The 57,671-nt window shown below is 31.8% G+C and carries 52 protein-coding genes, 2 tRNA genes and 1 pseudogene (2 of these 55 only partly in view); 27 read left to right on the forward strand and 28 right to left on the reverse strand.

The window, feature by feature from the left end:
* A protein-coding gene (locus tag LY08_RS08985; RefSeq protein ID WP_111660121.1) for a Na(+)-translocating NADH-quinone reductase subunit A crosses the window boundary here: on the reverse strand, window positions 1-207 show its beginning. The gene continues 1,149 nt to the left of window position 1, outside the view; the window shows 207 of its 1,356 coding nt (coding positions 1-207); the start codon lies at window positions 205-207; its stop codon lies off the left edge, out of view.
* A gap of 160 nt (window positions 208-367) precedes the next feature.
* Here LY08_RS08985 and LY08_RS08990 point away from each other — a divergent pair, with 160 nt between their 5' ends.
* The 3 genes from LY08_RS08990 to pruA all read left to right on the forward strand — a co-directional run bounded on the left by LY08_RS08990 (window position 368) and on the right by pruA (window position 3,869).
* The gene (locus tag LY08_RS08990; protein ID WP_111660122.1) at window positions 368-1,618 is read left to right on the forward strand and encodes a type IX secretion system plug protein; all 1,251 of its coding nucleotides are present in this window, start codon (window positions 368-370) and stop codon (window positions 1,616-1,618) included.
* 86 nt (window positions 1,619-1,704) lie between these two features.
* The gene (apaG, locus tag LY08_RS08995; RefSeq protein ID WP_111660123.1) at window positions 1,705-2,091 is read left to right on the forward strand and encodes a Co2+/Mg2+ efflux protein ApaG; all 387 of its coding nucleotides are present in this window, start codon (window positions 1,705-1,707) and stop codon (window positions 2,089-2,091) included.
* 149 nt (window positions 2,092-2,240) lie between these two features.
* Window positions 2,241-3,869 (forward strand): L-glutamate gamma-semialdehyde dehydrogenase, encoded by a 1,629-nt coding sequence (pruA, locus tag LY08_RS09000; RefSeq protein ID WP_111660124.1) that lies wholly within the window; start codon window positions 2,241-2,243, stop codon window positions 3,867-3,869.
* A 74-nt stretch (window positions 3,870-3,943) separates the two neighbouring features.
* On the opposite strand, the gene LY08_RS09005 is transcribed toward pruA, so the two are convergent.
* A complete protein-coding gene (locus tag LY08_RS09005; protein ID WP_158526731.1) occupies window positions 3,944-4,999 on the reverse strand; it encodes an Omp28-related outer membrane protein in 1,056 nt (351 codons plus the stop codon).
* 158 nt (window positions 5,000-5,157) lie between these two features.
* On the opposite strand from LY08_RS09005, the gene LY08_RS09010 reads away from it, so the two are divergent.
* The 3 genes from LY08_RS09010 (at window position 5,158) to LY08_RS09020 (ending at window position 9,910) form a co-directional block, all read left to right on the forward strand.
* Window positions 5,158-5,637, forward strand: a complete 480-nt coding sequence (locus LY08_RS09010; protein ID WP_111660175.1) for a TlpA family protein disulfide reductase — start codon at window positions 5,158-5,160, stop codon at window positions 5,635-5,637.
* An 18-nt stretch (window positions 5,638-5,655) separates the two neighbouring features.
* A complete protein-coding gene (locus LY08_RS09015) occupies window positions 5,656-7,452 on the forward strand; it encodes a DUF6029 family protein (RefSeq protein WP_111660126.1) in 1,797 nt (598 codons plus the stop codon).
* A gap of 100 nt (window positions 7,453-7,552) precedes the next feature.
* Complete coding sequence (locus LY08_RS09020; RefSeq protein ID WP_111660127.1) at window positions 7,553-9,910, forward strand: T9SS type A sorting domain-containing protein; 2,358 nt, start codon at window positions 7,553-7,555, stop codon at window positions 9,908-9,910.
* A gap of 2 nt (window positions 9,911-9,912) precedes the next feature.
* Here LY08_RS09020 and gldC read toward each other — a convergent pair whose 3' ends face one another.
* Together gldC and gldB are read right to left on the reverse strand one after the other, a co-directional pair.
* On the reverse strand, window positions 9,913-10,245 hold the full coding sequence (gene gldC / locus LY08_RS09025; RefSeq protein WP_211305926.1) for a gliding motility protein GldC: 333 nt from the start codon (window positions 10,243-10,245) through the stop codon (window positions 9,913-9,915).
* Window positions 10,245-11,207 carry a gliding motility lipoprotein GldB gene (gene gldB / locus LY08_RS09030; protein ID WP_111660129.1) on the reverse strand — a complete coding sequence of 321 codons (963 nt, stop codon included), beginning with the start codon at window positions 11,205-11,207 and terminating at the stop codon, window positions 10,245-10,247. The genes gldC and gldB overlap by 1 nt, the downstream gene beginning before the upstream one ends.
* Before the next feature lie 91 nt (window positions 11,208-11,298).
* On the opposite strand from gldB, the gene nadE reads away from it, so the two are divergent.
* Together nadE and LY08_RS09040 are read left to right on the forward strand one after the other, a co-directional pair.
* Complete coding sequence (gene nadE, locus LY08_RS09035; RefSeq protein WP_111660130.1) at window positions 11,299-12,087, forward strand: NAD(+) synthase; 789 nt, start codon at window positions 11,299-11,301, stop codon at window positions 12,085-12,087.
* A 97-nt stretch (window positions 12,088-12,184) separates the two neighbouring features.
* Window positions 12,185-12,808, forward strand: coding sequence for a response regulator (locus LY08_RS09040; RefSeq protein ID WP_111660176.1), 624 nt, complete (start codon window positions 12,185-12,187; stop codon window positions 12,806-12,808).
* Here the strand turns inward: LY08_RS09040 and dnaG are convergent.
* Window positions 12,803-14,761 (reverse strand): DNA primase, encoded by a 1,959-nt coding sequence (gene dnaG / locus LY08_RS09045; protein ID WP_111660131.1) that lies wholly within the window; start codon window positions 14,759-14,761, stop codon window positions 12,803-12,805. The two genes, LY08_RS09040 and dnaG, sit on opposite strands and share 6 nt — an antisense overlap.
* 154 nt (window positions 14,762-14,915) lie before the next feature.
* Here dnaG and LY08_RS09050 point away from each other — a divergent pair, with 154 nt between their 5' ends.
* The 3 genes from LY08_RS09050 (at window position 14,916) to lspA (ending at window position 17,946) form a co-directional block, all read left to right on the forward strand.
* Window positions 14,916-16,472: an NAD(P)/FAD-dependent oxidoreductase gene (locus LY08_RS09050; RefSeq protein ID WP_111660132.1), complete on the forward strand. Its 1,557-nt coding sequence runs from the start codon at window positions 14,916-14,918 to the stop codon at window positions 16,470-16,472.
* A gap of 99 nt (window positions 16,473-16,571) precedes the next feature.
* Window positions 16,572-17,471, forward strand: a complete 900-nt coding sequence (fabD, locus tag LY08_RS09055) for an ACP S-malonyltransferase (RefSeq protein ID WP_111660133.1) — start codon at window positions 16,572-16,574, stop codon at window positions 17,469-17,471.
* Complete coding sequence (lspA, locus tag LY08_RS09060; RefSeq protein ID WP_170120608.1) at window positions 17,464-17,946, forward strand: signal peptidase II; 483 nt, start codon at window positions 17,464-17,466, stop codon at window positions 17,944-17,946. Before fabD ends, lspA begins: the two co-directional genes overlap by 8 nt.
* Window positions 17,947-17,978: 32 nt before the next feature.
* On the opposite strand, the gene LY08_RS09065 is transcribed toward lspA, so the two are convergent.
* The 3 genes from LY08_RS09065 to LY08_RS09075 form a co-directional block, all read right to left on the reverse strand.
* On the reverse strand, window positions 17,979-18,170 hold the full coding sequence (locus LY08_RS09065; RefSeq protein ID WP_111660135.1) for a hypothetical protein: 192 nt from the start codon (window positions 18,168-18,170) through the stop codon (window positions 17,979-17,981).
* Window positions 18,171-18,342: 172 nt separating this feature from the next.
* Window positions 18,343-19,353 carry a UDP-glucose 4-epimerase GalE gene (gene galE / locus LY08_RS09070; protein WP_111660136.1) on the reverse strand — a complete coding sequence of 337 codons (1,011 nt, stop codon included), beginning with the start codon at window positions 19,351-19,353 and terminating at the stop codon, window positions 18,343-18,345.
* A gap of 87 nt (window positions 19,354-19,440) precedes the next feature.
* Window positions 19,441-20,598, reverse strand: a complete 1,158-nt coding sequence (locus LY08_RS09075) for a DegT/DnrJ/EryC1/StrS family aminotransferase (protein WP_111660137.1) — start codon at window positions 20,596-20,598, stop codon at window positions 19,441-19,443.
* Between the two features lie 121 nt (window positions 20,599-20,719).
* On the opposite strand from LY08_RS09075, the gene LY08_RS09080 reads away from it, so the two are divergent.
* Window positions 20,720-21,958, forward strand: coding sequence for a 3-deoxy-D-manno-octulosonic acid transferase (locus LY08_RS09080; RefSeq protein ID WP_111660177.1), 1,239 nt, complete (start codon window positions 20,720-20,722; stop codon window positions 21,956-21,958).
* A gap of 1 nt (window position 21,959) precedes the next feature.
* Here the strand turns inward: LY08_RS09080 and LY08_RS09085 are convergent, their stop codons facing one another.
* Window positions 21,960-22,796, reverse strand: coding sequence for a DMT family transporter (locus tag LY08_RS09085; RefSeq protein WP_262510026.1), 837 nt, complete (start codon window positions 22,794-22,796; stop codon window positions 21,960-21,962).
* 75 nt (window positions 22,797-22,871) lie between these two features.
* Window positions 22,872-23,297: pseudogene (locus tag LY08_RS09090) on the reverse strand (bifunctional 4-hydroxy-2-oxoglutarate aldolase/2-dehydro-3-deoxy-phosphogluconate aldolase); the annotation flags it as partial.
* Between the two features lie 344 nt (window positions 23,298-23,641).
* On the opposite strand from LY08_RS09090, the gene LY08_RS09095 reads away from it, so the two are divergent.
* Complete coding sequence (locus LY08_RS09095) at window positions 23,642-24,199, forward strand: hypothetical protein (protein WP_111660139.1); 558 nt, start codon at window positions 23,642-23,644, stop codon at window positions 24,197-24,199.
* A gap of 138 nt (window positions 24,200-24,337) precedes the next feature.
* Here LY08_RS09095 and LY08_RS09100 read toward each other — a convergent pair.
* The 3 genes from LY08_RS09100 to mutS all read right to left on the reverse strand — a co-directional run bounded on the left by LY08_RS09100 (window position 24,338) and on the right by mutS (window position 27,232).
* Window positions 24,338-24,421 (reverse strand) — tRNA-Leu (locus LY08_RS09100).
* A 30-nt stretch (window positions 24,422-24,451) separates the two neighbouring features.
* Window positions 24,452-24,523 (reverse strand) — tRNA-Gly (locus LY08_RS09105).
* Between the two features lie 96 nt (window positions 24,524-24,619).
* Window positions 24,620-27,232, reverse strand: a complete 2,613-nt coding sequence (gene mutS / locus LY08_RS09110) for a DNA mismatch repair protein MutS (protein WP_111660140.1) — start codon at window positions 27,230-27,232, stop codon at window positions 24,620-24,622.
* Between the two features lie 189 nt (window positions 27,233-27,421).
* On the opposite strand from mutS, the gene LY08_RS09115 reads away from it, so the two are divergent.
* A complete protein-coding gene (locus LY08_RS09115) occupies window positions 27,422-27,955 on the forward strand; it encodes an RNA methyltransferase (protein ID WP_111660141.1) in 534 nt (177 codons plus the stop codon).
* A gap of 43 nt (window positions 27,956-27,998) precedes the next feature.
* On the opposite strand, the gene LY08_RS09120 is transcribed toward LY08_RS09115, so the two are convergent.
* Together LY08_RS09120 and folK are read right to left on the reverse strand one after the other, a co-directional pair.
* Complete coding sequence (locus LY08_RS09120; RefSeq protein WP_111660142.1) at window positions 27,999-28,478, reverse strand: GyrI-like domain-containing protein; 480 nt, start codon at window positions 28,476-28,478, stop codon at window positions 27,999-28,001.
* Window positions 28,468-29,604, reverse strand: coding sequence for a 2-amino-4-hydroxy-6-hydroxymethyldihydropteridine diphosphokinase (gene folK, locus LY08_RS09125; RefSeq protein ID WP_111660143.1), 1,137 nt, complete (start codon window positions 29,602-29,604; stop codon window positions 28,468-28,470). The genes LY08_RS09120 and folK overlap by 11 nt, the downstream gene beginning before the upstream one ends.
* A gap of 71 nt (window positions 29,605-29,675) precedes the next feature.
* Here folK and LY08_RS09130 point away from each other — a divergent pair, with 71 nt between their 5' ends.
* The 4 genes from LY08_RS09130 to rpsU all read left to right on the forward strand — a co-directional run bounded on the left by LY08_RS09130 (window position 29,676) and on the right by rpsU (window position 34,488).
* Window positions 29,676-30,380, forward strand: a complete 705-nt coding sequence (locus LY08_RS09130; RefSeq protein WP_111660144.1) for a queuosine precursor transporter — start codon at window positions 29,676-29,678, stop codon at window positions 30,378-30,380.
* Window positions 30,381-30,503: 123 nt separating this feature from the next.
* The gene (locus LY08_RS09135) at window positions 30,504-33,176 is read left to right on the forward strand and encodes an AsmA-like C-terminal region-containing protein (protein ID WP_111660145.1); all 2,673 of its coding nucleotides are present in this window, start codon (window positions 30,504-30,506) and stop codon (window positions 33,174-33,176) included.
* Between the two features lie 152 nt (window positions 33,177-33,328).
* Window positions 33,329-34,192 (forward strand): sigma-70 family RNA polymerase sigma factor, encoded by an 864-nt coding sequence (locus LY08_RS09140; protein ID WP_111660146.1) that lies wholly within the window; start codon window positions 33,329-33,331, stop codon window positions 34,190-34,192.
* A gap of 101 nt (window positions 34,193-34,293) precedes the next feature.
* On the forward strand, window positions 34,294-34,488 hold the full coding sequence (gene rpsU, locus LY08_RS09145; RefSeq protein WP_111660147.1) for a 30S ribosomal protein S21: 195 nt from the start codon (window positions 34,294-34,296) through the stop codon (window positions 34,486-34,488).
* 73 nt (window positions 34,489-34,561) lie between these two features.
* On the opposite strand, the gene murI is transcribed toward rpsU, so the two are convergent.
* The 8 genes from murI to LY08_RS09185 form a co-directional block, all read right to left on the reverse strand.
* Window positions 34,562-35,341 carry a glutamate racemase gene (gene murI, locus LY08_RS09150; RefSeq protein ID WP_111660148.1) on the reverse strand — a complete coding sequence of 260 codons (780 nt, stop codon included), beginning with the start codon at window positions 35,339-35,341 and terminating at the stop codon, window positions 34,562-34,564.
* Window positions 35,342-35,406: 65 nt separating this feature from the next.
* Window positions 35,407-35,916 carry an OmpH family outer membrane protein gene (locus LY08_RS09155; RefSeq protein ID WP_111660149.1) on the reverse strand — a complete coding sequence of 170 codons (510 nt, stop codon included), beginning with the start codon at window positions 35,914-35,916 and terminating at the stop codon, window positions 35,407-35,409.
* 43 nt (window positions 35,917-35,959) lie between these two features.
* Window positions 35,960-36,970, reverse strand: coding sequence for an OmpH family outer membrane protein (locus LY08_RS09160; protein WP_111660150.1), 1,011 nt, complete (start codon window positions 36,968-36,970; stop codon window positions 35,960-35,962).
* A gap of 219 nt (window positions 36,971-37,189) precedes the next feature.
* The gene (locus tag LY08_RS09165; protein ID WP_111660151.1) at window positions 37,190-39,805 is read right to left on the reverse strand and encodes a BamA/OMP85 family outer membrane protein; all 2,616 of its coding nucleotides are present in this window, start codon (window positions 39,803-39,805) and stop codon (window positions 37,190-37,192) included.
* A complete protein-coding gene (locus LY08_RS09170; RefSeq protein WP_245907575.1) occupies window positions 39,777-40,460 on the reverse strand; it encodes an isoprenyl transferase in 684 nt (227 codons plus the stop codon). The genes LY08_RS09165 and LY08_RS09170 overlap by 29 nt, the downstream gene beginning before the upstream one ends.
* A 58-nt stretch (window positions 40,461-40,518) precedes the next feature.
* Window positions 40,519-41,208 (reverse strand): type IX secretion system protein PorG, encoded by a 690-nt coding sequence (gene porG / locus LY08_RS09175; RefSeq protein WP_111660152.1) that lies wholly within the window; start codon window positions 41,206-41,208, stop codon window positions 40,519-40,521.
* A 98-nt stretch (window positions 41,209-41,306) separates the two neighbouring features.
* Entirely contained in the window at window positions 41,307-42,179 is an 873-nt protein-coding gene (locus LY08_RS09180; RefSeq protein ID WP_111660153.1) for an NAD kinase, read from the reverse strand.
* A complete protein-coding gene (locus tag LY08_RS09185; RefSeq protein WP_111660154.1) occupies window positions 42,179-42,838 on the reverse strand; it encodes a CBS domain-containing protein in 660 nt (219 codons plus the stop codon). The genes LY08_RS09180 and LY08_RS09185 overlap by 1 nt, the downstream gene beginning before the upstream one ends.
* A 93-nt stretch (window positions 42,839-42,931) precedes the next feature.
* Here LY08_RS09185 and LY08_RS09190 point away from each other — a divergent pair, with 93 nt between their 5' ends.
* From LY08_RS09190 to clpX, 6 genes are all read left to right on the forward strand, one after another.
* The gene (locus tag LY08_RS09190) at window positions 42,932-43,645 is read left to right on the forward strand and encodes a pyridoxine 5'-phosphate synthase (RefSeq protein WP_111660155.1); all 714 of its coding nucleotides are present in this window, start codon (window positions 42,932-42,934) and stop codon (window positions 43,643-43,645) included.
* A 4-nt stretch (window positions 43,646-43,649) separates the two neighbouring features.
* Window positions 43,650-44,411, forward strand: a complete 762-nt coding sequence (locus tag LY08_RS09195) for an alpha/beta fold hydrolase (RefSeq protein ID WP_111660156.1) — start codon at window positions 43,650-43,652, stop codon at window positions 44,409-44,411.
* Between the two features lie 25 nt (window positions 44,412-44,436).
* The gene (locus tag LY08_RS09200) at window positions 44,437-44,790 is read left to right on the forward strand and encodes a phage holin family protein (RefSeq protein ID WP_111660157.1); all 354 of its coding nucleotides are present in this window, start codon (window positions 44,437-44,439) and stop codon (window positions 44,788-44,790) included.
* A gap of 128 nt (window positions 44,791-44,918) precedes the next feature.
* A complete protein-coding gene (gene tig, locus LY08_RS09205; protein WP_111660158.1) occupies window positions 44,919-46,247 on the forward strand; it encodes a trigger factor in 1,329 nt (442 codons plus the stop codon).
* 140 nt (window positions 46,248-46,387) lie between these two features.
* A complete protein-coding gene (gene clpP, locus LY08_RS09210) occupies window positions 46,388-47,062 on the forward strand; it encodes an ATP-dependent Clp endopeptidase proteolytic subunit ClpP (RefSeq protein ID WP_111660159.1) in 675 nt (224 codons plus the stop codon).
* 81 nt (window positions 47,063-47,143) lie between these two features.
* Complete coding sequence (gene clpX / locus LY08_RS09215; RefSeq protein ID WP_111660160.1) at window positions 47,144-48,376, forward strand: ATP-dependent Clp protease ATP-binding subunit ClpX; 1,233 nt, start codon at window positions 47,144-47,146, stop codon at window positions 48,374-48,376.
* 168 nt (window positions 48,377-48,544) lie between these two features.
* On the opposite strand, the gene LY08_RS09220 is transcribed toward clpX, so the two are convergent.
* Window positions 48,545-50,134, reverse strand: coding sequence for an OmpA family protein (locus tag LY08_RS09220; protein ID WP_111660161.1), 1,590 nt, complete (start codon window positions 50,132-50,134; stop codon window positions 48,545-48,547).
* 324 nt (window positions 50,135-50,458) lie between these two features.
* Complete coding sequence (locus tag LY08_RS09225; RefSeq protein ID WP_111660162.1) at window positions 50,459-51,973, reverse strand: GH3 auxin-responsive promoter family protein; 1,515 nt, start codon at window positions 51,971-51,973, stop codon at window positions 50,459-50,461.
* Window positions 51,974-52,015: 42 nt separating this feature from the next.
* Between LY08_RS09225 and LY08_RS09230 the strand changes: the two genes are divergently transcribed.
* Window positions 52,016-52,810: a DUF2797 domain-containing protein gene (locus tag LY08_RS09230; protein ID WP_111660163.1), complete on the forward strand. Its 795-nt coding sequence runs from the start codon at window positions 52,016-52,018 to the stop codon at window positions 52,808-52,810.
* A gap of 53 nt (window positions 52,811-52,863) precedes the next feature.
* The gene (locus tag LY08_RS09235) at window positions 52,864-53,088 is read left to right on the forward strand and encodes a hypothetical protein (protein ID WP_111660164.1); all 225 of its coding nucleotides are present in this window, start codon (window positions 52,864-52,866) and stop codon (window positions 53,086-53,088) included.
* Window positions 53,089-53,094: 6 nt separating this feature from the next.
* On the opposite strand, the gene LY08_RS09240 is transcribed toward LY08_RS09235, so the two are convergent.
* The 3 genes from LY08_RS09240 to LY08_RS09250 form a co-directional block, all read right to left on the reverse strand.
* The gene (locus LY08_RS09240; RefSeq protein WP_111660165.1) at window positions 53,095-53,610 is read right to left on the reverse strand and encodes a gamma carbonic anhydrase family protein; all 516 of its coding nucleotides are present in this window, start codon (window positions 53,608-53,610) and stop codon (window positions 53,095-53,097) included.
* Window positions 53,611-53,709: 99 nt separating this feature from the next.
* Window positions 53,710-54,444 (reverse strand): LytR/AlgR family response regulator transcription factor, encoded by a 735-nt coding sequence (locus tag LY08_RS09245; RefSeq protein ID WP_111660166.1) that lies wholly within the window; start codon window positions 54,442-54,444, stop codon window positions 53,710-53,712.
* 89 nt (window positions 54,445-54,533) lie between these two features.
* Window positions 54,534-56,696: a tetratricopeptide repeat-containing sensor histidine kinase gene (locus LY08_RS09250; protein ID WP_111660167.1), complete on the reverse strand. Its 2,163-nt coding sequence runs from the start codon at window positions 56,694-56,696 to the stop codon at window positions 54,534-54,536.
* Between the two features lie 204 nt (window positions 56,697-56,900).
* On the opposite strand from LY08_RS09250, the gene LY08_RS09255 reads away from it, so the two are divergent.
* Window positions 56,901-57,671, forward strand: partial view of an SIMPL domain-containing protein gene (locus tag LY08_RS09255; RefSeq protein ID WP_111660179.1) — the 5' portion only. 243 nt of this gene lie beyond the right edge of the window; 771 of the gene's 1,014 nt are visible here — the first part of the coding sequence; the start codon lies at window positions 56,901-56,903; its stop codon lies off the right edge, out of view.

Genomic DNA, 57,671 nt, shown 5'->3' on the forward strand with positions numbered 1-57,671 from the left:
TACAGCTTCATTAGACTTATCGTAAAACACAGGTTGACCTGCTTTTACTTTTTCGCCTTCTTTTGCTGCTAATTTTGGAATAACTTGATGAAAATCTTCAGGTCTTATTGAATAAAAATTGCTAATTATAGCATTTTCGGTCACCTTATCGGCTTCTCCTACTAATTTTATATCCAGACCTTTTTTTATCTTAATGTCGTTTGACATATTATAAATCTATTGGTTAATAGTTATACTGATTGTGATTTTTTAAGGAAATAAAAATCCGTGCAAATTTAAGAATAAATAGATAATAAATTCACAAATAACACAGAAAAACTTTTGGGCACAGATTTTGTTTATCTTTGTTTTATAAATCCGCTTGTAAATGCTTAAAAACGTTAAACACTTTTTTTTATTCTTTTTTATTTCTTCATTGTGTTTTTCTCAAGTTGAAGAAATTAATCCACCAGATTATATTAAAACTATTTATTTTAATGGTGGCACATCAGAGAGTCAATTACCCATAATCCCTTTAGGCCAACCATTAATTCTAGAATTTGACGCTTTAAATGGTGATGAAGAAGATTATTATTACGAAATCAAGCACTATAACTTTGACTGGACTCCTTCCATTTTAGTAGAATCTGAATACCTTGAAGGTTTTGATGAGCAACGCATTAGAAACTATCAAAACTCGTTTAACACACTACAGACGTTTTCGCATTACAGACTAACTATTCCTAATCAGTTTACAAAAAGCATTAAGATTACTGGAAATTATATGATTACCATCTATGACGATTATGATGACATTATTTTTAGTAGAAAATTTATGGTTTACGAGCAACAAGCAAATGTAGGTGTGCAAATAAGACGCTCTAGAGATGTTGAAAAAATTGACGAAAAACAATCTGTAGATATTACAATTAACTCTGGACAGATTCAGTTTGTAAATCCAAAAGAAACTGTTAAAACGGTTATAATTCAGAACAATAATTTAAAAACTGCCATCACCAACTTAAAGCCACAATATATTTTGGGTAACGAATTGAGTTACAGATACAATAAAGCCTCAAGTTTTTATGGAGGTAATGAATTTTTAAGTTTTGAAAACAAAGAAATTCGGGCAGCTAATAATGGAGTACAATTTATTAGACTAGAAGACCTATACCAAACTTATCTATACACTAATTTACCGCGTTTTAATCGCGAATACACCTATAATCCAGACATTAACGGAAACTTTTTTATCACTGCTCTAAACGTTGACAAACCAGAAACAGAAGCAGATTACGCTTGGGTACATTTTGCATTGGAATACCCAAAACTTGAAGAAGGCCAATCCATACACGTTTATGGTAACTTCAATAATTATGCAATTGAAGAACAAACCAAACTAGAGTATTATGAAGATGAAGGCATTTATAGCACTGCTATATTACTAAAACAAGGATTTTATAATTACAAATATGTAATTGTGGACAAAAACGGAACTGTAAACGAGCATAAAATAGGAGGTAGTTTTTGGCAAACAGAAAACAATTACAAAGTTTTAGTATATTATAGAGAATTAGGAGCTAGATATGATAAAATTATCGGTTTAGGAGAGATAAACTCGGTTGGAATCACTAACTAAACGTTAAAATATACGTTACAACCCTAAAATTGTGCGTTATAATAAGATATTTTATTATTTTTACAACGAGCAACGCGCTTTAACACATGGTACAACAGGTTACAAGAGGCATAAAAATTTCGGTGGAAACCAATTTTGAAGGTACATTTTATAAAAACTATAAAATTAACTTTGCATTTGGTTACAAGATTACTATCGAAAATCAAAGCAAAGACTCCGTTCAGCTTAATGCTAGACACTGGACTATTTTTGATGCTTTAAACCATAAAGAAATTGTTGCTGGCGAAGGTGTTATTGGCAAAAAACCAGTATTAAAACCAGGCGAGTCTCACACGTATTCTTCAGGTTGTTTATTAACTTCTCCTTTTGGAGCTATGAAAGGTTACTACAGTATGGTAAACTTTACAACTACTAAAAAGTTTAATGTTACCATTCCTACATTTAAATTAAGCGCACCTTTTGCACTTAACTAATTTCTAATCGTTCTTTTTATTTGTTTTTACATAAGCTAAATGTAGTTTGTGCTTTTATTCTATTTTACAAATTCACAGTAACTTATAACCCAACAAAAAATCGTAACTTTGTGCTTTAAATTTTTTAAACTACAAACACAATAACAATCATGGGAAAAGGATTTTTCAATGTACCAATTGCTGTTAACGAACCTGTAAAAAGTTACGCACCAGGTTCTCCAGAACGAGCAGCAGTTTTAGAAGCATATAAGACAATGTTTAACAGCAAAATTGATGTACCAATGTACATTAATGGACAAGATGTTACTACTGGAAACACCAGAACAATGTCTCCACCACATGATCATAAACATATCGTTGGTACGTACCATTTAGCTGAAAAAAAACATGTAGACGAAGCTATTGCTACTGCATTAGACGCTAGAACTGCATGGGCAGACACACCTTGGGAACATAGAGCTGGAATCTTTTTAAAAGCTGCCGAGCTTATTGCAGGACCATACAGAGCAAAAATTAATGCTGCAACAATGATTGCACAATCTAAAACTGTACATCAAGCAGAAATTGATGCAGCTTGCGAGCTGATAGACTTTTTACGTTTTAACGTACAATACATGACAGATATTTATCATGAGCAACCAGAAAGTACAAGCGATGCTTGGAACCGTTTAGAATACAGACCTCTAGAAGGATTTGTATATGCGGTTACACCATTTAACTTTACAGCTATTGCTGGAAACCTTCCTGCATGTATGGCATTAATGGGTAACGTTGTGGTATGGAAACCAAGCGATTCGCAAATCTATTCTGCAAAAGTCATAATGGATGTATTTAAAGAAGCTGGTGTGCCTGATGGAGTAATTAATGTGGTTTTTGGTGATCCAGTTATGATTACAGATACTGTTTTAGCTAGTCCAGATTTTTCAGGATTACATTTTACAGGTTCAACATTTATTTTTAAAGAATTATGGAAAAAAATTGGTAACAATATCCATAATTATAAAACCTATCCAAAAATTGTTGGAGAAACAGGTGGAAAAGACTTTATTGTTGCACATAAAACCGCTCATCCAAAACAAGTGGCTACCGCAATTGTAAGAGGTGCATTTGAGTTTCAAGGTCAAAAATGTAGTGCAGCATCTAGAGCTTACATTTCTAAAAGTATTTGGAACAAGGTTAAGCAATACGTTATTGAAGATGTAAAATCTTTTAAAATGGGTTCTCCAGAAGATTTAAGCAACTTTATTACTGCTGTTATCCATGAAGGCTCTTTTGATAAATTAGCCAAATATATTGATCAAGCTAAAGCTGATAATAATGTAGAGGTTATTGTTGGAGGTAACTATGATAAAAGCAAAGGTTACTTTATAGAACCAACAGTTTTAGTAACAGAAGACCCAAAATACACAACCATGTGTGAAGAGTTATTTGGTCCAGTTATTACAATTTATGTCTTTGAAGACGATAAGTATTCTGAAACATTAAAATTAGTAGATCAAACTAGTGACTACGCCTTAACAGGAGCCATTTTAGCACAAGATAGATATGCTGTTATAGAAGCCACTAAAGCTTTACAAAATTGCGCTGGAAACTTCTATATTAATGATAAACCAACTGGAGCAGTTGTTGGACAACAACCGTTTGGAGGTGCCAGAGCATCTGGAACCAATGATAAAGCTGGTAGTGCCTTAAACTTATTACGTTGGGTATCTCCTAGAATGATTAAAGAGACCTTTGTAACACCAACAGATTACAGATACCCTTTTTTAGGAGAATAGATACATATTCTTTTTAAACACAAAAAAACGCGAACCAAATGGTTCGCGTTTTTTTATTATATATAAACTAAAGCTTAGTCGAAATCTTTATACTCTCCTAAATTAGCTTTTTGTACGTTTTGTATCTTATTATCAGCACCTACCACAAAAGCAACAATTTCTAATTTATCAGAATCTTGTACACTTGAAGGTAAATCCATAGTTAAATTAGCAGTATAGGTATTACCAGATTTAGTTTGGCCTGAAGGTATCACATCACCCATAACATCTGTAAACACTTCTCTAGCAACATGGTCATGTACAAATCCTTGAATTGGATTTCCTGTTTGATACCATGGACTTGACCCATCATTATTATAATAATTAACTTGAGGATAAACTAATCCGTTTTCTAATAAATACACTACTAAACGTTGTGAGTTATTCTCATCAATATCATAATGCACTTTAACTTCAGCAGAAATAGTATTACCTGCAATAGATGAATTTATGGCTAATCCCATTTTCTGTCTAAAGTCTAAATAAGAAATTGGCTGACTAGTAGATTCGTTCCAAGAAATGGTTCTGTTTACTTTTCCTGTTGGAAAACCAGTAACTCCAAATGTGTTTTCCATTTGGTTAGCATAAGGAAAAAGCATTTCATTATCGTCATGTATTGCAACCGGAATAACATTAGCATTTAAATTAACAGTATTTTCTAAAGCAGTTGCTAATCGTGGACAATAACCACACCAAGTTCCAGTATAATCTTCAACCATTACCTTGGTAGTGTGAGTTGGTAATATTGCTTCTACTGTAATTGTATTAGATTGTAACTCACCTTTTGTTGCATAAATTGTAAAAGATCCTGTAGCTGGGAAAGTATATACGTTTGATCCAATTGCTGTACCATTAACAAAAATAGTAGATTGACTAGTTACATCTGCATCATTATTATTACTAACCCAAAACGCAACAGCGCTATCTTTAAATGTTTTATCATATGCTGTAGAAATGGTAATTGCTGTTTCTACTCCTCCTGGATCAACTTGTCCTCCACTTGATGGTTCGTCCTCAGATTTACTACAAGAGAACGCAAAAACCACAAAGGTTACTAATACTAATTCTTTTACAATGTTTTTAATTTTCATTTTGGTATGTGTTTTGATAATTACGTAATAAAATAGCCAATACATTGCTATTTTTTTTAATAAGTTGGCAATTTATAATTTATTTTTTAAAACATTCCTCAAAAAAATTACTAATTTTAACCAATATTAACATTTTAACATTTTACAATTCACTTATAATGAAACACTTCCTTTACCTATTAGTCTTCGCTTTTAGTTTTAACGTAATAGCTCAAGACACCTTACCTACTAGCGAAATTAAAACTCTTGATGGTGAAACTACTACACTAAAAACTATTGCAGAGGATAACGATTTAATTGTAGTCTCATTATGGGCTACTTGGTGTGTGCCATGTAAAAATGAGTTGGATGCTATTAGCGAAGTCTATAATGATTGGCAAGACGAAACTAGCGTTAAACTATATGCTATCTCTGTGGACGATTCTAGAACTGTTAGCAGAGTTAAACCATTAGTAAATGGTAAAGATTGGGATTTTACTATTTTATTAGACACTAATAACGACTTAAAAAGAGAATTAGGCGCTGCAACTGTACCACTTACCTTATTAATTAAGAATGGAAAAATTGTTTACAGACATTCTGGATATACTCCAGGTTCTGAAGATGATTTGTATGATGAAATCAAAAAACATTCTTAAACCACCAACCAACTAAACATGAAAAAAATTGCAATTTTTATTGTGCTAATACTTCCTATAATAAGTTTAGCGCAAGACACAGATAATGAGGATTCATCTGTAGTCAAAGACTTTTTTAATAATCTGTCAGGAAGTCTTGAAACCAATGCACAATGGTACGTCAACGATTCTGAGTTAGGAGAATTTGAAGATCCTCTAGCCGAATTTGATTTAAAAAATGAACACGTTAGAGTCAATAGTTATTTACGTTTAGATTATAGTTTTTTAGATAATTTTACTGTAGGTCTACAGGCGGAAAGTTATGAACCGCTTCCACTAATTAACTACTATCCAGAATATAATGATACTAGAATTGCAACTTACTATGCCAATTTTAGAAATAAAACATTAGACATTACAGCAGGTTACTTCTATGAGCAATTTGGTAATGGCTTATTATTACGTGCTTTTGAAGAAAGACAATTAGGATTAAATACAGCGTTAAGAGGTGGACGTATTAAATACACACCGACTAATTATTTAAACATCACTGGTCTATACGGACAACAACGTGTTGGTTTTGATGTATCCGAAAGCGATATTTTTGGATTTGACACTAACTTAGATTTAAAACAAGTTTTAAATATTAATAGTCTAAGTAGTCTTAATCTTGGATTAAGCTATGTTGGTAAAAAAGAAGATTTTACTCCACCAGTAGATGAGTTTGATCCTAATAACACCTTTGACACGACAGATTTTCCAGAGATGATTAACTCCTATTCGTTTAGGTTAGATGCAGATTTTGGGAATATATATTTTAAATCAGAATATGCTTTAAAAGGCGAAGATGTTGCTTTTATACCTCCTGCACTACCTGGAAATGGTGTTATTGAGGGTAAATATTTTACAGGAAACGCACTATTATTCTCTTTAGGATATACCAAAAAAGGATTAGGTGTTATTTCTACATTCAGACGTATGGAAAATATGTTATTTACCGCAGAACGTAATGCAATGGATATTGGATCATTAGAGTTTCAGTTTAACATGCAAAACATGAATTATCTACCAACATTGACTAAACAACAAGATTATGCATTAGCAAATATTTATATCTACAATGCACAACCTGGACTGTTTTTACAAAATTTTGGTGGTCAAGCGGGTGAAATTGGTAATACTTTAGATGTCTTTTATAAATTTAAAAAAGGAACTGCTTTAGGTGGTGAATACGGAACAAAAGTAACAGCAAATTTTGCATATTGGGCACTTTTAGATGCAGAATTTAACCAATCTGAATCTACTTATAAAGCTGAGTTTTTAAAATTTGGTAACCGATTGAATAGAGATTTCAATTTTGAAATAAGAAAAAAACACTCTAAAAATTGGTCGTCTATATTTACTTATATTAATAGTATAGTAGACAAAGGGGTTGCTTTAGGTGGCTCTTTGGGTGTAGATGGCGATATTAAATCTCAAGTTGTAATTGCAGATGTGACCCACAAATTAGGTAATGGAAAATCTGTAAGAGTCGAAGGTCAACACCTATGGACAAAACAAGATAGAAAAAATTGGGTTGGTGGAACTGTAGAGTTTATTGCTAACAGAAATTTAGCATTTTACGTTACAGATATCTACGATTATGGTAACGACAACGAGTTTAGTACCGAAACCAAAGCACATTATTACAACGTTGGAGGAAGTTTTACAAAAGGCGCAACACGTATAGCTTTAAATTACGGAAGACAGCGTGGCGGACTACTTTGTGTTGGTGGAGTTTGTAGAATTGTACCAGAAAACACAGGGTTAACTTTAAATCTAAGTACCGCTTTCTAAAAAGTTACTACACATATTTTAAAAAGACCTGAAAATATATTATCAGGTTTTTTTATTTCTGTTTTTGTATATTTAAAAATCATACAAAACCAACCACTTTATGAAAGCTAAACTTTTGCTATTAAGTTTTTTGTTCATTTCAATAACAGTAATTTCTCAGAATAAAAAGCTTCAACAATTAGATCGGTCTCAAATAGAAACTTCTATTTTAATTCCTACCTCTACAATTTTTAATATTGAAGACTTTCAAGATAATACCAACAGTGTTTATTCTTTTAAACAAGCCTATAAACTATTAGGTCAAAACGATTTTAAAAACAGATTAAACAACCCTATTACTATTGATGCCAAAGCAGCTATAAATCATCAAGTCATTCCTATTGCAATATTGCATGCAGACTATCAAACTATTGTTCCAGAAGCGTTTACAGATGGTCGATTAAGTTTAGATGACAATCAAAACCTAATTAATGTTACTGGCTCAAATTCTGTATACAGAAAAAATACCATCTCTATTAGCGCACCATTAATTGCAAATCATAAAGGGTTAACTAATCAATTTATTATTAAAGAGCGCGACATATATAATACTACAAATCAGGTCATTTCTAAAATTGAAATAGATTTTGATGACACTCTTGGATTTAGAGCAGTAAACATCAATACACCAATTACTGTGACTTATACCAAAGCTGGAAACAAAGTTTTAAAATCTAGAATAACATTGTCTAATCAAGAAGTTTTTAAAAGTAAGTCAACACTAAATATAAATTATTCTGCAGAAGATTTAAACGCTAATTTTAACAGAGCTGTATTGACGTTTAACTCTACTATCGCACCAAATTTAACACCTTACGGAGTTGCCAACGATATTGGAACAGGAGAATATGATGTCTTTTTAAGTAGCGATAACATATTAGATAAACCCATTTTTGTGATAGATGGTTTTGATCCTGGAGACACCAGAGATGTTTTAAGTATTTACAACTTATTAAATTTTGAGGATAACGGAACCCTCTTAAATCTTGGTGACCAAATGAGAACAGAAGGTTTTGATATTGTAGTTTTAAACTTTCCTGTGTACACTAGAGCTTCAGACAATGTTGTTGTAGATGGAGGTGCAGATTTTATTGAACGTAACGCCATGCTATTAGTAGAATTAATTAATTTAATTAACGCTCAAAAAATAGGTACAGAACAGAATGTAATTATTGGACCTAGTATGGGTGGATTAATCTCTAGGTATGCGTTAAATTATATGGAAAATCAAAACATAGATCATGACACACGCTTGTGGATTAGTTTTGACTCGCCACACCAAGGTGCTAACGTACCTATTGGGTTCCAGCATTTATTTAATTACATGGCATTTGGATTGGATTTAGGCGGATTAGGTGGAGACCAAAGTATTGTAGCTGTGCAACCCTTAATTAATGATTTTTTAAAATCTGCAGCAGCTAGACAAATGCTAACCGATCAGTTTGAGCCTCATTTAGCCAGTGGTAGTAACGTCGATTTTGATTCTGCACTAACCTTACCTATTGCACATCCTTATCACAATTTATTTTTTAGCGGTTTAAATGGTTTGACTACTTCTGGATTTCCAGAAAATGTAAGAAAGGTAAGCATGATTAATGGTAGTGGAATTAACGCCAGATACCCTGATAAACTTAACAATCCGGTTTTACCAAACAGACAAATACTTGATGTGACTATACCAGATGTGGCATTTCAGACAGATGCAACATTTAGATCTAGATTTACTCCTTATGCTGGAAACACCAATCAAATTAGCTATTTATTTATTGACGCTCCGTTTATTTGTTTTTGTGATTTAACTGCTAGTGCCAACGGAGAAGCATTTAGCTATACAGATGGTATTGATGCTGCTTCTGGTGGTTTATTTGATCTTGGAGCATTATCTGGTGGCTTTGGAACAGACCCACTTATTAATACCTTTTTTAACGCTCTACAAATAGACTATTTTAACTTTATACCAAGTGTAAGCAGTATGGCGTTAGAGATTACTAATAATGAAGTAGATTGGTTTCATACACCTACAAACGTAATGACTGCAAGAGCTGTAAATGATTTAACACCCTTTGACAATTGGTATATGCCAGATGCTAACCAATCACATGTGACATTAACACCTCAAAATGTTGCTTTTGCCATTAGCGAAATTATGCCTACTACATTAAGTACTAATACTATTGAAAGTAACTCCATAAGTATTATTAAAAATCCTGTTAAAAACTACATTGCAATTAGTAGTGACGTCACTATAAGTGATGCTTCATTAAAAATAACTGATATTACAGGAAAGTTAATTTATAACGTTACAACCACTTTAGATAACAACACACAAGTCCCAATACAGCTAGCAAGTGGATTATATGTTTTATCTATTGAAGATACTAACAATACACTATCACAATTTAAAATTGTAGTCGAATAGAATTATTTTTTTAACTCTAATTTTTCTGCAAAATAATCGCAAAAATCTTTCATTGTTGCAGTCATTTTTTCGTCTTGAGTAGCTCTGTTAAAGGTATTACTCATAGCTACTAAAGTTTGATGAAAAAAGACTTTCATCTCATCTACAGGCATGTCTTTGGTCCACAAATCTATACGTAAAGATTCTTGAGCTGCACTATCCCAAACAGACAACATCATAGCTTTTGCTTCTGCATTTTCAATGCCACCATCTTGAGCTGTCCAGTTTAGTTTTTCGGGCACTCGGTTTTCGTCTAGTTCTACTTTTAGGGTTATTTCTGAAGTAATATTTGCCATTATTGTCTTGGTTTATATTTAGATTTATTAAAAAGGGTTTGAGTTGGTGTGTTCAAAAGTTCTGTTATACTTACATCATTGTTTTTCATGTAGGCTCTAACAATTTGCCAGCCTATAAATTGTCCTATTCGACCTGGAGATTCGTTATCAATTTCTGCTAAATAAAATTTAGAAAAAGGTGCAGCATTAATAAAACGATTAGGTAGCTTAGAATCTGTACTATACAATAATTCTTTATCTATAAAGTATTTCCAAATTTGTTCTTGATTAGCATAAGCCCAATCTAGTTGTTCTGGTGTATAACCTATTTTTTGAGCATCTGTTTTAAACGGAATCACTTTATCTTTTATATACAATAGCTTACCAAAATAAATCATCTCATCTAGTAGGTTTTTACGTTTGGTATTTAGCACCATTTTTTTTGCATAAGCATCTGCTAAGTCAACCACAATTTGTTCTGGTTTCATATTAGCAACTATATAGGCTTGTAAACCCTCATAAAAAAAATGGTCATTACCTAAATAAGTGTCTAGTTCTATAATTGCAATAGTGTCTGTAACTATAACTTTATTTCTGTAATCTACATCTGATGTGGTTGTAATTACACGAGGTGTTTTAAACGTTGGAAAATAGTATTTTAAATGCTGAAATAGCTGTTTGATTTCTTGAGTTTCATCTTTTAAATCGGGAAACTTTTTAAGGGTTTCTTCATTAAGTTGAAGTTGTAAAGTATCGTTCATTTTACGTATCCAAAAAGCATCATCATATTGCTCTGGAAACATAAATGGAAAGGCACTTTTTAGTTGTGGTAAATCGTTTGGCTTAGCTTCCGCGAAAGCGATATCAAAACGTTCTACATCTACATTGATATTAATTTTAGCGATTTCTTTTTGGATGGTATTATCGTCTTGACAAGATAACATCAAAAAAAATAGGGATACAATAAAAATAACTAGTCTCATAAAAGTTAAAGTCTCTTAATTTTTATTAATAAAGGGTTTGCTTTATTTTTGTTAGGCAAAGGTACTATTCTTTGTTTTAAATTCTTCGATTATGCAAACAGAAAAAGTTGTTAAACACATTGTAAATTGGTTAAAAGATTACGCTACTAACGCCAAAGTTAATGGTTTTGTTGTTGGAATATCTGGTGGAATTGATAGTGCAGTTACCTCGACCCTTTGTGCAGAAACAGGCTTAAAAGTGCTATGTATCGAAATGCCAATTCACCAGCCAGAAAGCCACGTATCTAGAGGCCAAGAGCACATTGCACAACTTAAAAAAAGGTACCCAAATGTTGAGGGTATTATTACTGACTTAACACCAGTTTTTGAAGAATTTAAAACCGAAGTATCCTTAGACGGAAAACAAGCTGTTGTAGACATGGCTTTGGCTAATACACGTGCACGTTTACGTATGACAACCTTGTATTATCATGCAGGATTACTAGGATTATTAGTTGCTGGCACTGGTAATAAAGTAGAAGATTTTGGTGTAGGTTTTTACACCAAATATGGTGATGGTGGTGTAGATTTAAGTCCTATTGCAGATTTACTTAAAAGCGAAGTGTATACTATTGGAGACTATTTAAAAGTACCAGAATCTATTATGAAAGCTGCTCCTAGCGATGGACTTTTTGGAGATGCTAGAAGTGACGAAGACCAAATTGGTGCGTCTTACCCAGAATTGGAATGGGCAATGAAAATGAATGACCAAGGAAAAACTGAAGCTGATTTTACAGGGAGAGAAAAAGAGGTCTTTAACATTTTTAAACGTTACAATACCAATAATTTGCACAAGATGATTCCTATTCCTGTTTGCGAAATCCCTAAAGATTTAATCTAAATTATAGATATATCATAATTTTGCATACCTTTACGTTGCTATTATTATTTCTATAACCTGTGTTTTTTTATAAAAACACCTAAAAAACTTAATGACCATGGTTAAACTAATGGTTGCGGACCAACATCCTATAGTGACTAAAGGACTAGAGTTGGTTTTTGCAAGTTCCCGAGATTTAAAAGTCGTACAAGCGGTTGCAGATGGCGAGGCGATTTTTGATGCTTTAAAACAATTTACTACTAACATTTTACTGTGCGAAATTGATTTACCTAAACTTAATGGTATTAGTGTGTTAAGACGCATGAGAAAAGAATATCCAGATATAAAGGTTATTATTTATAGTGCACAACAGGAAGAAGTCTATGCTGTTAGTGCTATTAAAGCTGGTGCATCTGGATATGTACATAAATCTACAGATTTACTTACTTTAAAAGAAGCTATTATGAAAGTACACCTTGGAGGTGTATATATTAGTCCTAGTTTATCCAGAAAAATTGCATTAGACAAAACCTCTGGTAAAAATAATTACTATAAAAAATTATCGACTAGAGAAGTAGAAGTGTTAAAGCTTTTATCTAATGGTAAAAGAAATAAAGAAATTGCTGAAGAGCTTCAAATTAACGAAAAAACAGTAAGTACTTACAGAGCACGTTTAATGAAAAAGTTAAATGTAACCAACTTAATAGACTTGGTTAACCAAGCTAAAAGTTTAGAGCTATAACGCACGATTAAGTTTTCTTGACAACAACATTTTTAAACCAGAATAATCTTTAACCTCTTCTAAGATGTCTTTATTGACTTCTGTTTTATTTTGAAGCGTATTTTGCTGAAACTGTGTAACTTTTTGATCTATTAAAAAGCAACGTAACGTTAAAATGGTTTCGCTAACTAATTGGGCAACAGTATCTATTTTTGACTTCGGAAAAATATTATTGCGTTCCCAATCTGCCAAAGCATAACGCTCGTCTTCCATTAAAATAGAAGTAATCTCTGAAGCTAAAATTGGATCTATTGTATTTATTAAACTTTCAATTTTAAAATCAGGGTTTTGGTTTAGTGCATCAATTATTGAATAATAAATAGCTTTAAACTGCGGATTTAAAAATTCCATTTCGTCCTCCTGAAGGTCTAAAAATATTTTTTCAAAAACTTTAGCTTGTTGGATAACTGGTTCTAACTCAAGTTGCCCTTTATCGTTTTCTTTTAAAACTAAATCTTCAAAATCTTCAGTTCTATTTCCGTAAAGCAATAAGATTTCTATAATTTTTCGCTCTAATTCATATTGCACATCAACCTTTTTTACTGGTTGTTGATGCTTGATAACATCAAAAGCTTTTTGACTGGTTTGGGTTTGTTTAGAAGCTTCTACTTGTTCTTTTTTTGTTAATTGTGCTAGTGTAGAAAATAAAACTTCTTCACTAATATCCATAATTCTAGCACATTCTTGGATATAAATTTCGGTTTTTATTCTATCCGGAATTTTAGCAATACTATTAACAATATCTCTAATGGTTTCGGCTTTTTTTATAGGATCGTTTTTAGCACTTTCATATAACACTGAGGCTTTAAACTGAATAAAATCTTTTGCATTCTGTTCTAAATACAAAGACAATTCTTCTAACGTGTTTGATTTAGCAAAACTATCAGGATCTTCACCTTCTGGAAACGTACAAACTTTTACATTCATACCTTGTTCCAAGATTAAATCTATACCTCTTAAAGAGGCACGCATACCTGCTGCATCACCATCAAAAAGTACAGTAATATTTTTTGTCAAACGGTTAATTAACCTAATTTGATCGCTAGTTAACGCAGTACCAGAACTGGACACCACATTTTTAATTCCGGTTTGATAAAACTGAATAACATCTGTATACCCTTCTACCAAATAACAATTATCTTCTTTAGCTATACTTTGTTTAGCATGAAAAATACCATATAGTACTTTGCTTTTATGGTAGATATCACTTTCTGGGCTGTTTAAATATTTGGCAGCTTTTTTATCGTTAGTCAAGATGCGACCACCAAAACCTAAAACACGTCCACTCATACTTTGTATAGGAAACATCACACGACCCTTAAAACGGTCAAACTGTTTGTTTTCTTTAACAATAGTTAAACCTGTCTCTTCTAAAAATTCAAGGTTATAACCTTTTTTTAAAGCGTGGTCTGTAAAGGCGCTCCATTGGTCCAAACTATATCCTAAGCTAAATTTTTTGATAGTCTCTGTTGTAAAACCTCGCTCTTTAAAATAACTTAGCCCTATAGCTTTACCTGGATCGGTATTATGCAAAGTCTCTTGAAAATATTTACTAGCAAACTCGCTAACTAAATATAAACTTTCGCGTTTGTTTTGTTGTTCTTTTTGCTCGTTGGACTGCTCGGTTTCTTCAATTTCAATATTATATTTTTTAGCCAAGTACTTAATGGCTTCTGGATAGGTAAAATGTTCGTGCTCCATTAAAAAAGCAACTACATTCCCTCCTTTTCCACTGGAAAAATCTTTCCAAATTTGCTTCACAGGAGAAACCATAAAACTTGGCGAACGCTCATCCGAAAAAGGACTTAATCCCTTAAAATTACTTCCTGCCTTTTTAAGTTGTACAAAATCACCAATAACCTCCTCCAATCTGGCGGTTTCGTAAACTTGGTCTATGGTAGATTTTGAAATCAATGCTATTAATATTGAAGATTAAGATTGTAAAAGTAATATAAAATAATGCCTTTTTCAATTCTGATAATTTTAGTTTGAAAGTTCTTAAAAAATTAAATGACGTATAAGTATGACTTAAAATGACTTTTATCGCATTTTTACCTAATTTTGCGACATGGTAAAAGACATCCAACTTCGTGTGACTTTAAAAGAAGAAGAAATTCCAGATATTTTATTAAAAAAATCTGCAGAATGGCTGTCTATTTCTCGTGATGATATTTCCGGTATTAAAATCTTACGAAAGTCTATTGATGCTAGAAAACCTAAAATTATTTTGAACTATAAGGTTTCGGTTTTTATTAACGAACCTGTTCCAGAAACTACAGATTACACTTTTAATTATCAAGATGTTTCTAACGCCAAACCCATCCATATTATTGGTTTTGGACCTGCAGGTATGTGGGCAGCGCTGCGATGTATTGAGTTAGGATTTAAACCTATTGTATTAGAACGTGGTGCCAATGTTAAAGACAGACGTCGCGATTTAAAAGCTATTAACCAAGACCATTTTGTTAATGAAGACTCTAATTATTGTTTTGGTGAAGGTGGTGCTGGAACCTATAGTGACGGAAAATTATATACAAGAAGTCTTAAACGAGGTGATGTAAGACGTATTTTTGAAAATTTAGTATTTCATGGTGCAACAGATCAAATATTAGTGGATGCACACCCACATATTGGAACCAATAAATTGCCTAAAGTGGTTCAGAATATACGTGAGACAATTTTAAAATATGGTGGCGAAGTTTATTTTAATACAAGAGTCACAGATTTTACTATTAAAAATAAAAAAATTGAAGCCATTCTGCTTCAAAATGGTGATGAGTTACCCACAGACAAAGTCATTCTAGCTACAGGACATTCTGCCAGAGATATTTTCTATTTATTAAACCAGAAACACATTGCTATTCAAGCAAAATCTTTTGCAATGGGTGTAAGAGCAGAACATCCTCAACACATTATAGACAGCATTCAATATCATTGTGAGGGTACAAGACCACAGTTATTACCTGCTGCATCTTACAGTTTAGTTCAACAAGTTAATGGTAGAGGTGTCTATAGCTTTTGCATGTGTCCAGGTGGATTTATTGTTCCTGCAGCTACAGCAAATGGTGAAGTTGTAGTTAACGGTATGTCGCCTTCAAGACGAAATAACAAATTCGCAAATTCTGGAATTGTTGTAGAAATTAATGCTGATAAAGATCTGTATAAATATGAACAATTTGGTGCTTTAAAAGCTTTAGAATTTCAAAAGGATTTAGAAAAATTAGCCTTTACCTCTGGTGGTCGCAGTCAAACAGCTCCTGCACAACGATTAACCGATTTTGTAGAAGGTAAATTGTCTAACAGTTTAAATGACACATCGTATCAGCCAGGTTTAAAAAGTGCTCCATTACATAGTTTATTACCAAAATTAATTGGTGGTTCTTTAAGAAAAGGATTTAAAGCTTTTGGAGACAAAATGAAAGGGTATTACACCGAAGAAGCCAATATTGTTGGTGTAGAATCGCGTACCTCATCACCTGTAAGTATCCCTAGAAACGACAATTTGGCGCATCCAGAAATTACCAATTTATATCCTTGCGGAGAAGGTGGTGGTTATGCTGGAGGTATTGTTAGTGCTGCAATGGATGGCGAACGTTGTGCAGAAGCTGCTACTGGAAATTTGTAAATAGATAACCAATAAGAAAGACCGCTTCATAGTTAGAATCAAGACTGCAATTAACTAAAAAAATATCCCTATTTTTGTCCAACTAAATTAAGATTTTACATGAAAGCATATATATTTCCGGGTCAAGGTGCTCAATTTTCAGGAATGGGTTTAGACTTATATGAAAACTCTTCTGAAGCACAACATTTATTTGAAGATGCTAACGAGATTTTAGGGTTCAATATCACAGACATTATGTTTGAAGGTACTGCTGAACAATTAAAAGAAACTAAAGTTACGCAACCTGCTATTTTTTTACATTCTGTAATTTTAGCAAAGACTTTAGGCGAAAGTTTTAAACCAGAAATGGTGGCAGGACACAGTTTAGGAGAATTTTCGGCACTAGTTGCTGCAGGAGCTTTAAGCTTTGAAGATGGATTAAAATTAGTATCGCAACGTGCTCAAGCTATGCAAAAAGCTTGCGAGTTACAACCAAGTACTATGGCTGCAGTACTAGGCTTAGAAGATCAAGTTGTAGAAGATATTTGTGCAAAAACTGAAGGTGTTGTTGTAGCTGCAAATTATAATTGTCCTGGACAATTAGTGATTTCTGGAGAAGTAGATGCTATAGAACGTGCTTGTGAAGCCATGAAAGAGGCTGGAGCACGTCGTGCTTTAGTATTACCTGTTGGTGGAGCATTCCACTCTCCAATGATGGAGCCTGCTAGAGAGGAATTAGCTGCAGCTATAGAAAACACAACATTTAGCAAACCAAATTGTCCTATTTATCAAAACGTAACTGCTACTGCAATTACTGATGAAAACGAAATAAAAGCGAATTTAATATCGCAATTAACTGCTCCTGTACGTTGGACACAATCTGTACAGCAAATGATTAAAGATGGTGCCACTTTATTTACTGAAGTTGGTCCAGGAAAAGTGTTACAAGGACTAGTAAAAAAAATAGATAGAGAAGCACAAACTGCATCTGCAACCTTTGAAACTAAAGGTGATGAGTAGCAGAAACATTTTAATTCTTGGATTAATCGTATTAAATATAATTTTAGATCAAGTCTCTAAATTTATAGTAAGAGCAGATGTGATTAAGCATAGCACTACTGAAATTTTTGGTGATTACTTTACTTTACACAACGTAGAAAATGAAGGTGCCTTTTTGGGTATGGGTAGCGACTTTAGTCCAACACTTCGTATTTTACTTTTAATTGTATTACCTATAGTTGTTTTATTGTTAGTACTTAGACATATTATAAAAGACAAAACCATGAATACCATGACCCTTGTTGGGTTTTGCTGTATTATTGGTGGTGGTATAGCTAATTTATATGATAGAATAGTTTATGGTTCTGTAACCGATTTTTTACATATCGATTTAGGAGGTGTCTTTAGGACAGGCATTTTTAATCTAGCAGATGTTTCTGTTATGGTTGGGATGGGTTGCTTATTAGTGGGCAGTTTTAAAAAACAAAAAGCATAAAAAAAGCCTCGATTAAAATCGAGGCTTTTTTATTATTTACTAAGTACACAATCTTCACAATCTTTAACTTCTCCGTAATACGTTTCGCGGTATTTGTGTAATGTTTTAATAGGAATACCTAATATTTGTTTTTTAATGTAGGTTACTTTTGCATTAAGGCGTCCCATTTTGGGTCCAAACCTGTTTTCTTGTTTTGTTTCTCGTTTTACTGTAATCAATTTCATTGTTATATCATTTGCATTAGCTACAAAGTAAACAAGAATTTTAATGAATAAAGAATTTTCGCTATTAAAGTATTGTTAATCAGATTACTAATATCAATCTTCTAATTGAAGCATAAAATAATTATAAGATTAATAATTAATATAGTATCTGATTTAGGATATGATAATAGGTTTATAATGATTTTTGCCATTTCCATGCTGATTCTATTGCTTCTTCTAAAGAATATTGTGCCTTCCAACCTAATTCTTTGTTAGCTTTAGTTGTGTCTGCATATGCAGAAATAACATCGCCTGGACGTCTATTTACTATCTTATAATTCAGTTTTTTGTTGGTCACTTTTTCAAAAGCCTTAATGACTTCCAACACAGAACTACCAGTTCCTGTCCCTAAATTAAAAACTTCAAAATTAGAAGTGTTTTTATTATTTAGTAAGTGTTGTAAAGCAACCACATGTGCTTTTGCAATATCCACCACATGAATATAATCTCTAATACATGTTCCATCTGTTGTAGGATAATTATCTCCAAATACAGATAATTGCTCTCTAATTCCTGCTCCTGTTTGTGTAATGTAAGGCACTAAGTTTTGTGGCACACCAATGGGCAGCTCACCTATTTTAGCTGAGCTATGTGCACCTATTGGATTAAAGTATCTTAAAGCAATACTTTTTAAATTAGTATTTACTTTACAAGTGTCTTTTATGATTTCTTCACCTATTTGTTTGGTGTTTCCGTAGGGTGATTCTGCTGGTTTTATTGGAGCCGATTCTGAAATAGGCATAACATCTGCTTGACCATACACTGTACAAGACGAGCTAAATATAAAATTAGACTCGTCTAATTTTACAAGCTCTTGTAATACGTATACCAAAGTATTGATGTTGTTTTCATAGTACAATAATGGGTTGTCAACACTCTCTCCTACCGCTTTACTTGCTGCAAAATGTATAACACCTTTTATATCTTGATTGGCTCTAAAAAAAGCTTGAACTGCTAATTTGTCTTTTAGATCTAATTTTTCGAATATTGGTGTTTTACCCGTTATTGAAACGATACCTCCTAAAACCTCAACAGATGCATTAGATAGATTATCTATTATAACCACTTGATAGCCTTCATTTTGAAGCTCGACAACTGTGTGTGACCCTATAAACCCTAAACCTCCTGTAACTAGTATCTTCATTGGCTATGTGTGCGTTAAGGATTGAATGGTTTGTTTGAGCTCCTCGCAGAGAGCGAGCCATGAAAGCCTGACCCTTGTGGTAACGCCCTAATTATTTGCTATAAAATCTTTTACTGTTTTTGTTATAAATTTGATTTGATCGTCATCCAACTCGGTATGCATAGGTAAAGAGATAACTTGCTTTACCAATTGGTTAGTGACGGTAAAATCTGCTTCGTTATATCTTGAATCTTGATATGCTTTTTGTGCGTGTAATGGGATTGGATAATAGACTCCACAAGGGATTCCGTTATCATTTAGATGCTTAACTAAAGCGTCCCTGTCTACATGTTCTACCTTTAAAGTGTATTGGTGGAACACGTGGCAATCACAAGTATCGCATATACCGTCGCAACCATTTACAGTTTTTGGTGTGGTTACTTTTTCTATACCTTTAAAGGCTGCATTGTATTGTCTTGCAGCGTTACGACGTGCATTATTATAACTATCTAATTTTGGTAGTTTAGCATCTAAAACTGCTGCCTGAATAGAGTCTAAACGCGAATTTACACCAACAACATCATGGTGATAACGCACATACATTCCGTGATTTACAATCCCTCTTATGGTATGTGCTAAATCATCATCATTAGTAAAAATAGCGCCTCCATCTCCATAACAACCTAAGTTTTTAGATGGAAAAAATGAGGTTGATGCTACATGACCTATAGTCCCAGATTTTACTTTTGTACCATCTGAATAGGTGTAATTTGCGCCAATACCTTGCGCATTATCCTCTATGACATACAAGTTATGCTCTTTTGCTAATTGCATTAAAGCTTCCATATTAGCACATTGACCAAATAAATGGACAGGCACAATAGCTTTTGTTTTTGGTGTAATAGCTTTTTTTACAGCGTCAATATCTATATTAAACGTTTCTGGATCAACATCCACCAAAACAGGTGTTAACTTTAGTAATGCAATAACTTCTACAGTTGCTGCAAACGTAAAGTCTGCTGTAATAACCTCATCACCTTGCTCTAGACCTAATCCCATCATAGCTATTTGTAAAGCATCCGTACCATTGGCGCATGGAATAACATGTTTTACACCTAAGTAATTTTCGAGATTTTTTTGAAATTCATGGACTTTTGGACCATTTACAAAACTAGTATTGTCAATAATTTCTTGAATTGAAGCATCTACTTCATTTTTTATAGCTGCATATTGACCTTTAAGGTCAACCATTTGTATTTTTTTCATCTACAATTGTGTGGTAAACTAATATTAGAAACTTAGTTTTACTTTAAATTTATAATTATCGAATTTACAAAAATACCAAACGCTAAACAATGAATTGTTTATTTTAGCAAAAATTGCATTTGTGAAACTACTTTACAACATAGCTATACATCTAGCCAAATTAGTTTTAAAAGTATTAAGCTTATTTAATAACAAGCTTAATCAAGGTGTTTTGGGTAGAGCCAAAACTTTTGAAAAGCTTGAAAAAGCTATAAAGAAGAGTGATAATACTTTATGGTTTCATTGCGCGTCTTTAGGCGAGTATGAGCAAGGTCTACCTGTATTTAATGAATTAAGAAAAGTATACCCTAAACATAAAATAGTACTTTCGTTTTTTTCCCCTTCTGGATATGAGATAAGAAAACAAGCACCTTTTGCAGATGTTGTTGTGTATTTGCCTTTAGACACCAAACGTAATGCAAAACGATTTATTAATGTTGTGCACCCTGAATTGACTGTATTTGTTAAATACGAGATTTGGCCAAATTATTTAAATGAAATACAAATTAGAGGGTTGAAAGCAATATTAATTTCGGCTGTATTTAGAAAAGACCAATCGTTTTTTAAATGGTATGGAAGCCAAACTAAAAATGCATTATTTGCTTTTGATCATATATTTACGCAAAACGAAGCCTCTAAAAAATTACTGCAAAGCATAAACTATACAGCTGTTACTGTTTCTGGAGACACTAGGTTTGATCGTGTATTAAACCAATTACAAATTGATAACAACTTACCTTTTGTTACCGATTTTAAAGCTGATAAATTATGTATTGTTATTGGTAGCTCGTGGCCAGAAGATGAAACTATTTTAGTAGATTTTATAAATAATTATAATGGAAAACCTGTAACATTTATTATTGCTCCGCATAATATTAAATCTAAACAGATTGCTCACTTAAAAGCGAGTTTAAAACAGAAAACAATTCTTTTTACCGAAAAAGAAACTAAAGATTTAAAAGACTACGATGTACTTATATTAAACACTGTAGGACTACTAAGTAAAGTGTATAGCTATGCAGATATTGCTTATGTTGGTGGCGCAATGGGTACTACTGGTTTGCATAACATCTTAGAACCAGCAGTTTTTGGTGTGCCAATTATTATTGGTAATAACTATAATAAATTTCCTGAAGCTTTTGAAATGATTGCTAATAAAGGCGTGTTTTCTGTTAAAAATAATGAAGAACTTTCTGTTATTTTAAATAAACTTATACAAGATCAAACGTTTAGAGAAAAAAGTGGAACTAATAATTTTAAGTACATCCAACATAACGAAGGCGCTATTGATAAGATTTTACAATATTTAAAGTGTAATTAGCTTATTGTTTTCTTTTTACTACAATTACATTAAGTACTAAACTGGTAATAATTAAAATCATACCTAAAATAGTGACTATAGTATAGTCTTCGGTAAACCAAATAACTCCTGCTAACATAGTGAAAACGACTTCAATATACTTGAGTGGTGCTACTAATCTGGTTTCGGAAGTTTGTAAGGCTTTGGTCATGTAAATTTGACCAAAATACCCAAAAACACCTAAACTTAGTAAAGCTACCCACTCTATTCCTATGGGTTGAATCCAGTATTTTATACTTAAAATTCCTGCAATTATAAATGAGGTGACCATAAAATAATTAACTATAACCATAGGATGGTCTTGATTACCGATACGTCTAATAATAATAAATACTAAACCTGTAAATAAAGCTGAAATTAAAGCAAATACAAAGCCCAAACTATCTACATTGGTCTCTAATCCTTTTAGCATTAAAACTCCGCAAAACGCTGCTATAAAAAACAACCATTGTATAGGTTTTATTCGTTCTTTTAAAAGAAATAATGCAAATAGTGCAGCAAAAATTGGTGCTATATAACGAATGGAAACAGCAGTACCTGTAGGTAACAATTTAATGGATGCAAAAAACATTGTCATGGCTATTAAACCAACAATACTTCTAGCGACTAATAATTTTACTTTATTACCAATAAAAGAAATTTTATTTTTTAGTAGAAAAGGAAACGTAAAAAATAAAGAACCCAATGCTCTAAAAAATACAATTTGGTACACATTAAATTTTCCTAAATACTTGACACCAACATTTAATAAAGTAAATGCTAATGCACTAATAATCATGAATTGGATAGCTTTTTTCAATACGCTTTTAAATTAAAAAAAGACCTTTTTATTAGTTTTAAAAAGGTCTTTGTTTTTATAACTAAAGTGGTAAAGTTAACTTTTTAACTCAGAAATAATAGCTAAAGCATTTTTAGTATCAGATTCTATTTTAGCTAAATCGTATTTACCTTCAGCATTTTTTGCTATTAGTTTAGATCCCATACCTACACAAGTAACACCAGCTTTAAACCAAGCTTCAAGGTTTTCTCTAGTTGGAGAAACGCCTCCTGTAGGCATAATACTTGTCCAAGGTTGTGGTCCTTTAATAGCTTTTACAAAGTCTGCTCCATACGTTCCGCCAGGAAATAATTTTACTATTTCGCATCCCAGCTCTTCAGCTCTACATATTTCTGTTAAGGTACCACATCCTGGTGACCACATTACTTTACGTCTGTTACAAACTATTGCAATATCTTCTCTTAACACTGGAGTAACAATAAAGTTTGCACCTAAAGCCATAAATCTTGATGCAGAAGCTGCAAAAGATGGATTTGAAGCTACAGGTAAAGCAATAGATGATGCTGTAGAAGAAACTAAAGAAGCTGGAGAAGCAGTAAAAGATGCAGTTAATGAAGCAACTGATGATGATAATTAGATTATAATATTTACAAATGTCAACTTAAAACACCTTTTTTAAAGGTGTTTTTTTTATTTATATTATTCTCTGTATTTTAACAAAAATTTAGATAATTTTATATTTATTTGTTAATTTTACGTATTTTATTGTTAATTATTCAAAATAATTTATGATTAATTTAAAATAATATAATTGCATTGAGGTCTCTTTTATCATAATTTTGTAATGAACCAAAAATTATATAACTATGAAAAATTTAAAACTGTATACTGCATTATTCGCATTAGGATTTGCATCTTATACAACTCAAGCACAAGATTTAGGAGATACTGACAATGCAACAATTAACATTGAAGCAGAAGTTGTTGGTTTAAGTAACTGGTCTTCTTATAATACACTAGCTAAACAAATGGAAAAATTTGAAAAAGCTACTCCTGTAGAACAAATGACCATGTTAAGATCATGGAAACCTGTTGTTCAAACTTTAGATGACACCAGACCAAATTGGATTAACACTGAAGAAATTAACGAGGACATTGCAGATTTCCAAAAAGAATATTTTGAAGCAACTGCTAATGCAAGTGCTAGCTCCGACGATTTTAATGAAGATGTTGAAGAATTAGTAGAAGCATATAATGATATGACCGAAGAAGCTAATGAGATTTTTGACCAATACGTTAAAATAAACAGAGAAGCCTATAACAATTATAAGAAAGAAGTTAAAGAAGGAAATTACAAAGAAGCTCAAAAACAGTATAAAAAAGATGTAAAAGAGCTTACTGAAGTAAGAGAAAACGATAAATAATAATTTATTTAGATAATTGTAAAAGACTACCCTATGGTAGTCTTTTTTTTTTAATCTATAAATAATACGGTATAATTAAAAACTTAAATACTTATTAAAAACAGAAAAGCCGAAACTTTCGTTTCGGCTTTTCATCTGTACTCGGGACGGGACTTGAACCCGTACGTCCTAATGGACATTGGATTTTAAGTCCAACGTGTCTACCAATTCCACCACCCGAGCGTGGAATATTTTTTTAGGAAAAAATCTCAGAGCGAAAGACGGGATTTGAACCCGCGACCCTCACCTTGGCAAGGTGATGCTCTACCCCTGAGCTACTTTCGCAGTCTTTATATGAACGAGCAACACGATGATTGCGGATGCAAATTTAAGATATTTATAGAAATTGCAAAGCCTTTTTTAAAAAATAATTAAATTAATTTATACTGGCTTCTTTTTCACTAACATACGCTTGATTTCATTAAGTTTCATCAAGGCTTCTACTGGTGTTAGCGTATCAATATCTGTATGTAAAATCTCTTCTTTTATATTTTCTAATAAAGGATCGTCTAAATTAAAGAAGCTTAACTGCATCTCATCTTGTATAGATTTTACTTTATCGGTTAATTCTTCACTAGAATGGCTCTTTTCTAATTTTTTCAGTATTTGGTTAGCACGACGCAATACCTGTTGTGGCATTCCCGCCATTTTTGCTACATGGATTCCAAAACTATGTTCGCTTCCGCCTTCTACTAGCTTACGTAAAAACAAAACGTTGTCTTTTAATTCTTTAACAGACACATTAAAGTTTTTAATACGCTCAAAGGTTTCGGTCATTTCATTTAACTCGTGGTAATGCGTTGCAAATAAAGTTTTTGGTTTTGCTGGATGCTCATGTAAATACTCACTTATAGCCCAAGCTATAGAAATTCCATCGTAAGTACTTGTTCCTCTTCCAATTTCGTCTAACAAGACCAAACTTCTGTCTGATATATTATTTAAGATGGAAGCGGTTTCATTCATCTCTACCATAAATGTAGATTCTCCCATAGAGATATTATCACTTGCACCTACACGTGTAAAAATCTTATCTACCACACCAATTCGTGCTGCTTTTGCTGGCACAAAGCTTCCTATTTGTGCTAATAGTACAATTAACGCAGTTTGACGTAAAATAGCCGACTTACCAGACATATTTGGACCAGTAATCATGATAATTTGCTGTGTGTCTCTGTCTAAAAACAGGTTATTAGCAATGTAAGGTTCTCCTATAGGGAGTTGTTTTTCTATAACTGGATGACGACCATCTGTAATCTCTAAATCAAATGATTCATCAATTGTTGGATAAATATAATTATTGTCTGATGCCAATTGTGCAAAACCGCATAAGCAATCTATTTTACCAATTAAGTAGGCATTTTGCTGTACTGGTTTTATGTATTGATTCATCCACAACACCAAATCCATAAACAGTTTTTGTTCGATAGCCATGATGCGCTCTTCTGCACCTAAAATTTTGGCTTCGTATTCTTTTAATTCTTCTGTAATGTAACGCTCTGCATTGACTAATGTTTGCTTACGTATCCACTCTTCTGGTACTTTATCTTTATGCGTATTACGTACTTCAATATAATATCCAAACACATTGTTTGATGCTATTTTAAGAGACGTGATTCCTGTGCGCTCACTCTCGCGCTCTAACATTTTATCTAAATAGTCTTTCCCTGAAGTAGACAATGCTCTTAACTCATCCAACTCGGTTGAAAAACCTGGAGCTATCGTCCTCCCTTTTAAGATATTTACTGGTGCCTCCTCATTTAGAGTTTCTTTAATTTTTTCGCGTAACACATCGCAGCTTTGTAAATTATCTCCAATAACTTTTAACGACTCGTTGTTACATTGACTTGCTAAAGCTTTTATAGGAATAATGGCTTCTAGTGAATTTTTTAACTGAATCACCTCTCGAGGACTCACCTTTTGTGTTGCTATTTTAGAAATGAGTCGCTCTAAATCGCCTATTAATTTTATGTGATGCTGAATTTTTTGCAATACAACAGCATCTTGTTTTAAATAAGAAACAACCTCATGCCTTTCCTTTATTTTTTCAATATGTTTAAGTGGTAAAGCCAACCAACGTTTTAATAAGCGTCCTCCCATTGGAGAAATAGTTTTGTCTATAACATTTAGTAATGTAACCGCATTATTATTTGTGGAATTGTAAAGCTCTAAGTTTCGGATTGTAAAGCGGTCCATCCATACATAATCGTCTTCTGCAATTCTGGAAATGGAGGAAATATGCTCTAATTTATTATGTTGAGTTTCGCCTAAATAATGTAAAATAGAACCTGAAGCAATGATCCCTTCATTTAAATCTGCAATTCCATATCCTTTTAACGATTTAGTATTAAAATGTTTTAATAAGGTTTCGTTTCCATAATCGGGTTGGTACACCCAATCTTCTAAATTAAACGTATGAAAATCGCTACCAAAAGCTTCGGTAAATGTGTTTCTTTTTGGTTTGGCAACTAATACTTCACTTGGATTAAAATTCTGTAATAATTTATCGATGTATTCTTGATTACCTTGAGAAGTCAAAAACTCTCCGGTAGAGATGTCTAAAAACGATATCCCAATATGTAATTTTCCGAAGTAAACCGAACACAAAAAGTTGTTGGTTTTGGATTGTAAGACCTCATCGTTTAAAGCAACACCAGGTGTGACCAGCTCTGTTACACCACGTTTTACAATGGTTTTGGTTTGTTTTGGGTCTTCCAGTTGGTCACAAATCGCAACACGCTCTCCAGCTTTTACCAACTTTGGCAAATACGTATTTATGGAGTGATGTGGGAAGCCAGCTAGCTCTGTTTCGGTTTCGCTTCCTGCACCTCTTTTGGTTAAAATAATACCCAAAATACCAGCTGCTTTTACAGCATCTTGACCAAAGGTTTCGTAAAAATCGCCAACTCTAAATAACAATAAGGCATCAGGATACTTTGCTTTAATAGCATTGTATTGCTTCATTAACGGAGTGACTTTTTTACTTTTTGTTGCCAAAGGTTTTTTGTTTATTAGTAAGTTTGCTAATGTAACTAAATATTGATTTTTACAGAAGTCAATTGGCTTTAAGTTATTGATAATTATTCACAAATTATAAGTTTTATAAAAGCACTTCGACTGCGCTCAGTGTGACATTAAAATTAAACAAGTTCTCGTCTTGGCGAAAATGAAAAGAAAACCCTATCTATGCGTAAACTAAAAAACAGCGAACTAGACAGACTAAGTATTGACGATTTTAAAACCGCTAAAAAAACACCAATAGTTATTGTTTTAGATAACATTAGAAGTTTAAATAATATTGGAAGCGTGTTTAGAACTAGTGATGCTTTTTTAGTAGAAAAAATTTATCTCTGCGGAATTACTGCTACGCCTCCACATAAAGACATACACAAAACAGCTCTAGGAAGTACAGATACTGTTGCTTGGGAATATGTTGAAAATACACTTGATTTAGTTAAAAAGCTGAAAGCAGATGGTTGTAAAGTTATTAGTATTGAGCAAGCTGAAAATGCAACGATGCTTGACAATTTTAACGTAGAAACTGATACAAAATACGCTTTAGTTTTTGGTAACGAAGTTAAAGGGGTTGCCCAAAATGTAGTTACAGCTAGCGATATGGTAATTGAAATCCCACAATTTGGCACGAAGCACTCGCTTAATATTAGTGTGAGTTGTGGTGTTGTAGTGTGGGATGTGTTTAGTAAGTTGAAAAAACTTTAGAAAACACTTTGACAGCACTCAGTCTGACAGCATTCAAATGCTACTACTTTATAGGCACCCAAATCTCCTCTTCTACTTCTGCATTTGAAGGATGATAGTTTTCCGGTAATTTTTCAAAGTGCGGTCTGTTATCTAACACATATTCTGAATTTGGCAACCAATTAGCATGAATAAATTGCCAAGCTTCTAAAAACCCTTCTGGTTTTCCTTTGTAATTAAATACTGCGTAGTTCCCTTCTTTAATCGTTAGCGTTTCCAAACCTTCTGGAATAGTTTCAAAACTTGACACTTCTACTCCAACCCATTTTACGTATTCTGTATGTGGTGTCATGTTTTTTAAATTAAACTCGTCATACACTTGAATAGAGAATTTTTGTGTACCAACACGATTTAAAACTTCATGTCGTCTAGGCATAAATTGTCTTGCTAGATTAGCTGTGCCTTGAGCATTGGTCATAAAAGTCAAGTTGTCTTTTAAACCTACTATTAAAATAGCTTTTGATTGTATAATTTTAGGCGTCATTTGTACAAATTTGATTTAATAACCAGAGGTAATCTGCTCTGTTTTTGACAAAATCTTTATCTGAAATATCAATGATTTTGACATTAAATTCTGTTTGGCTTTTTAAAAAGTCTAAATAACCAGCGTTAATTTTTTCCAGGTAATCATCAGCTATTTCACTTTCGTATTTGCGTCCTCGTTTTTTAATATTGGCTTGTAGACGTTCTGTGTTTTGATATAAATAGACGTACAAGTCCGGTTTTGCAATGTCTTTATACATTAAATAGAATAACTTTCTGTATAACTTAAACTCGTCTGGTTGCAACGTGATTTTTGAAAAAATTAGCGATTTAAACACATCATAATCACTAACTATAAAATCCTTGAACAAATCCAATTGCCCTAAATCGTCTGTAATTTGCTGATATCGATCCGCCAAAAAAGACATCTCTAAAGTAAACGCATATCGTTGAGGCTCTTTATAAAATTTTGGTAAAAACGGATTATCTGCAAAACGTTCTAACACCAATTTAGCATTAAAATCTTCAGCTATTTGTGTAGCTAAACTAGTTTTTCCTGCTCCAATATTACCTTCAATAGCTATGTAATTATGGCTTGAAAAATTAAACTGTTTACTTGGATTTTTCAACCAAATTTTAACTGGCTCTAACACATTAGTATCTTCACATTCTTCTAAAAGTGTTTCTATTGTTTTATTAAATGTGGGATGTTCAAATTTGCTTGCAATTAAATGTAATGGTTCTAGAACAAATCTACGTTTGTGTGCTTCTGGATGTGGAATGGTTAGATTTTTTTCGTCGTGCTGTTCTTCATCATAAAAAATAATATCTAAGTCTATAATTCTAGATTCATAACCGTTTGTTTGTTTTGGAGAGCGACCTAAATCTTTTTCTATTTGCAATAATTTACTCAACACTTTTTTTGGCTTAAGTGTTGTTTTTACAGCAATGCAGGTATTTAAAAAGTCGTCACCATCAAATCCAATTGCTTTGCATTGATAGACCTTGGCAATGCTTATAACCGCACCAATTTGGTTAAAAATAGCATCTACAGCGAGTTGTAAGTTTTTAAACTTATCGCCTTTATTACTTCCAAGTGCTATGTAAACGGTTTTTTGGTCAATCATTTTTCTTTGACAAAATAACTAAAAGAAATCCACTTAGTTCTTATCTTTATCAAATCTGTTAATAAGTTTTTATGACACTAAAAGACAAACTAGCTGCACAAAAGATATACTTATTTTTAGGTGCGCTTTTTATAACTGCGTTAGTGGTTTCTAACCTTATTTTTCAGAAATTCTTTTATTGGCACCCTTTTGACATTAAGATTTTCGGGACTAAATTATTTGAAATTTCAGTCGGAATTCTTCCTTACCCAATCACTTTTTTAATAACCGATTTAGTTAGCGAGATTTATGGTAAAAAACGTGCAAATCAAATTGTTATTGCTGGTATTTTTGCGTCTGTTTTTTCGCTTTTAATTGTTTATACTGCAAATGCAGTTTCTGCAACATCATGGTCACCTGTTGATGACGCGCTGTTTACTACCGTATTTGGCAACACCATTATTGCAGTTTTTGCTAGTATGATGGCCTACTTGTTAGCACAATTGGTAGATATTCAAATCTATCATTTCTGGAAACGAGCGACTCAAGGAAAACACTTATGGCTACGTAATAATTTTTCGACTTTTTTGTCTCAATTTGTAGACACGTTTTCTGTGCTGTTTTTACTATGTTCTTTTGGTGAAATCGCGTGGGACAAGTTTACTGGCTTATTGATTAGTGGATTTATTTTTAAAGTTTTAATTGCCATTTTGGATACTCCGTTTTTGTATTTGGGTGTCTATCTGTTTAGACGTCGATTTAATTTGAAAATCAACGAAGAACTACAATTACTATAGTATAAAAAAGTAAATGCTAAACTTTTATTAAATACTTTTATATAAACATCTATTTAATTAGTTTAAGCGTAAGTAATTATAACACTAACAATAGATATTATAACCGTTTACGGAACACCTAACATGAAGAAAAAACTAAAAATAATTGGATTATCATTATTAATATTACTAGCCTTATTAATTGCTAGCCCATTTATATTTCAGAGTCAAATTAAAGATATGGTTAGACGTTATATTAATGACAACGTTAACGCTAAAGTCACGTTTGATGATGTTAATTTAAGTTTTATAAGAAGCTTTCCTCAAGCCAATGTGACATTAGATAATTTAATGATAACTAATGTTGCTCCTTTTGAAAACGACACCCTTGCAAAAGCAAAATTAGTATCCTTAGATATGTCTGTAAAAGAATTGTTTAAAAATGCAGATGATGACCCAATAATAATTAATAGTGTTAACATTAACGAAGCACTAGTTAACTTAATAACTGACACTGAAGGAAACGTAAATTGGGATATAGCAAAAATAAAAGACAACCTGTTAACAGAAAATAATACTACAAGTAAAGGTTTTACTTTTGACATAGAAGATTATACCATTAACAACAGTGCATTTAACTATTTAGATGAAAGTGTAAATACAAAATTTAAAATAACTAATCTAAATCATCAAGGAAATGGTAGATTTTCTGGCGAATTGTCTGAGTTAGACACCAAAACCGAAGCTAATGTTACATTTAGCATGGATGATATAGAATATTTAAGCAATAACTTTGTAAAACTTGATGCTTTAATAGATCTAGACATACCAAACAACACATATACGTTTAAAGAAAATAAAGGCTTTGTTAACGATTTACCTTTAGAATTTAAAGGATATGTTAAGTTGATTGAAGCAGGTCAAGAGATTGATATTTCTTTTGAAAATCCAGGATCTTCATTTAAAGACTTTTTAGCTGTTATCCCAAAAACTTATGCTAAAAACCTAGACAATGTAAGTACAACTGGTAATTTTAAAGTTAATGGTTTAATTAAAGGAGAAGTAACAGAAACCAAAATACCAACCCAAGACATAAACATTGTCTCAAATAATGCTTCTTTTAAGTTTGACCATTTACCAAAACGTGTTGAAAACATTATTATTAATGCAGAAGTAAAAAACGAAACTGGAATTGCAGATGACACCTACATCAAGCTTAACACACTAAATTTTAAGATTGATCAAGACGAATTTAAAAGCTCTGCCACCTTTAAAAACTTAACTAAAAACATATTAGTTAATGCTAATATAGATGGTGTTTTAAATTTAGAAAACTTAACTAAAGCCTATCCAGTAGAACTAAAAAACGAATTGAAGGGAATTTTAAAAGCAAAACTCAATACTAGTTTTGATATGAATGCATTAGAAACAAATGCTTATGAACGTATCAAAAACAATGGTACAATGAGTGTCTCTAATTTTGTATTCTCTTCTGCAGATATAGTTAACCCTATTAATATTTCCAACGCCTCCATTAACTTTAATCCAGGCACAATAACCCTAGATAATTTTGTAGCTACAACAGGAAAAACAGATCTAAACGCTACAGGGACTATTAATAATTTATTGGGGTTTTTATTAAGTGACCAAAAGTTAAAAGGTAATTTTAAAGTTAATTCCAACACCTTTGTTGTTAGTGATTTTATGATGGAAGGCGGAAGCAATGCACCAGTAAATCAAAGTGCAGAACCTGCAACATCACTTAAAATTCCTGCATTTTTAGATTGTACTATTTCAGCAGATGCAAAAACGGTACATTATGATAACTTAATTTTGAAAGATGTAAAAGGAAACCTGAGAATAGCAGATGAAAAAGCACAACTTAACAATGTTACCTCAAGTATTTTTGATGGTAATTTAAGTCTAGAAGGTATTGTTGATACAAAATCCGAAAAGCCTACATTTAGCATGAATTTAGGTGCTAAAGACTTTAATATAGCACAATCGTTTGAGGATTTAAATTTATTAAAAGCCTTAGCACCAATTACTAAAGCATTACAAGGAAAACTAAATAGTAGTATTAATTTATCTGGTACTTTGGGTGACGATTTTACTCCGCTTTTAAATACTATTTCTGGAGACGCTTTCGCGGAATTACTAACAACAACTTTTCAACCTAAAAACGAGCAACTGTTTTCTTTGTTAGAAAGTAAATTAAACTTTTTAGATTTTAGCAAATTAGATCTAAAAGACTTAAAAACCAAGCTTTCCTTTTCCAATGGACAAGTTACAGTTAAACCCTTTGACATTAAATATAAAGACATTGTAATGACTGTAAATGGTTCTCACACATTTAGTAATACTATGAATTATCAAGTTGTATTTGATGTTCCAGCTAAATATCTAGGAAGCGATGTCAATAAATTAATTAATAAAATTAATGATCCAGCTGTAAACAATATTACCATTCCGGTTACTGCAACTATTTCCGGTAATACAACGCAACCAAAAGTACAAACAGATTTAACAAGTGGTGTTAAAAACCTAACCAATCAACTTATAGAAATTGAAAAACAAAAACTTATCAATAAAGGAAAAGACAAACTTACAGATGTTGTTGGTGATATTTTAGGCGGTAATAAACCAAAAGATTCTACTAACACACAAAACAACAATACTGTAAAGGATGTAATTGGCGGAATATTAAGTGGAAACAATAAACCCAAAGACTCCACTAAAACAGATAGCGTTAAACCTAAAGATCAAGTTAAAGATGTTATTAATGGCTTGTTTGGAAAAAAGAAGAAAAAAGAATAATTTTTAAATTTTAACAATATTTAGTCGTTTTTAAGTCAATTTTTGCTCAATTTTAATGGTTTGTAGCTTTTTTTCAAAAGAAATTGTTAATAATTAGGAATTGTCATTTTAATTGTTAGATTATAGATATAACTTAAAACAATGTAGACTGAATGAGGCAATTAAAAATTACTAAGCAAGTTACCAACCGCGAATCTAAATCCCTAGATAAATACTTACAAGACATTAGCAAACTTCCAATGATTACTGCAGAAGAGGAAGTGGAATTAGCTCAAAAAATTAGAGAAGGCTGTCAAAAATCTTTAGATTTATTGACAACTGCTAACTTACGTTTTGTTGTATCTGTCGCAAAGCAATATCAAAATCAAGGTTTAACTTTACCAGATTTGATAAACGAAGGTAACGCAGGATTAGTAAAAGCTGCTAAACGATTTGATGAAACTAGAGGGTTTAAATTTATATCCTACGCAGTGTGGTGGATTAGACAAGCTATATTGTCTGCTTTAGCAGAACAATCTAGAATTGTAAGATTACCATTAAATAAGATTGGATCTATAAACAAAATTAGAAAAGTCACTTCGCATTTAGAGCAAATTAACCAAAGACCTCCAAGTGCATCAGAAATAGCAAAAGAATTAGATCTGACTATTAGCGATGTTAAACAGTCTATGAAAATTTCTAGTAGACATGTCTCTATGGATGCGCCTTTAAAAGAAGGAGAAGATTATAGTTTGTATGATTTAGTAAGCTCAAACGAGTCACCAAATCCAGATATGAATTTAATGCGTGAGTCTTTAAACACAGAGATTGATCGTGCTTTAGAAACCCTAACACCAAGAGAAAGTGATGTGATTAGACTTAATTTTGGATTAAGCAATCAACCAGCAATGACCTTGGATGAGATTGGTAGAACCTTTGATTTAACACGCGAACGTGTGAGACAAATTAGAGAAAAAGGGATTAGACGTTTACGTCAAACCTCAAAAAGTAAAATATTAAAAACGTACTTAGGGTAAACCCAAATACAAAAACCTGTAAATAGTATTAAAATATTGTGATATTAATTTGAAAATATCCATTATTTAATAGATATTTGCACCTGATTTAAAATTAAGATATGTTAAGAATTGAAATAAAAGAAGGCGAAAACATAGAACGTGCTCTTAAACGTTACAAGCGTAAGCACAGAAACGTAAAAGTAATGCAGAACTTAAGAGAGAAGCAATACTTTACTAAGCCATCAGTAAGTAGAAGAAGACAAATACAAAAAGCTGAATATATTCAAGGTCTAAGAGACGCAGAGAATATATAAATAGTTTTTTTATAGTATAAAAAAAACCACGCATTTTTAGAATGACGTGGTTTTTTTGTTGAATATATTTTAATTAAAAACTTAAATAATCCACTTCAAATTTATTATCAAGTAAGTCTTCCATTACTTTTGGATTTGCATTAGAGTAAAACTTAAGACTAGGTTTAATATTTAAAGAATTTAATAACTCATGTTGTTCTAAGATGGTTTTGGTTTGCCTAGCAACCGCTTCACCAGAATCAATAATTTTAACTTGTTTAGGTAATAAATCTAATAACTGAGGAATTAAATAAGGATAATGTGTACAACCTAAAACTAAATAATCAACATTAGCTTCAATCATTGGTTTTAAGTAAGTAGTTAACAGCTCTTTCATTTTAGAAGATTTAATTTGTCCACTTTCTATCAACTGTACAATGCCTTCCCCTTCTTGCTCTACTACTGTAACACCATTACTATATATTTGTGAAGTATTATGAAACAACTCACTACTTAACGTTCCCTTAGTTGCTAAAATTCCAATTGCTTTAGTTTTTGTTTGTAAAGCAGCAGGTTTTATTGCTGGTTCTATACCAATAAAAGGCACATCATAAGTTTGTCTTAGGTGCGCAATTGCATTAGTGGTAGCTGTATTACAAGCCACTACAATAAGTTTACAATTTTGATTAAGTAAATACTCAGTATTTTTTTCAGAAAGTGCTATTATGGCGTCTTTACCTTTTGGTCCATAAGGCGCATTAATACTATCTGCAAGGTAAATAGTGTTCTCAAAAGACAACAAAGCGTGTATGGCTTTCCAAATAGATGTACCACCTACTCCAGAATCAAAAATACCAATGGGTTGTATACTCATATTTTAAATATAAAAAAAGCTGTCTAAAGTTAGACAGCTTAATTGTAATCTGAAAGGGATTTTAATTAAAATCCTAATTCTTTTTGTACATCTGTTAACAGATCTTTACCTTCTGCCATGATAACACCAGAACCTTGAGACGAATCTAACACGTAGTTAAATCCTTGTGCTTTGCCAACTTTTAAAATAGCTGCTTTAGCTTTATCTGTAATAGGCTTTAGTAAGTCTAATTCTTTTTGTTGAAGCTTTTGTTGTGCATCTGCTTGAAACTGACGGATACTTTGTTGCATTTGCGCTAACTCTTCACCACGTTGTTGGTTTTGCTCGTTAGTTTTAGTTGCAGCTTCCGCTTCGTATTGCTTTGCTTTAGCTTGGTATTCTTTAACCATTTCTTGTATATCTGCTTCGTAAGTCTTTCCCATTTGCTCCATTTCTGCTTGTGCAGCTTTCATTTCTGGCATTGATGCCACAAGCTCTGTTGTATTAATGTGGGCTACTTTTGTTTGAGCATTAGTAAAACTTGTCGCTCCAATAAATAATGCTGCAGCAAATAAAAGTGTTTTGAATTGTTTCATTTTTAAAATAGTATTTGTGTGTTATAAATTATTTGTATTTGTCTTAGTTGTCTTCGTCTTCTGTGCTCTCTTTTTCTTCTTTAGCTTTTTGACGGTCTTCTAAGATTTTTTGTTTTTTAGCTTCCAGTTCTTTTTTTCTTGCTTCTCTGTCTGCTAATTTTTGTTGTCTTCTCTCTTCTAAAATTTGCTCTCTTGTTTTAGGAGCTTCTTGTTGTTTTGCGCTTTCGTTTTCATCAAAAGAAACGGGTTGTTCATCCTCATCTTCCTTACCCTTATTTCTTTCTTTTAATTTTTCTTCTCTAGCTTTTGCACGCTCTTCTAATATTTTTGCTCTTCGGTCTGCAGCTTCTTTTTTCTTAGCTTCTCTTGCGTCTAAAATTTCTTTTTTTCTTGCTTCAGTTGCTGCTTCTCTTTCTGCTCTTTTTTCGTCTAAAGCTTTCTGACGTGCTTCTTGTTCTTCATTTATCTCTACTACTACGTCTTCTTCTTTAGCTAATTTGCGTTCTGCTTTATTTTTTGCTTGTTCGCGTTTAGAAGCTCTAGATATAGTTCTAATTACTTGTTCGCTCATATCAAAACGCTCTGCTGAATATAGCATGACAACATCTGCTGATTTGTCAAAAACAAAATCGTATTTTTTTGCTTTAGCTATATCTTGAACTGCTTGAAAAATTTGATCTTGGACAGGCTGCATTAATTGTCTTTTCTGGATCATTAAATCACCATTAGGACCAAAGCGTTTTTGTTGATAGTCTAATATTTCTTTTTCTTCAAAGACGATATCTTCTTCACGCTCTTCAATTAACTCTTTTGTCAATAAAGCTTTTTCGTTATTTAATGCTTCACGTTTTAATTTGACTTCATTAAGTTTAGCTTCTATCTCTGCTTTCCATTTTTGAACTTTACTATCTAACTGGCCAGTTGCTTCTTTATATTCAGGAATGTTTTCTAAAATATATTCTGTATCTATGTAACCAATTCTAACTCCACGTTGGGCATTAGCAGTAAATCCTGCTGCAAGCATCACCAATACAATAAGAACTTTTAATTTCATTTTGGAATTTGTTTTATTATTTCTTGATTATAAACTCAAAATACTATTAAACATTGCATTATTGAGTTTGTGTTTTCAAAATAACGAATTTTAATCTTAAAAATTTTAATTCTTTAATCAAATCCTTGAATTGTTATTAGAAAATATCGTGCCAAAAATAAAAAAATATAGATACTATAGTGGTTAATTATTGATTTTATTGGGCTAAAGGGCTAATAATTAAAACTGTTGTCCTATTATGAAATGTGTTTCCCAACCATTTTTAACAGATGCTCCTGGTATTGGGTCAAAACCGTGTCCAAAGTCTATACCAAGTAAACCAAACGCTGGCATAAAGATTCTGATACCAAAACCTGCAGATCTTTTTAATGCAAATGGGTCGTAATCTCTGAAGTTATTATAAGAGGCTCCAGCTTCCATAAACCCTAAAGCGTAAATCTTTGCAGATTGCTTTAAAGTAATTGGGTAACGTAATTCTAAAGAAAATTTATTAAAAATAGTACCACCATCTTGAGTAGATAATCCTTGATTTGGATACCCTCTAAGTGCTACTGCTTCTCTACCATCCAGACTTAATGCTCCTAAACCATCACCTCCAACAAAGAAACGCTCAAAAGGAATAATACCTCTATCTTGATTATAGGCTCCTAAAAATCCAAATTCGACACTTGGTCTTAGTACTAATTTATCAACTAGTCTTGTATACCAGTCTGCTTTAAATTTAACCTTGTAAAATTCTAACCAATTAAATCGTTGTTGGTCAATTTCGCTTATTCTTTCTGATGCTGCTGTTCTAATTATTACATTGGCATTAGCATCATTAACTATTGCTTGGTTTTCCGCTCTTTCTTCACTTAAAGCTGTATAATCTACATCATTAAATAAAGAGTATGGTAATGAAAATTTTGCAGTCGCTGTAAAATTAGATCCTCCCATTGGGAATATTGGATCGTTATAGGTATTGTTTCTACTTAACCCAAGTGTGTAAGATAGGTTATTAGAATAACCGTCACCAAAGGTAAATAATCCTGTATTATAATTTTTTAAATCGTAGTGCTGAAAACTTACAGCTTGTGATAATGTAAAATAATCGTCTGGTACCGATAATCTTTTTGCTAAACCAACGGTAACACCAGTAATATTAAAACGTCTGTCTTTATCTGCATCTCTAGTTTGAGCATTGTATAAAAATTGCTTAGTATGCGATATAGATGTCGAAAATTGCACAGGTTTTTTACCTCCTAACCATGGTTCTGAGAATGAAAAACTATAAGTTTGAAAAAATCGACTGGCTTGCAAACGTAACGAAAGTCTTTGTCCATCTCCCATTGGGATTGGTTTATAGGCTTCTTTTTTAAATATATCTTTAATGGCAAAGTTATTAAAAGACAATCCTAAAGTACCTATAAATCCACCACCACCATAACCTCCTTGAAGTTCTATTTGACTAGATCCAGCTTCTACTAAAGCATACTCCATATCAATAGTTCCTTCTTCTGGGTTAGGGTTTTTAAAGTTAGGTGTAAGTTGTTCTGCATCAAAGAAACCTAATTGACTTAATTCTCTAATGGTTCTAACTACATTTTCTTTACTGTAAAGATCACCTGGTCTTGTTCTTATCTCTCTATAGATAACGTGGTCGTTAGTTTTTTCGTTTCCAGTAGCAGTTACTTTATTAAAGTATACTGGCTTACCTTCGGTTATTCTAATTTCCATATCAATAACGTTTCCATCTGCATTAACTTCTACTGGATTTATTGTTGAAAATAAATAACCATTATTTTGGTATAAATTAGTTAAATCGTTTGCATCTGGTTTAGAGTTATCAGCAATTCTCTTTTGAAGTTCTACTCCATTATAAGTATCCCCTTTGTTGATACGTAATAGTCTTTTTAAAGCTTCGTCTGTATATACTGTGTTTCCAATAAATGTAATGTCTCCAAAAGTGTACTTTTCTCCTTCTTCAACTTCTATTTGAAGAGAAACCGTTTTATTAGAGTTTAAAATTAAAGTGTCTGAAACTATTCTTGCATCTCTATATCCAACTTCTTTATATTTATCGACTATACTTGACAAATCATCTTTATAATCTGCTTCAATAAATTTTGAACGTTTTAACAATCTAATTGGATTAATCTGTTTGGTGTTTTTCATAGCTTTTCTAAGCTTTTTATCGCTTAAAACACTATTACCTTCAAAGTCAATTGATTTTACTTTTACTTTTTCACCTTTATCAATATTAACCGTCATATTAACTAAAGGCTTGCTAATAGAATCGGTAACTACCTCTGTAGTAATTACTTTCACTTTAGCATTTAAAAATCCATTTTTCTTGTATTTATTCTCTAGATAATTTTTTGTAGTTGTTACAAGGTTTTCTGTGACCTTAGTTCCTTTTAACAATTTATTTTCTTTGATGATGGTTTCCTGTTTTCCTTTTTTTACACCAGTTATTGTTACTTCTTTTAGCTCTGGTAAATCTGCTAATCTTATTTCTAGAGATGCGCTATCACCTTCTGTATTTAGCAGGTATACTTCTATATCGCTAAACAAATTAGATTTCCATAGTTTTTTAATAGCATTACTAATTTCTTCTCCAGGAATCATTATCTCATCACCTTTTCTTAATCCAGAATAAGTAATAATTGTTTGCTCACTAAAGTTAGTGTTTCCATTAACTGTTATTTCGGCAAGGATATATTTTTTACCGTCTTCGTAGCTTAAATCTTGTGCGTTTATTGTCAATGCACTAAAAAACGTGATTGCTATTAAGCTGTATTGTAATACTTTTTTCAATGGTAATTGTTTAGCTAATTTGTTCACTGGTTTTCCCAAATCGTCGTTCTCTTTTTTGATATTCTATTATAGCGTCACTTAAGTGTTGCTTTGTAAAGTCTGGCCAAAGGACAGGTGTAAAGTATAGTTCTGCATAAGCTATTTGCCATAACAAAAAGTTACTAATACGTTGCTCTCCACTTGTTCTAATAAGTAAATCCACATCGGGTAAACTCTGCGTGTAAAGATGTGCATTTAATACCGATTCGTCAATACTTTCTGTAGAAATTATATTATTTTTAACTTTAGTACTGATTTCTTTAACAGCATTTAATAGCTCTTCTCTAGACCCATAGCTTAATGCTAAAGTCAAATCCATGTGTGTATTTTCCTTAGTTAATTCTATAACTTCTTGTAATTCTTTATACACTTTTTTAGGTAATGAGGATAAGTTACCTATTGCATTTAACTTGATGTTATTATCTAATAATGTGTTAATTTCTTTTTTAAGAGAAGAGACTAAAAGTTTCATTAACGTATCCACTTCTAGTTTGGGGCGTTTCCAGTTTTCTGTTGAAAACGCATATAGAGTAAGGTGTTTAATACCAATTTCGGCACAAGCCTCTACGGTTTGTCTTACAGATTTAGTACCATTTTCATGACCAAAAGCACGCACCATTCCTTTTTGTTTAGCCCAACGTCCATTACCATCCATAATAATGGCAATATGTTTAGGCAAATGCTGCTTGTGTATGTGATCTTGTGTCTTCAAATTAAAATCCGCAATAACATGGGTTTTTCCCAAAGGTATATGTTAAAGTTACACCTGTAAAAGTGTACCAATCATCATTATTTAAATTACCAAAACTTCTGCTTGCTAGTTCTTCTGCATCTGGGACACTTCCATCTATTTCATCTGTAAAGGTATAACGTGCACCTACTTCAAAAGCTAAAATAATTTCTGGAGTTATTGATGTCTTAAAGCCTAGTACCATTGGGATACCCCAAGCAATACTTGACGTGTCTTCTTTTTCTAAAACACCAGCATTATTTAAATAAAAATTATCATGCTGAGTAGCGCTTACACCAGTATATAAATATGGTGTAGACACCATACCACCTTGATGTAAATTAAAATCGAAAAAAGTAAATTCTACACCTGCTGATAATTCTATAATTTGATTGCTAAACTCTAAGCCTCTAATTTGTCTACTTGGATCGTCAGAGTTTTTATCAATTCCTTCTAATTCAGTAAAAATTAAAGAAATCCTGTAAGAATGTCTTGGACTTCTATTCCATTTGTAAATGGCTCCTAATGCTAATTGTTGTGGTGCAATATAGTCTGTAGCACCAACATCTCCAATAAAATTAGAACCACCTAAATACAACCCAAATTCGTTAATTTGTGCTGTACTAAATTGTAGGCTTAAAAATGTTAATAGTACTAGTGTTAACTGCTTCATAAATCTTCAAAGTTTGCAAATATAATAAATAAGATTAGCCTATAACAATTTGATTGAAATAGTTACACTTTTAAACAGATTTACCTGCAAATTATTGTTTAATTACGTTTGTCTTCTCCCCAAAGTAGTTTTTTTCGGAGTGTATCTAGAAAAGTTTCGTTGTTTAGCACAATCATTTTTATGGTAAATGGTGCTTTTTTTATTGTTATAGTTGTTTTATTAGACAAGGTTGCAATTCTAGAATCTAAAGACACTAAATGTTTTTTTTCTCTACCACTAACTTTTAACGTAATGGTTGTAGAGTCTTCTATAACCAAAGGTCTTGCGCTTAAATTATGTGGGGCAATTGGTGTTAACACTAAACTTGACGCATTAGGTGTAATAACTGGTCCGCCACAACTTAAAGAATATCCTGTAGATCCAGTTGGTGTAGATATAATCAAACCATCACTCCAATAAGACGTTAAATACTCACCATTTAACTCGGTTTCAACCGTTATCATAGAGGTAGTGTTTTTTCTGCTTACTGCAATTTCATTTAGTGCAAAATTACAGCTTTCTATTTCTGCATTTTTTTCAGAGCTTTCGATGGTTAATAGACTACGTTCTGAAATAGAGTATTTTTTTTCTAAGATAGAATGAATGGCTGCTTCGATATCTTCATGTTGTATTGTTGCTAAAAACCCTAAACGTCCTGTATTGATACCAACTATTGGGATGTTTAAATCTCTAACCAATGTAATGGCTCTTAAAATAGTACCATCGCCACCAATACTAACTAAAAAATCATAACTATGATCTAATTCTGAAAAAGTGGCAAATTCTTTTTTAATTTTTGAAGTAACGCCTTTATAAAAATTGGCTTCAACAACTACTTCTATGTTTTGTTTTTTTAAAACATCTAAAAGTACCTCTAGAGAAGCTAAAGGTTTTTTCTTTTGAAATTGACTAAAAACAGCGACTTTTACCATTATATATCTAAATATTTTTTAAGATAATCAGAGCGCTCCTTTAACCCATCTATATAACTGTCTTCTTCATGACCAGACACAATATTGTAGCTGTAACGTCTAAAAGTTTGTGTAATATCACTTAATCCAGAATTACCAATTTTTAAGGTAATTTGTGCTACGTCGTTTTCAATTTTAGAAATAAAAGCTCCTAAAAGTTTACCATCGTTACTTTCTACTATTTGACTAACTTCACTAAAAGAATAGTCCTGCAATCCTTTTTCTACAATTAAAATGGCACCATTTTCTGAAAAGAAAGGCGTTTCATTAAACAGTCCAATTACATCATTAAGCTCATAATACCCAAGATATTTATTAGAGCTATTTAAAACAGGCATTATGTTAGCAGAATTCTGAGCAAAAGCCTCTAATACATCCAACCAATTAGTATTGTCCCTTACAAAAAAACCTTCACCAGCATGTCTGTAATCCTGTAGTGGTTTGTTGGCATCAAAACAATGTGCATCTGTTTCAGATATACAACCCAAATAAGTCCCATGTTCGTCTTTTACAGGAATATGAGAGTATGTTAATTGATTAAACATCAATTGTAAATCACTAACTAAATCTGTGTTTAACAAAGGTTTTATGTCGTTTATGATGTATTCTGAGAGATTCATAATATTAAAACTTAAGTTTATGCAAATTAACCAAAAATTAGTACAATAAAGGGGTTCTACTTTGTATTTTTGTGTTTTTAATAACCGATTGATATGACAAAATTAAGCGTAAATATTAACAAAATTGCCACTTTAAGAAACTCTCGTGGTGGTGACATCCCAAATGTGGTGCAATTTGCTAAAGACGTACAACGTTTTGGCGCAGAGGGTGTAACTATACACCCAAGACCTGACGAAAGACATATTAGATATCAAGATGCCTACGACTTAAAACCTGTGGTTTATACCGAATATAATATTGAAGGTAATCCTATTCCAAAATTTATGGATATGGTTTTAGAATTGCAACCTACGCAAGTTACTTTAGTACCTGACGCAGTTGATGCTATAACAAGTAATTCCGGTTGGGATACTATTAAAAACAAAGATTTTTTAGTGGATGTTATTAATCAATTTAAAGACAAAGGTATCCGAACTTCAATTTTTGTTGACCCAGATTTAAAGCAAATTGAAGGTGCCAAAGCAACTGGTACAGATAGAATAGAGTTATATACAGAAGCATTTGCTCATCAATATAGTTTAGGCAATCAAAAAGCAATAGAGCCTTACACTAAATGCGCAGAACTTGCCAACTCCCTTGGGCTAGGTGTTAATGCTGGACATGATTTATCACTAGATAATATACAGTTTTTCAAACAACATATTCCAGGCTTATTGGAAGTATCTATTGGACATGCATTAATCGCCGAAAGCTTATATTTAGGTATAGAAAATGTGGTAAATATGTATAAAAACAAATTAAAATAAGGACATGTTATTACACTCTCAAATATTGGGTCAAGGTCAACCTTTTGTCATTTTGCATGGTTTTTTAGGAATGAGTGATAATTGGAAGACTTTAGGCAATCAGTTTGCAGAACATTTTGAAGTCCATTTGGTAGACCAACGTAATCATGGTCGTAGTTTTCAAAGTGATGATTTTTATTATGACGTTTTAGCTGAAGACATAAAACATTATTTTAATAACCATAATATTAAAGAAGCTATATTGTTAGGGCATTCCATGGGTGGAAAAACAGCCATGCTGTTTGCTTCAAAATATCCAGAACTAGTAAGTAAGTTAATTGTAGCAGATATTTCGCCACGTTTTTATCCAGTACATCATGATACTATTTTAGCTGGATTAAACAGTTTAGATTTTAGTGTTTTAAAAAGTAGAGGTCAAGCCGATAAACAACTGGCTAATTTTGTGTCCGATTTTGGAACACGTCAGTTTTTACTTAAAAATTTATATTGGGTTGAAAAAGGAAAACTAGACTTACGTATTAATTTAGAAGTACTTACAGAACACGTCAGCGAAGTAGGAGAAGCTTTACCTTTGCACGCTAAATACGAAGGAGATACCTTGTTTTTAAGAGGTGATAAAAGTGAATATATTGGCAATCAAGATGAGGCCATTATAAAAAACCATTTCCCTAAAGCACAAATTACAACAATCGCCAATGCTGGACATTGGTTGCACGCAGAAAATCCAGAAGATTTCTATGAAGCTGTAACAAATTTTGTAAATTAAAGTCTAATATTTAAATATATAATTTATGAATTTAATTATCAGATTACTACTAAATGCCATAGCGGTTTTCTTTTTAGCAGAAGTTTTAAAAGGTGTGCATGTAGACAATTATGTGACCTCAATAATAGTAGCAATTGTACTGTCTATTTTAAACTTATTAGTTAAACCTATAATAATCATACTAACATTACCTATAACTATTTTAACCTTAGGACTGTTCTTATTTGTTATTAATGGATTAATCATTTTACTAGCAGACAAATTTATAGATGGCTTTGCAGTGTCTAGTATTTGGACTGCAATACTGTTTAGTATTTTACTATCTATATTACAATGGTTATTCCAATCTTTTTTAAAGTCAGATTCAAAACACAAGTAAATAGTAAAAATCTCTGTAACACAACACGTTAAAAACTTTGCAGTACTTAAAAAAAGTAGTACTTTTGCAGACCTTTTTAAAAGAAAAACTAGTGTTAAACGCCCAAATAGGGCTTTATATCATTTATAATGAATATTACAAGAGAAAACATTGATGCATTAAATGCTGTAGTAAAAGTAGACATCGCAAAGGACGATTATAGCGATAAAGTTGAAAAAATCTTAACAGATTACCGTAAGACAGCTAACATTCCAGGATTTAGAAAAGGTCACGTACCTATGGGAATGGTTAAAAAACAATACGGTAAAGCAGTATTAGTAGATGAAGTAAACAAATTACTTCAAGATGCATTAAACAAGTATTTAACCGAAGAAAAATTAGATGTTTTAGGTCAACCATTACCTAAACAACAAGACGATATAAATTGGGATGCAGATTCTTTTTCATTTGAATTTGAATTAGGATTAGCTCCAGAATTTAAAGTAGAATTAAAAAGCAAAAAGCCTATTACACATTATAACATCATTGCAGATGATAAAATGATTAATGAGCAAATAGAGCGTATCCAAAAACAATACGGTAAAATTGTTTCTGAAAAAGAAGTAAAAAAAGATAGCGAAATTACTGGAACCTTTAAAAACGAAGACAAAGAAATAGATAACACAACAACTATTACTTTAGACCAGTTTAAAGGTAAAACAACCGAGAAAAAATTTATTGGTGCTAAAGTAGGTGACGTTATTACTTTAAAAACTAAAGGATTATTTGCAGATGACCATGAGCTAATGAATGCTTTAAAAGTACCTCATGACGATGCACATGATTTAGACATTGAAGTTACTTTTACAATTACAGAAATTAATAGTCGTGAGTTAGCAGACCTTGACCAAGACTTATTTGATAAATTGTTTGGTAAAGATGTTGTAAAATCTGCAACAGAGCTAAAAGCAAAAATTAAAGAAGATGCTGAAAAACAATTTGTACAGCAATCTGACCAAAAATTATTAAACGACGTTACAGAATATTTAGTAGAAAACACCAAATTTGATTTACCAGCAGAATTCCTTACTAAATGGATGCAAGTTGCAGGTGAAACTGAAATGGATGAAGCTCAAGCTAAAGAAGAATACGAGAAGTCTGAAAAAAGTTTACGTTACCAATTAATTGAAGGTAAATTAATGGAAGAAAACGGACTTAAAGTAGACTTTGAAGACGTTAAAAACAATGCCAAAAACATGATTAAAATGCAAATGGCACAGTTTGGACAAATGAATCCTACAGATAAAGAATTAGACGATATTGCTGCACGTGTTTTAGGAAATCAAGATGAAGTAAGACGTATATCAGAGCAAGTTGTAAGTCAAAAATTACTAAACCTTTACAAAGAAAAAGCTAACATCAAGACTAAAGAATTGTCTTATGATGCTTTTGTAAAAGAAGTTTACGGAGACAAATAACTAATTTTCAATTAGTTTTAAGTTAAGCTCTCAAAAATCAATTAGGATAGGTTTAACAAAATAATCATTATCTTTAGGCGTTGTTTAGCAAGACTAAACAGCGCCTAATTTTTTCAATTAAAAGCATATTAAATCAAACTATGGATTACGGAAAAGAATTCGAAAAATTCGCTATAAAAGATCAAGGTATAAGTAGTACATATTACAATAAGATAATTAGTAGTATGTATCCAACCAACTTAACACCAAACATTATTGAAGAACGTCAAATGAACATTGCTATATTTGATGTATTCTCACGTTTAATGATGGATCGTATTATTTTTTTAGGAACAGGAATAAACGACCAAGTTGCAAATATTATTCAAGCACAGCTTTTATTTTTATCAAGTGTAGATGCTTCAAAAGACATTCAAATATATATTAACTCGCCAGGTGGTAGCGTATATGCAGGATTAGGTATTTATGATACGATGCAATTTATTAAACCTGATGTAGCAACTATCTGTACAGGTATGGCAGCGTCCATGGGTGCAGTTTTATTGTGTGCAGGAGAAAAAGGAAAACGTAGCGGTTTACAACACTCTAGAGTGATGATACACCAACCTTTAGGTGGTGCACAAGGTCAAGCTAGTGATATAGAAATTACAGCTCGTGAAATTTTAATTCTTAAAGAAGAATTATATAAAATAATCAGTAAGCATTCTGGTCAAGATTACGACAAAGTATATGCAGATAGTGATAGAGATTATTGGATGAAAGCTGATAAAGCTAAAGAATACGGAATGATTGACGAGATATTAACTCGTGATTAAAACTATAAAAAAATAAAGAGCTACTAAAACTGAAAACTCAATTCGGATTTTCATTTTAATGTCTCAAATTAAACAAAACAGATGGCAAAGGAAGAGTTAGAATGTTCATTTTGTGGAAGAAAAAAGCCTGAAACCAATTTATTAATTGCTGGTTTAGATGCACATATTTGTGACAGATGTATCCAGCAAGCACATGGTATTGTAGTTGAAGAATCTAAAGAAGAAGATTCTAAAGACTTGTCTGCCGAATTAATGCTGAAAAAGCCGCAAAAAATTAAGTCCTTTTTAGACGAATATATAATTGGCCAAGAGCACACCAAAAAAGTCATGTCGGTTGCAGTATACAACCACTATAAGCGTTTGCTTCAACCAGCTACTCATGATGATATAGAAATTCAAAAATCTAACATCATTATGGTTGGTCAAACAGGTACCGGAAAAACGTTAATGGCTAAAACCATTGCTAAAATGCTTAACGTACCTTTAGCTATAGTAGATGCAACAGTATTAACAGAAGCGGGTTATGTAGGTGAAGATGTAGAAAGTATTTTAACACGTTTACTACAAGCTGCAGACTACAATTTAGATAAAGCCGAAAAAGGAATTGTATTTATAGATGAGATTGATAAAATTGCACGTAAAAGTGACAACCCATCCATAACTAGAGATGTTTCTGGAGAAGGTGTACAACAAGCCTTACTAAAACTATTAGAAGGTACTGTGGTTAATGTTCCACCAAAAGGTGGACGTAAGCATCCAGATCAAAAATTTATTGAGGTAAATACAGAAAATATTTTATTTATTGCAGGTGGTGCTTTTGATGGTATAGAACGTGTGATTTCTAAACGTTTAAATATGCAAGCTATTGGTTACAGCGCTTCTATTAAAGAAGATGTTGTAGACCATGATAATTTATTACAATACATTATTCCAAAAGATTTAAAAGATTTTGGTTTAATACCAGAAATTATTGGTCGTTTACCTGTGTTGACCTACATGGATCCATTAGATGCTAACACACTAAGAGCTATTTTAACAGAGCCTAAAAATGCTATTATCAAACAATATAAAAAGTTGTTTGAAATGGACGAGATAGAGCTTAACATCACTGATGGTGCTTTAGACTATATTGTAGAAAAAGCTATTGAATATAAATTAGGTGCACGTGGATTAAGAAGTCTGTGTGAGGAAATTTTAACAGATGCCATGTTTGAATTACCAGGAAGTGATACAAAAAAATTAAGTGTTACTAAAGCTTATGCAGAGCAAAAGCTAAGTAAAACGACTCTTAAAAAATTAAAAGCTGTGTCTTAAACACAAGAATCAAGCACTTAAATTTTACCAATAAAAAAACCACTTTATACAAATTGTTTAAAGTGGTTTTTTTTGATTAATTTCAATATGACTTTCCCTTAAGTCAGATTAATAGCTTCACTAATATATGTAATAATTGCCTGACTTCCAAATAAATACTCAGGTTTTTTACTCCATAATTACAAACTCTACACGTCTGTTAGCTTGATGTTGTTCTTCAGTACATTTAGATTTACAATCAAATAATGGTTGTGTTTCTCCATATCCATTAGATAGTAAACGGTTTTTATCGACACCTTTAGAGATTAAGTAATTCATTGCAGATGCTGCACGCAGTTTAGATAGTCTTAAGTTGTAAGCATTATTACCTCTATTATCTGTGTGTGCATTAATTTGTATTTTCATCTCTGGATGTTCTCTTAATACTACAGCTATACTATTAAGTGATATCTGAGACTCGTCTTTAATAGTTGCTCTGTTGTAATCAAAATAGATGTTGTTAACCACAATCATTTTCTTTTCTTCAACATCTGCTATAACAGCTTTTTCAGCAACTAATTCTAAATTCTCATTATATTCTGTTTGATTAACATTATCTGCTATAAACGAGATTTTATTTTCTTCAAAACCATCTTTTGTTGCAGTTATAGTATAATTCTCAAAAGGTAAAATTTCAAAATTATATCTAGCTTCATCATCAGAATTTACAACAGCAACTGGCTGTCCTTCGTCGTTAAATAATGTAATTTTTGCATTAGGTAATGGTATTTTAGTTTCGCTGTCAACAATAACACCTTTTAACTGTTGTGCTACCACTTCCATATTAAACTTATAAATATCATATCTCCCTTTTCCTAAGGACTTATCTGAAGACAAGTAACCTCTTGATCTAGATGCTAAAAAGAATGCAACCTCATCATACTGTGTATTAATAGTGCTTCCTAAATTAACTGGTTGACTGTATCCTGATCTTCTTATTCTACTAGTAAAAATATCAAATCCTCCAATATTAGCATGTCCTTTTGACGAGAAGTAAATTTGTTTTCCGTCTTTAGAAATTGATGGATATTTATCATCTTCTGCAGTATTAATTTGGTCTCCTAAATTTACAGCATCATACAACGTCCCATCTGGTCTAATTCTAGCAACGTATAAATCATAACCTCCAAAACCACCTGGTTTATTAGAAGAAAAATATAATTTATCACCATTAGGATTTACAAAAGGATTCTCGATAGAATACCCTTCAACATTAATATCTAATAGTTGTTGTTCTAGCCAATTACCTTTAGAGTTTTTTTCTAAAGTTGTTTTATATAATTTGTATATAGCAGATCCTTCCTCTGTACTTCTTGTAAAATACATGGTTTGTCCATCTGGTAAAAACGTAACTTGATCCTCGTTATCTAAGGTATTGATTAATCTAGAAAATAATATTGGGTTATCTAAAGTTCCATCTTTATTAATATCTACGCAAAATAAATTACGATACCCTTCATCTGTTGTTTTATCTGTTTTTGCAAGTCCACCTAGTTTTTTTGCAGAAACCATAATAAATTTATTCATGAAAAATCCAGAACCAAATTCTGAAAATTTAGTATTGATACCTGTATCTAACGTCACAAAGCTATATCCATTGTTTCCAATAACTTCAACATTAGATTCTATAGGGTTAGAATCTTCTATATATTCGGCTGTATCTTGAGAAAAAGAAAGATGTGTTATAAAAAACACGATACATACATACAATGACTTCATAATTAAGGGCTTTAAAATGAATTAATACTCTGTAAATATATAGGAATGACGGGTTTACAGCATAAGAATTAGATGAATTGCCATAATAATCGATATGAGAAATGCATTTTGTCGAAAACTAGAAAAAATCAATGTTTTGCCTGTTATTTTTCAACAATCATAACAATATGCAGGATTGCATTAAATATTTTTTAAGAAAAACCCCTTTGTATTGAATATTTAATTTTACCTAAAAAGGCTGTTTTAATTTAAACTATTGAATTTACGTTTAAACGATAATAATCTTTCAAATTGAATAAAAAAACTCGACGAACGGTAATCCCGTTATTTATTTAAAGCTAATAAATCGTCTAAATATTGTCTAGTATTAGATAATCTAGGCACTTTATGTTGTCCTCCTAATTTGTTGTTTTGTTTCAACCAGTCATAAAACAATTGCTCTCTTGCCACATTAATTTTAGGCTTATTTAGTGTCATATTATTATAACGCTTAGCTTCATAATCTGAATTTAAACTCTTTAACGCATTATCAAATAACTCGTTAAAATAATTTAAATCTTTTGGTGGAGTTTTAAATTCTATTAACCATTCATGAGCACCTTTTTCTTTACCCTCCATAAATATTGGAGCTGCTGTGTAATCTACAATTTCTGATTTTGTTTTTTTACAAACCTTTTTTAATGCATCTTCAGCATTTTCAATAATTAATTCTTCACCAAAAACATTTATATGGTGTTTTGTACGACCAGACACTTTAATTCTGTATGGACTAATCGATACAAATCTTACAGTATCACCTATTTTGTAACGCCATAATCCAGCATTAGTCGTAATGACTACTGCATAATTTTTATTAAGTTCTACTTCGCTAAGTGGAATAATTTTTTGGTCTTTAGATCCGTAAGTATCCATTGGGATAAACTCATAAAAAATACCATAGTCTAACATTAACAATAAGTCACCAGAATAATTTTGATCCTGAATGGCAAAAAACCCTTCGGATGCATTATAAGTTTCGTAGTATTTAAAATCTTTTTTTGGTAATATATTTCGGTATTGCTCTATGTAAGGATTAAAACTTACGCCTCCATGAAAATAGACTTCTAAGTTAGGCCAAACCTCAAACAAATTAGTTTTTTCGGTTTTATCTAAAATATTATTTAGTAATACCAACATCCAACTTGGTACACCTGCAAGACTGGTAACGTTTTCATTTATGGTCTCGTTAACAATTGCAGCCATTTTAGTTTCCCACTCGCTCATTAAAGACACTTTGCTACTTGGTGTACTACTAAATTCTGCCCAAAATGGCATATTATCTATTAAAATGGCACTTAAATCTCCAAAAACGGTTCCGTTTTCTTTGTACAATTCTTTACTTCCTCCAAGACGTAAACTTTTACCTGTAAATAGCTGTGAGTCTTGATTATTATTTAAGTACATACACAATAAGTCTTTACTTGCTGCGTAGTGGCAATCTTCTAAACTATCAATGCTTACTGGAATAAATTTACTTTTTGCACTAGTTGTTCCGCTAGATTTTGCAAACCATTTAATAGGTTTGGGCCAAAAAATATTGTTTTCGCCTTTTCTGCTTCGTTCTATATTTGCTTGACAATCTTCATAGGTTGTAATTGGTACACGCTCTGCAAATGTTGCATAGCTTTTTATTGAAGAAAACTCATGTTTTTTGCCTATTTCGGTATCTTTTGCTATATCTATTAAGCTAAATAACAACTCCTGCTGTACCTCGTTTGGGTACTTTAAAAACAGCTCAATTTGATGAAATCGCTTCTTTAAAAACCAAGAGGCAATAGAATTAACAAGAGGAATTGGCATAGTTATTTGTATCTTTAAGTTTTAAAAATAATACTTTTTTTTATGACCTACCAAGGTGTTTTAACAAAAATGCAAACCGAATTTTTAGAGCCTATTTCTTATTATCTAGTCTTTAAAAATGATTTTATAAATCTTAATCAATTATTAGACAAAACATTAGAGTTTACTTTTGTAGGTCATGAATGTTTAAACTGTCATTTGGACAAACCTATTTATCGTCAAGGATTTTGCAGAAGCTGTTTTTTTGACATTCCGCAAGCTGCAGATTGGATTATGAAACCTGAATTAAGTCAAGCACATTTAGATGTGGAAGACAGAGATTTAGCCTACGAAAAACAAGTACAGCTACAACCACACATTGTATATCTTGCCAATTCTAGCAATATTAAAGTAGGTGTTACTAGAAAAAGTCAAGTTCCTACACGATGGATAGATCAAGGTGCACATGAAGCTATAGAAATTGTAGAAGTCCCTAACCGTTATTTAGCAGGAATAACAGAGGTTGCTTTAAAAGATTACGTTGGTGATAAAACCAATTGGCGCACCATGTTAAAAAATGATATTGTTGATGAAAATTTAGTTGAATGGCGTGATAAATTAAAACAATACATTCCAGATGAAGCTAAACCGTATTTTATTGAGGATAACCAAGAAACCAATATCCAGTTTCCAGTTTTACAATATCCCAAAAAACCTAAATCGTTGAACTTTGAAAAAGCACAACATTATATAGGTATTTTAAAAGGAATAAAAGGTCAGTATCTAATTTTTGAAGATGATACAGTTTGTAACATTAGAGGTAATGAAGGATTAGTAGTTAAAATTAATATTTTATAATTTTATTAACGCTGTAAACCACTGATAATAAGTAAATTGAATAAAAATTTACTATGAAAATTCCAGTTATGTTTTGGGTAGCTATTACAACACTACTTTTAGTTACCATTACCATTATGGTCGCTTTGGATATGCCATTTAATTGGGTATTTTATTTAACTGTTTTAGGACAAGTTTTAGTTGGTGTCATGGTTTACAAAGTGCTTAAAGACCATTATGAAACCGATAAAACTTTTGATAACTTTTACGAAGACAGACCTATAAATTACCGTAAATAATACTTTTTATTCTTTAAACCAGCTAGAGTACTTAACGTAGTTTTCAGCTATACGGTTAATTTCTCCATGGATTAATTCTTTACTAATGTCTTTCACTTTTTTAGCTGGGACACCTGCGTAAATGCTTCCGGATTCTACAATAGTATTTTGTGTTACTACTGCTCCTGCTGCTACTATGCTATTACTTTCTACTACACAATTATCCATAACGATGCTTCCCATACCTATCAAAACATTATCATGTATTGTACAACCATGGACTATGGCATTATGACCAATAGACACGTTGTTACCAATATTAGTTGGGTATTTTTGGTAAGTGCAATGGACTATTGCGCCATCTTGGACATTAACTTTATTTCCTAATTTAATATAGTGTACGTCACCACGTAAAACTGCATTAAACCAAATACTACATTGTTTACCTACTTGGACATCGCCAACAATAGTAGCGTTTTCTGCTATATAACAATCTTCTGAAATTTGTGGTGATTTACCGTTTACGGGTTTTATGATAGGCATGGTTTGAATTATGAATTATGAATTACGATTTTAATTACTTTGTATTATAACTACTCGCTTTGCTTATTAATAGTAAGATTCCTGATTTACGCAGGAATTTTAGTTAAAATAAGATAGTAAATCTGATTTTTTGGAAGCTGACACCATAATTTCTTTACCATTACTTAGTATTACACTTCCACCTTTTCCTTTAATGTATTTAACAACTTCACCCACGTTTACTAAATAACTTTTATGTACTCGTGCAAATCCAGAAGGTGTTAAGGCATCTTCAAAATATTTAAGGGTTTTACTGACTAGCTTTTTCTTACTATTGTTTAAATAAATCTCTGTATAGTTATCGTCTGCTTTGCAATACAGTATGTCTTTGGTATTTAAAACCTCAAAACCGTCTTGTTGCGGAATGGTTATTTTACCTTCTACATTATTGGTTTTTGGAATGAGTACTTGGTCCTGTAACGCGTCTTCTTTAGTTTTAATTTCCATGACGTAATCTACAGCTTTTATGAGCTCGTCAATGTCTATTGGCTTCATTAAATAATAAGAAGCGTGCGCATTAAGCGCATCCATCGCATAGTTATTATAAGCAGTTACAAATACGGTTTCAAAATCGCGATCACCTACTTTGTCTAACAAATCAAATGCATTGCCATAAGGCATCTCTACATCCAGAAATACAAGGTCTAAATCTAAGTTTCTAATCAGCTCTAATCCTTCGTTAATATTTGAAGCTTCTCCTAAAATATTGACATTAGGACAGTATTTAGCAAGATAATTTTTTAAAATTAATCTGCTGTTTTCTTCGTCTTCTACTAATATTGCGTTTAGTTTCATAATCTTTTCCTATGTAAATTAGGAATGTAATTGTTAATATACTTTTTATAGATATGCTTCGACTGCGCTCAGCATGACAAATTTATTTTTTAATCCTTTTTCAAAGTCACCACAACCTTGGTCCCAACATCACCTTGGTTTCCGTTATCATCAATAAAGACATCTACTTTATCTTTATACATTTCATTTAAAATAGACACCCGTTTTTTAATGTTTCCTAACCCTTTAGAGTTGTGTTTTTGTTGATTTTCGGTCTTTAAACTTTTTGATTTTTTTCGTCCTATTCCGTTATCTGCAATTGTAATTTCAATTTCGCCAATACGCTTTTTGGAGATTGAAATAGCTAACAATCCTTTTTCTTCTTTGTAACGCAACCCATGCCACACTGCATTTTCTATATAAGGCTGCAGTAACATTGGTGGTATTTTATAGGCGTCTACATCTATAGTATTATCAACCTCAATGGTATAATCAAACTTATCTTTAAATCTAAAATGCTCTAATTTGGTATATAATTCTATTAATTCTATCTCTTTCTCTAAGGGAATAAAATCTTCTTCAGAGTTTTCTAAAACTGCTCGCATAAGCTTTGAAAAATCTGATAGATATTTGTTAGCTGTTCGCTCGTCATTAGTAGCTATAAAACTGTTTACAGAGTTTAATGCATTGAAAATAAAATGCGGATTCATTTGACTACGTAAAGATTTTAAAGCCAATAAATTATTTGCTAACTTTTGCTGTTTGATGTATTTATACATTAAGTGGGCGGTTAATGCTAATAGCAATAAGCCTCCAATTAAAGAATAGATAATCAGTTGTTGGCGTTTGTTTTTCTCGTCAGACAATTCGACTTGACTCAAGGTTAACTTTCTGTCTGTTTCTAAAGAGTTTATTCTGTTTTGCTTTTCTGCAATACGCTTGTTAAACCTGGCTGCTTGTGCTATTTCTTGTTCCTTTTTATTATATAACTCATCTACTGTTTTGGTGTATTCTTCAAAAGCCAAACGTGCTTTATCAATATTTCCTGCTTCCAAATACACATCAGATATTTTTTTAGTAGCATCTTTTTTGACTATTAAATCTTCACGTTTATCTGCTTCAGCAATACTTTTTTCTAAATAAGGAATGGCTTCCTCATAATCTTTTTGAAGATAATATGCATTACCAATTTTATAGTTTTGTTTTTGTTTGGTTATAGCACTTTCGTTATCAATAATAGAATCTTTTTCTATAGCATCAATATCTTTAATAATCTCTTTTCTGGTTTGTATTTCTGCATCATACGAGCGGTTTACATTCTGAAAATCCGCAAATTTCACCTTCTGCTCGACCTCTCTAGTTTTATTTTCTTTAGCAGCTAAAACTACTGAGTTTTCCAGTAAGTCTTCAGCCATTTCTTTTTCTCCTTCTTCATTATAAACCTCACCTAATTTAGAGTTTAAATCTGTTATTTTTGACTGAATATTATTTACTGTTGCAACTTTTAATCCTTCTTTGTAAGCGGTTGTTGCTTTTTTATTTTGGTTGGTTTTAACGTACACATCACCCAACCCTTCTTGTCTCAATACATTTTGCCAGTTAGATAAACTTTCTGATTTTAAACTGTTGTAAATTGCTAAACTTTCTTGATAATTTTTATTATTATAATAGGCTTTTGCTAATTTTAAATTAACATCGTTAGACTTTACATTGTTTAGACTTATTCTGTAATTGGTAACTGCTAAATCATACTGTTTCCAATGCATATAGACATCTGCTAACACTTCAAAAGCTTCTGCATTTTGTTTAACAGAGGTGCTTTTAGGTATACTTTCTGTTATAAATTGAATACTTTTTTCAGCAGAAATTTTCTTGTAGAACAAAGCAGAATCTATAGCACTTTCAAAGCTGTTTTCTTTGGCTTTATTTTTATAAATGTAAGATCTATCTACAAGAGGCTCTACTTCTACTCTTATATCCTCATCAGATTTTACTTTATAATAAATAGTTTCAAAATCTTTGTGACTTATCATAATCTCGTCACCTATTCTAACATCAATTCTAAACTCTCCACCAATATTGGTACTAGTATAAGAGCCACCATTTACTTGTATATTAACATCTGAAATTGGGTCGTTATTATCACTTTCTCTCACCAATCCTTTAACGGTAAATGTTTCACTTTTTGAATCATTTAACTGTTCTTGTGCGTACAATGATTGTTGCACAAAAAGACATATAAAAAGTGTAAATAGTAACTGTAGGTGTTTCATTTATAAAATTCTAAAACATAAACTTACGCACTTTAAATCATTAAATAAAATGAGATTTTCTTATTTAAGCATTAAAATAAAAGCAAATAGTGGGCTTTACTCATTTACAATACAACCACACTCATTTATATAAATAGTTCCCTCATTTTGAGTTTTGTTTTAAATAAGATGCTTCTAGGTTTACCAAAACAAAATTTAAAAAACATGAAACACACAACATTCGCTTATCTATTTTTTTTACTCACTTTTAGTGTTCAAGCACAACATAAAGGTAATTATAATGAAGGCATTTCTAGGCAAAATATTGCTACTGGAAATGCAATAGTTTATGGACATTCTCCTAAACATGCGACTCCTAATTTAACTCCAAGTAGCACCATTATTATAGATGTTAGAGCATTGCAAAATGTAAGAGCTAGTTCTTACACTGCTATTTTTAATGTCTCGCAAATTGGTAAAACTGCAGATTCTACCAATCTATTAATGAATAATCGTATAAATGCAATTAAAAAAGAATTAGCACAGTACGGAATTTTAGAAAAAGATATTGTTATTGATGTGATTTCGTTTGTACCAGTTTATGAAGTAGAAGTCACTAAAAAGCTATTTAGTAAAACCTACACTGAAGTCCCAAAGGGTTTTGAATTACAACAGAATATCCACATCCAATTTACCAAAACACAACAGTTTGAAAACATATTAACTGCATGTGCTAAAAATGAAATTTATAACCTGGTAAAAGTGGATTATTTTATTGAAAACATTGCAGAGGTCTATAAAAATTTACAAACTAAATTATTAGCGCTTATAGCAGAAAAAAAAGAGTATTATAATATTTTAGGCTTTAACCTTAAAGATTATAATGCTATAATGGCTGATCAGAAATATTGTTATTTCCCAAAAGATTTTTATCAAAACTATCAAGCCTATAATAGTATCTCATTTCAGGCTTTAAAACAAGACAAAGGAGTTACC

Source organism: Olleya aquimaris (assembly GCF_003259525.1).
GTDB lineage: Bacteria > Bacteroidota > Bacteroidia > Flavobacteriales > Flavobacteriaceae > Olleya > Olleya aquimaris.

Coding starts and splice junctions, on each gene's coding strand:
- LY08_RS08990 (WP_111660122.1), top strand. CDS start 368: ATGCTTAAAAACGTTAAACACTTTTTTTTATTCTTTTTTATTTCTTCA.
- apaG (WP_111660123.1), top strand. CDS start 1,705: ATGGTACAACAGGTTACAAGAGGCATAAAAATTTCGGTGGAAACCAAT.
- pruA (WP_111660124.1), top strand. CDS start 2,241: ATGGGAAAAGGATTTTTCAATGTACCAATTGCTGTTAACGAACCTGTA.
- LY08_RS09005 (WP_158526731.1), bottom strand. CDS start 4,999: ATGAAAATTAAAAACATTGTAAAAGAATTAGTATTAGTAACCTTTGTG.
- LY08_RS09010 (WP_111660175.1), top strand. CDS start 5,158: ATGAAACACTTCCTTTACCTATTAGTCTTCGCTTTTAGTTTTAACGTA.
- LY08_RS09015 (WP_111660126.1), top strand. CDS start 5,656: ATGAAAAAAATTGCAATTTTTATTGTGCTAATACTTCCTATAATAAGT.
- LY08_RS09020 (WP_111660127.1), top strand. CDS start 7,553: ATGAAAGCTAAACTTTTGCTATTAAGTTTTTTGTTCATTTCAATAACA.
- gldC (WP_211305926.1), bottom strand. CDS start 10,245: ATGGCAAATATTACTTCAGAAATAACCCTAAAAGTAGAACTAGACGAA.
- gldB (WP_111660129.1), bottom strand. CDS start 11,207: ATGAGACTAGTTATTTTTATTGTATCCCTATTTTTTTTGATGTTATCT.
- nadE (WP_111660130.1), top strand. CDS start 11,299: ATGCAAACAGAAAAAGTTGTTAAACACATTGTAAATTGGTTAAAAGAT.
- LY08_RS09040 (WP_111660176.1), top strand. CDS start 12,185: ATGGTTAAACTAATGGTTGCGGACCAACATCCTATAGTGACTAAAGGA.
- LY08_RS09050 (WP_111660132.1), top strand. CDS start 14,916: ATGGTAAAAGACATCCAACTTCGTGTGACTTTAAAAGAAGAAGAAATT.
- fabD (WP_111660133.1), top strand. CDS start 16,572: ATGAAAGCATATATATTTCCGGGTCAAGGTGCTCAATTTTCAGGAATG.
- lspA (WP_170120608.1), top strand. CDS start 17,464: ATGAGTAGCAGAAACATTTTAATTCTTGGATTAATCGTATTAAATATA.
- LY08_RS09065 (WP_111660135.1), bottom strand. CDS start 18,170: ATGAAATTGATTACAGTAAAACGAGAAACAAAACAAGAAAACAGGTTT.
- galE (WP_111660136.1), bottom strand. CDS start 19,353: ATGAAGATACTAGTTACAGGAGGTTTAGGGTTTATAGGGTCACACACA.
- LY08_RS09075 (WP_111660137.1), bottom strand. CDS start 20,598: ATGAAAAAAATACAAATGGTTGACCTTAAAGGTCAATATGCAGCTATA.
- LY08_RS09095 (WP_111660139.1), top strand. CDS start 23,642: ATGAAAAATTTAAAACTGTATACTGCATTATTCGCATTAGGATTTGCA.
- LY08_RS09115 (WP_111660141.1), top strand. CDS start 27,422: ATGCGTAAACTAAAAAACAGCGAACTAGACAGACTAAGTATTGACGAT.
- LY08_RS09120 (WP_111660142.1), bottom strand. CDS start 28,478: ATGACGCCTAAAATTATACAATCAAAAGCTATTTTAATAGTAGGTTTA.
- folK (WP_111660143.1), bottom strand. CDS start 29,604: ATGATTGACCAAAAAACCGTTTACATAGCACTTGGAAGTAATAAAGGC.
- LY08_RS09130 (WP_111660144.1), top strand. CDS start 29,676: ATGACACTAAAAGACAAACTAGCTGCACAAAAGATATACTTATTTTTA.
- LY08_RS09135 (WP_111660145.1), top strand. CDS start 30,504: ATGAAGAAAAAACTAAAAATAATTGGATTATCATTATTAATATTACTA.
- LY08_RS09140 (WP_111660146.1), top strand. CDS start 33,329: ATGAGGCAATTAAAAATTACTAAGCAAGTTACCAACCGCGAATCTAAA.
- rpsU (WP_111660147.1), top strand. CDS start 34,294: ATGTTAAGAATTGAAATAAAAGAAGGCGAAAACATAGAACGTGCTCTT.
- murI (WP_111660148.1), bottom strand. CDS start 35,341: ATGAGTATACAACCCATTGGTATTTTTGATTCTGGAGTAGGTGGTACA.
- LY08_RS09155 (WP_111660149.1), bottom strand. CDS start 35,916: ATGAAACAATTCAAAACACTTTTATTTGCTGCAGCATTATTTATTGGA.
- LY08_RS09160 (WP_111660150.1), bottom strand. CDS start 36,970: ATGAAATTAAAAGTTCTTATTGTATTGGTGATGCTTGCAGCAGGATTT.
- LY08_RS09170 (WP_245907575.1), bottom strand. CDS start 40,460: ATGGATGGTAATGGACGTTGGGCTAAACAAAAAGGAATGGTGCGTGCT.
- porG (WP_111660152.1), bottom strand. CDS start 41,208: ATGAAGCAGTTAACACTAGTACTATTAACATTTTTAAGCCTACAATTT.
- LY08_RS09180 (WP_111660153.1), bottom strand. CDS start 42,179: ATGGTAAAAGTCGCTGTTTTTAGTCAATTTCAAAAGAAAAAACCTTTA.
- LY08_RS09185 (WP_111660154.1), bottom strand. CDS start 42,838: ATGAATCTCTCAGAATACATCATAAACGACATAAAACCTTTGTTAAAC.
- LY08_RS09190 (WP_111660155.1), top strand. CDS start 42,932: ATGACAAAATTAAGCGTAAATATTAACAAAATTGCCACTTTAAGAAAC.
- LY08_RS09195 (WP_111660156.1), top strand. CDS start 43,650: ATGTTATTACACTCTCAAATATTGGGTCAAGGTCAACCTTTTGTCATT.
- LY08_RS09200 (WP_111660157.1), top strand. CDS start 44,437: ATGAATTTAATTATCAGATTACTACTAAATGCCATAGCGGTTTTCTTT.
- tig (WP_111660158.1), top strand. CDS start 44,919: ATGAATATTACAAGAGAAAACATTGATGCATTAAATGCTGTAGTAAAA.
- clpP (WP_111660159.1), top strand. CDS start 46,388: ATGGATTACGGAAAAGAATTCGAAAAATTCGCTATAAAAGATCAAGGT.
- clpX (WP_111660160.1), top strand. CDS start 47,144: ATGGCAAAGGAAGAGTTAGAATGTTCATTTTGTGGAAGAAAAAAGCCT.
- LY08_RS09220 (WP_111660161.1), bottom strand. CDS start 50,134: ATGAAGTCATTGTATGTATGTATCGTGTTTTTTATAACACATCTTTCT.
- LY08_RS09225 (WP_111660162.1), bottom strand. CDS start 51,973: ATGCCAATTCCTCTTGTTAATTCTATTGCCTCTTGGTTTTTAAAGAAG.
- LY08_RS09230 (WP_111660163.1), top strand. CDS start 52,016: ATGACCTACCAAGGTGTTTTAACAAAAATGCAAACCGAATTTTTAGAG.
- LY08_RS09235 (WP_111660164.1), top strand. CDS start 52,864: ATGAAAATTCCAGTTATGTTTTGGGTAGCTATTACAACACTACTTTTA.
- LY08_RS09240 (WP_111660165.1), bottom strand. CDS start 53,610: ATGCCTATCATAAAACCCGTAAACGGTAAATCACCACAAATTTCAGAA.
- LY08_RS09245 (WP_111660166.1), bottom strand. CDS start 54,444: ATGAAACTAAACGCAATATTAGTAGAAGACGAAGAAAACAGCAGATTA.
- LY08_RS09250 (WP_111660167.1), bottom strand. CDS start 56,696: ATGAAACACCTACAGTTACTATTTACACTTTTTATATGTCTTTTTGTG.